Source organism: Paraburkholderia oxyphila NBRC 105797 (assembly GCF_000685075.1).
GTDB classification, from domain to species: domain Bacteria; phylum Pseudomonadota; class Gammaproteobacteria; order Burkholderiales; family Burkholderiaceae; genus Paraburkholderia; species Paraburkholderia oxyphila.
Window position 1 is genome coordinate 1 of the sequence record NZ_BAYD01000083.1, and the last position, 46,020, is coordinate 46,020.

At 63.9% G+C, this 46,020-nt stretch carries 42 protein-coding genes and 3 pseudogenes; 22 read left to right on the forward strand and 23 right to left on the reverse strand.

All coding sequences use genetic code 11. The features are described 5' to 3' along the window. The 3 genes and pseudogenes from BO1_RS35320 to BO1_RS59710 all read left to right on the forward strand — a co-directional run. Window positions 1-851 (forward strand): porin (locus BO1_RS35320; protein WP_028221601.1); only part of this gene is annotated, 851 nt, incomplete at its 5' end. Window positions 852-1,024: 173 nt separating this feature from the next. Beyond that, window positions 1,025-1,457: pseudogene (locus tag BO1_RS61500) on the forward strand (allantoin permease); the annotation flags it as partial. Window positions 1,458-1,575: 118 nt separating this feature from the next. Further along, a pseudogene (locus tag BO1_RS59710) lies at window positions 1,576-1,737 on the forward strand (IS110 family transposase); the annotation flags it as partial. A 292-nt stretch (window positions 1,738-2,029) separates the two neighbouring features. Here the strand turns inward: BO1_RS59710 and fghA are convergent. The 4 genes from fghA to frmR are packed head-to-tail and all read right to left on the reverse strand — an operon-like array spanning window position 2,030 to window position 4,904. Next, on the reverse strand, window positions 2,030-2,860 hold the full coding sequence (gene fghA, locus BO1_RS35335) for an S-formylglutathione hydrolase (RefSeq protein ID WP_028221603.1): 831 nt from the start codon (window positions 2,858-2,860) through the stop codon (window positions 2,030-2,032). Between the two features lie 7 nt (window positions 2,861-2,867). Beyond that, complete coding sequence (gfa, locus tag BO1_RS35340) at window positions 2,868-3,443, reverse strand: S-(hydroxymethyl)glutathione synthase (protein WP_028221604.1); 576 nt, start codon at window positions 3,441-3,443, stop codon at window positions 2,868-2,870. Between the two features lie 22 nt (window positions 3,444-3,465). Then, entirely contained in the window at window positions 3,466-4,575 is a 1,110-nt protein-coding gene (locus BO1_RS35345) for an S-(hydroxymethyl)glutathione dehydrogenase/class III alcohol dehydrogenase (protein ID WP_028221605.1), read from the reverse strand. Window positions 4,576-4,631: 56 nt separating this feature from the next. Then, the gene (frmR, locus tag BO1_RS35350) at window positions 4,632-4,904 is read right to left on the reverse strand and encodes a formaldehyde-responsive transcriptional repressor FrmR (protein ID WP_028221606.1); all 273 of its coding nucleotides are present in this window, start codon (window positions 4,902-4,904) and stop codon (window positions 4,632-4,634) included. 91 nt (window positions 4,905-4,995) lie between these two features. Between frmR and BO1_RS58315 the strand changes: the two genes are divergently transcribed. After that, on the forward strand, window positions 4,996-5,295 hold the full coding sequence (locus tag BO1_RS58315) for a hypothetical protein (RefSeq protein ID WP_028221607.1): 300 nt from the start codon (window positions 4,996-4,998) through the stop codon (window positions 5,293-5,295). Window positions 5,296-5,851: 556 nt separating this feature from the next. Then, entirely contained in the window at window positions 5,852-6,094 is a 243-nt protein-coding gene (locus BO1_RS59715) for a hypothetical protein (protein ID WP_156992578.1), read from the forward strand. Here BO1_RS59715 and BO1_RS35360 read toward each other — a convergent pair. Further along, window positions 6,091-7,470: an MATE family efflux transporter gene (locus tag BO1_RS35360; protein ID WP_028221608.1), complete on the reverse strand. Its 1,380-nt coding sequence runs from the start codon at window positions 7,468-7,470 to the stop codon at window positions 6,091-6,093. The genes BO1_RS59715 and BO1_RS35360 overlap by 4 nt on opposite strands. A 441-nt stretch (window positions 7,471-7,911) precedes the next feature. Between BO1_RS35360 and BO1_RS58320 the strand changes: the two are divergent. Next, window positions 7,912-8,148 (forward strand): annotated as a pseudogene (locus BO1_RS58320) (DUF1016 domain-containing protein); the annotation flags it as partial. Between the two features lie 42 nt (window positions 8,149-8,190). Here BO1_RS58320 and BO1_RS35370 read toward each other — a convergent pair. Further along, a complete protein-coding gene (locus tag BO1_RS35370) occupies window positions 8,191-9,084 on the reverse strand; it encodes a LysR family transcriptional regulator (protein WP_028221610.1) in 894 nt (297 codons plus the stop codon). Between the two features lie 159 nt (window positions 9,085-9,243). Between BO1_RS35370 and BO1_RS35375 the strand changes: the two genes are divergently transcribed. From BO1_RS35375 to BO1_RS54055, 3 genes are all read left to right on the forward strand, one after another. Then, window positions 9,244-9,984: a 3-oxoacyl-ACP reductase family protein gene (locus tag BO1_RS35375; RefSeq protein WP_028221611.1), complete on the forward strand. Its 741-nt coding sequence runs from the start codon at window positions 9,244-9,246 to the stop codon at window positions 9,982-9,984. A gap of 101 nt (window positions 9,985-10,085) precedes the next feature. Beyond that, on the forward strand, window positions 10,086-10,814 hold the full coding sequence (locus tag BO1_RS35380) for an SDR family NAD(P)-dependent oxidoreductase (RefSeq protein WP_028221612.1): 729 nt from the start codon (window positions 10,086-10,088) through the stop codon (window positions 10,812-10,814). 40 nt (window positions 10,815-10,854) lie between these two features. After that, the gene (locus BO1_RS54055; protein WP_043287903.1) at window positions 10,855-11,214 is read left to right on the forward strand and encodes a TfoX/Sxy family protein; all 360 of its coding nucleotides are present in this window, start codon (window positions 10,855-10,857) and stop codon (window positions 11,212-11,214) included. Between the two features lie 20 nt (window positions 11,215-11,234). On the opposite strand, the gene BO1_RS54060 is transcribed toward BO1_RS54055, so the two are convergent. The 7 genes from BO1_RS54060 to BO1_RS35420 all read right to left on the reverse strand — a co-directional run bounded on the left by BO1_RS54060 (window position 11,235) and on the right by BO1_RS35420 (window position 17,640). Next, window positions 11,235-12,284, reverse strand: a complete 1,050-nt coding sequence (locus BO1_RS54060; RefSeq protein WP_245643985.1) for a helix-turn-helix domain-containing protein — start codon at window positions 12,282-12,284, stop codon at window positions 11,235-11,237. 198 nt (window positions 12,285-12,482) lie between these two features. Further along, window positions 12,483-13,886, reverse strand: coding sequence for a dihydrolipoyl dehydrogenase family protein (locus BO1_RS35395; RefSeq protein ID WP_028221613.1), 1,404 nt, complete (start codon window positions 13,884-13,886; stop codon window positions 12,483-12,485). Beyond that, window positions 13,873-14,388, reverse strand: a complete 516-nt coding sequence (locus BO1_RS54065; protein ID WP_043287906.1) for a DoxX family protein — start codon at window positions 14,386-14,388, stop codon at window positions 13,873-13,875. The genes BO1_RS35395 and BO1_RS54065 overlap by 14 nt, the downstream gene beginning before the upstream one ends. Further along, window positions 14,385-15,281: an HvfC/BufC N-terminal domain-containing protein gene (locus tag BO1_RS35405; protein ID WP_028221614.1), complete on the reverse strand. Its 897-nt coding sequence runs from the start codon at window positions 15,279-15,281 to the stop codon at window positions 14,385-14,387. Before BO1_RS35405 ends, BO1_RS54065 begins: the two co-directional genes overlap by 4 nt. Window positions 15,282-15,288: 7 nt before the next feature. Further along, a complete protein-coding gene (locus tag BO1_RS35410) occupies window positions 15,289-16,266 on the reverse strand; it encodes a hypothetical protein (RefSeq protein ID WP_028221615.1) in 978 nt (325 codons plus the stop codon). Further along, a complete protein-coding gene (bufB, locus tag BO1_RS54070; RefSeq protein ID WP_043287909.1) occupies window positions 16,263-17,225 on the reverse strand; it encodes an MNIO family bufferin maturase in 963 nt (320 codons plus the stop codon). The genes BO1_RS35410 and bufB overlap by 4 nt, the downstream gene beginning before the upstream one ends. A gap of 82 nt (window positions 17,226-17,307) precedes the next feature. Beyond that, window positions 17,308-17,640 (reverse strand): BufA1 family periplasmic bufferin-type metallophore, encoded by a 333-nt coding sequence (locus BO1_RS35420; RefSeq protein ID WP_028221616.1) that lies wholly within the window; start codon window positions 17,638-17,640, stop codon window positions 17,308-17,310. 474 nt (window positions 17,641-18,114) lie between these two features. Between BO1_RS35420 and BO1_RS35430 the strand changes: the two genes are divergently transcribed. Then, window positions 18,115-18,957, forward strand: coding sequence for an alpha/beta fold hydrolase (locus tag BO1_RS35430; RefSeq protein WP_028221617.1), 843 nt, complete (start codon window positions 18,115-18,117; stop codon window positions 18,955-18,957). Window positions 18,958-18,972: 15 nt separating this feature from the next. Here BO1_RS35430 and BO1_RS35435 read toward each other — a convergent pair whose 3' ends face one another. The 9 genes from BO1_RS35435 to BO1_RS35475 all read right to left on the reverse strand — a co-directional run bounded on the left by BO1_RS35435 (window position 18,973) and on the right by BO1_RS35475 (window position 30,262). Continuing rightward, window positions 18,973-19,590 carry a 3'-5' exonuclease gene (locus BO1_RS35435; RefSeq protein WP_028221618.1) on the reverse strand — a complete coding sequence of 206 codons (618 nt, stop codon included), beginning with the start codon at window positions 19,588-19,590 and terminating at the stop codon, window positions 18,973-18,975. Window positions 19,591-19,665: 75 nt separating this feature from the next. After that, the gene (locus tag BO1_RS35440; protein WP_028221619.1) at window positions 19,666-20,850 is read right to left on the reverse strand and encodes a DUF3322 domain-containing protein; all 1,185 of its coding nucleotides are present in this window, start codon (window positions 20,848-20,850) and stop codon (window positions 19,666-19,668) included. Beyond that, window positions 20,847-24,218: an ATP-binding protein gene (locus BO1_RS35445; protein WP_028221620.1), complete on the reverse strand. Its 3,372-nt coding sequence runs from the start codon at window positions 24,216-24,218 to the stop codon at window positions 20,847-20,849. The genes BO1_RS35440 and BO1_RS35445 overlap by 4 nt, the downstream gene beginning before the upstream one ends. After that, window positions 24,211-24,870 carry a DUF4194 domain-containing protein gene (locus BO1_RS35450; RefSeq protein WP_028221621.1) on the reverse strand — a complete coding sequence of 220 codons (660 nt, stop codon included), beginning with the start codon at window positions 24,868-24,870 and terminating at the stop codon, window positions 24,211-24,213. Before BO1_RS35450 ends, BO1_RS35445 begins: the two co-directional genes overlap by 8 nt. A gap of 2 nt (window positions 24,871-24,872) precedes the next feature. Continuing rightward, complete coding sequence (locus BO1_RS35455; RefSeq protein WP_028221622.1) at window positions 24,873-26,333, reverse strand: DUF3375 domain-containing protein; 1,461 nt, start codon at window positions 26,331-26,333, stop codon at window positions 24,873-24,875. A gap of 259 nt (window positions 26,334-26,592) precedes the next feature. Then, window positions 26,593-27,585, reverse strand: a complete 993-nt coding sequence (locus BO1_RS35460) for a sugar-binding protein (RefSeq protein WP_028221623.1) — start codon at window positions 27,583-27,585, stop codon at window positions 26,593-26,595. Between the two features lie 15 nt (window positions 27,586-27,600). Beyond that, window positions 27,601-28,596, reverse strand: coding sequence for an ABC transporter permease (locus BO1_RS35465; RefSeq protein ID WP_028221624.1), 996 nt, complete (start codon window positions 28,594-28,596; stop codon window positions 27,601-27,603). A 135-nt stretch (window positions 28,597-28,731) separates the two neighbouring features. Next, window positions 28,732-29,472 (reverse strand): ATP-binding cassette domain-containing protein, encoded by a 741-nt coding sequence (locus BO1_RS35470; RefSeq protein ID WP_028221625.1) that lies wholly within the window; start codon window positions 29,470-29,472, stop codon window positions 28,732-28,734. 316 nt (window positions 29,473-29,788) lie between these two features. Beyond that, the gene (locus BO1_RS35475; RefSeq protein WP_028221626.1) at window positions 29,789-30,262 is read right to left on the reverse strand and encodes an Lrp/AsnC family transcriptional regulator; all 474 of its coding nucleotides are present in this window, start codon (window positions 30,260-30,262) and stop codon (window positions 29,789-29,791) included. Between the two features lie 254 nt (window positions 30,263-30,516). Here BO1_RS35475 and BO1_RS35480 point away from each other — a divergent pair, with 254 nt between their 5' ends. The 12 genes from BO1_RS35480 (at window position 30,517) to BO1_RS35535 (ending at window position 43,041) form a co-directional block, all read left to right on the forward strand. Further along, a complete protein-coding gene (locus BO1_RS35480) occupies window positions 30,517-31,932 on the forward strand; it encodes an amino acid permease (protein ID WP_043287914.1) in 1,416 nt (471 codons plus the stop codon). An 83-nt stretch (window positions 31,933-32,015) separates the two neighbouring features. Beyond that, on the forward strand, window positions 32,016-33,212 hold the full coding sequence (locus tag BO1_RS35485) for an amino acid aminotransferase (RefSeq protein ID WP_028221628.1): 1,197 nt from the start codon (window positions 32,016-32,018) through the stop codon (window positions 33,210-33,212). 575 nt (window positions 33,213-33,787) lie between these two features. Further along, window positions 33,788-34,189 (forward strand): DnaJ family domain-containing protein, encoded by a 402-nt coding sequence (locus tag BO1_RS35490; protein ID WP_028221629.1) that lies wholly within the window; start codon window positions 33,788-33,790, stop codon window positions 34,187-34,189. Next, window positions 34,186-34,839 (forward strand): tRNA adenosine(34) deaminase TadA, encoded by a 654-nt coding sequence (gene tadA / locus BO1_RS35495; protein WP_084688450.1) that lies wholly within the window; start codon window positions 34,186-34,188, stop codon window positions 34,837-34,839. Before BO1_RS35490 ends, tadA begins: the two co-directional genes overlap by 4 nt. Window positions 34,840-34,932: 93 nt before the next feature. After that, window positions 34,933-35,859 carry a muramoyltetrapeptide carboxypeptidase gene (gene ldcA, locus BO1_RS35500; RefSeq protein WP_028221631.1) on the forward strand — a complete coding sequence of 309 codons (927 nt, stop codon included), beginning with the start codon at window positions 34,933-34,935 and terminating at the stop codon, window positions 35,857-35,859. A gap of 314 nt (window positions 35,860-36,173) precedes the next feature. Further along, window positions 36,174-36,896 carry a GntR family transcriptional regulator gene (locus BO1_RS35505; protein WP_028221632.1) on the forward strand — a complete coding sequence of 241 codons (723 nt, stop codon included), beginning with the start codon at window positions 36,174-36,176 and terminating at the stop codon, window positions 36,894-36,896. Window positions 36,897-37,312: 416 nt separating this feature from the next. After that, complete coding sequence (locus tag BO1_RS35510) at window positions 37,313-38,827, forward strand: NCS1 family nucleobase:cation symporter-1 (RefSeq protein WP_028221633.1); 1,515 nt, start codon at window positions 37,313-37,315, stop codon at window positions 38,825-38,827. Window positions 38,828-38,872: 45 nt separating this feature from the next. Next, window positions 38,873-39,661 carry an aspartate/glutamate racemase family protein gene (locus BO1_RS35515; RefSeq protein ID WP_028221634.1) on the forward strand — a complete coding sequence of 263 codons (789 nt, stop codon included), beginning with the start codon at window positions 38,873-38,875 and terminating at the stop codon, window positions 39,659-39,661. 256 nt (window positions 39,662-39,917) lie between these two features. Then, entirely contained in the window at window positions 39,918-40,877 is a 960-nt protein-coding gene (gene puuE, locus BO1_RS35520) for an allantoinase PuuE (protein ID WP_028221635.1), read from the forward strand. Continuing rightward, window positions 40,874-41,395 (forward strand): 2-oxo-4-hydroxy-4-carboxy-5-ureidoimidazoline decarboxylase, encoded by a 522-nt coding sequence (gene uraD / locus BO1_RS35525; protein ID WP_028221636.1) that lies wholly within the window; start codon window positions 40,874-40,876, stop codon window positions 41,393-41,395. Before puuE ends, uraD begins: the two co-directional genes overlap by 4 nt. 79 nt (window positions 41,396-41,474) lie before the next feature. Next, entirely contained in the window at window positions 41,475-42,485 is a 1,011-nt protein-coding gene (alc, locus tag BO1_RS35530) for an allantoicase (protein WP_028221637.1), read from the forward strand. A 19-nt stretch (window positions 42,486-42,504) separates the two neighbouring features. Next, on the forward strand, window positions 42,505-43,041 hold the full coding sequence (locus BO1_RS35535) for an ureidoglycolate lyase (RefSeq protein ID WP_028221638.1): 537 nt from the start codon (window positions 42,505-42,507) through the stop codon (window positions 43,039-43,041). Window positions 43,042-43,163: 122 nt separating this feature from the next. Here BO1_RS35535 and BO1_RS35540 read toward each other — a convergent pair. Then, the coding region (locus BO1_RS35540; RefSeq protein WP_028221639.1) for a YadA family autotransporter adhesin at window positions 43,164-46,020 on the reverse strand (2,857 nt) is incomplete at its 5' end.

A 46,020-nucleotide genomic window follows, 5' to 3' on the forward strand; every position in this document is an offset into this window, starting at 1 on the left:
TGCATGCCGAGTTCAAACTGGAAAGCGGCATCAGCATCGCCAACGGTGGTTTCAACGATTCGAACGGCAACTTTTTCGGACGACAGGCCTGGGTCGGTCTGCGAGGCAACTTCGGTACGGTGCGAGCTGGTCTGCAGTATTCACCGTTCTTCGATGCGGTATACGCACTCGATCCGCGCAATTTGTCGCAGTTGGGTAGCTCCCTGGTGCCGTTCGTCAACAATACGGTCGTCAGCGGCATCTTCAGCGCCAATGCGGTGACCTACACGAGTCCGGTTCTGGCGGGTTTTCAAGGCAGTCTGATGTATGCGCTGGGTGGAGTGGCGGGGGACTTCCAGGCGGGGCGCGTGTATTCGGCCAACCTTTCGTACCACTGGAACGGCCTGGGTGTATTTGCAGCCTATTACAACGGAAATGAGGGGCCCTCGGTATCGCCCTTGCCCTCGACGCTGGGCATGATCGGCCGTACCCTGGGCGCCAGCTATACGTTTGGCTCGATGACGGCCAAGGGCTCGTTTACAAACTACAAGATGGCTGGAAGCGGGATCAACAACGACGTGTGGAACGGTGGTCTCGACTATCAGGCTACGCCGACGATCGATCTGAATGGTGGCGTCTGGTACATGGTCAACCGCAACGATATGTCCAGCAAGTCGCTGATGGGTGCGCTCGGGGTCAACTACAGCCTGTCGAAGGCCACAGGGCTGTATGCACAGGTTGGCGTGGTCAACAACAAGGGCAGTCAGAACCTCGGCCTTGAGATCGGCGATGGCGGCAACACGCCGAGTTCGCTGTACGCGCCGCCCGGCACGACTGTCGGTGTCGACATCGGTATCCACCACGTGTTCTGACCAATCCGGCTGCGTAAGGTCGGAACCTTGCGCCTCCCTTGGGCTGCTGATGTCTTACCGCAGCCGGGTGAATGTAAATAGCAGCAATATCGAAGAGTTGTTCGGAACTGTATTCATCATATTAGGTTGTATAGCTAAAGAACAGATAATCAAAGACCGAGTAGGATATAGTGATGGCTGGAGCACTTGACCCGGCCGGCAATGCCGAAGTGTATCTGTCGACTGTCCGCCTGCATGAGCAGGCTCGTATGCCCAGGTTCGCGCTCACCATGGCGTGGTGGGCGCTGTGCAATGCGATGGTGTACCTGAATTGGTGCCACACTCGCGCTTTACTACGGCACCGCGAACGCCGCGATCGGCATGGCGCTTCCGGTGCTGGTGTATTCCGCCGTGAACTACGTGCTCACCCGCTATGCGCTGCGTACCGGTTTGTCAGTATCCTTGTTTTCACGTCTGTTGTTCGGCAGTGCAGGGGCAGCCTTGGCAACACCGGTGTTCGCGGCGACGGTGATCTATTACGCGGTCTTCGAGAGTTCGGTGATCGCGGTTGCCTTGCACAGGCTGGTGCCATCGATCTCGTATCCGCTCGCCTCGCTACTCGTGGTGATCTAAATTAGCCTGATCCACCGTCGAGATTTACAGCTACGCCGCCCTCAGGAAATTTGCTCTAACCAGGGAGCAGATCTTGAAAACAGATCCAGATTGACACCCGGAGTCATATCACCGCGGCGACACGTACCTGCGAACGGTGTTGATCCACGGTGCGCGTGCAGTGTTGAGGCACGCGAAGGAAACTGGTCCATGGGTCGAGCAGATGATCAATCGGAGACCGAAGAATGTCGTGATCGTGGCGCTGGCAAACAAGATGGCGCGGACCATCTGGGCAGAGTCGTCCGCGACAGGCCGTACCGGGGTAATCATTCGAATCATACAAATTCTGGCGGTTGGCGAAAGATATTGTTGATAAATCAAAGACTTGCCTTCCGCGCAAAGGTGCGGCATCCAAGAAACGGGAAAGCTTTGTCGGGTAAGCCACTGCGCCCTGCAACCGCCAGATTCTGCATGGAAAGTACGATCACCCCAATGTGGGTGGTGTTCCACGCCATCAGGATGTTCGAGAGAAGTGTCAGTACGGAGGAAACCACCGACCGTCTTTGAACGTGCGCCGCAGCTTGGCGTCAATTCAACGCATTGGCGTGAAACGCCATGTGTTCGCCGATAAAGCTGGCGATGAAGTAATAGCTGTGGTCGTAGCCTTCGCGAACGTTGAGATGCAGCGGATGTCCTGCCTTTTCGCAGGCCGCCTGCAGCAGCTCCGGGCGCAACTGCGTGTTCAGGAATTCGTCGCCGCCGCCTTGCTCCACGAGTAGCGGTAGCTTTTCGCTCGCGCTGCCGACCAGTTCCACGGCGTCATACTGCTTCCACGCTTCGTGGTCGTCGCAAAGATAGGCGGCAAGCGCCTTTTGTCCCCACGGCACCTGGCTTGGCGCGACGATCGGCGAGAACGCGGAGACGCTGCGATAACGGCCCGGATTGCGCAGCGCAACGACCAGCGCGCCGTGCCCGCCCATCGAGTGCCCGCTGATCGAGCGCGCGTCGTTGGCGGCGAACCCGGCTTCGACAACGGCCGGCAATTCGGAAACCACGTAGTCGTACATGCGGAAGTGCTTCGCCCACGGTTCCCGCGTGGCGTTCACGTAGAACCCCGCGCCCTGGCCGAGATCGTAGTCGGGCGAATCGGGCACATCGCTGCCGCGCGGACTGGTGTCCGGCGCGACGACGATGATCCCGTGTTCCGCCGCGTAGCGTTGCACGCCGGCCTTGGTGATGAAGTTCTGCTCGGTGCAGGTCAGGCCCGAAAGCCAGTACAGCACAGGGCATTTCTGCCCGCGCAAAGCGGGCTCGGGCAGATAGATGCCAAACTTCATTTCGCCGCCCACGGTGGAAGAGGCGTGCTTCCACACCTCCTGACTGCCGCCGTGGCTGACGTGTTTTTCAATGCGCTCCATAAGCGTTTCAGGCCTCCCGGTAAGTGCCTTTGGCCTTCGCGGCCTGGGCGGAGAGTAGATCCATGAGCGTGGGGCTCAGGCAGTCGTATGGCTCAAGGCCCTTGTCGCGCAGCGTTTGGCGCACATCGGCCATGGCCGAAGGCGGCGTGCCGCTCTCGATGATCGAGGAGACGAAGGCCGCGAAGCCGGGGCCGTCCCAGCCCGTATCGTTCGACAGCTCCGTGTGGATGAAGTCGAGGCCGTAGAACGCGTGATCCTTGTTCTCGATACGGCCATACAGGTGCGTGCCGCAGACGCCGCAGGCATGGCGCCGGATCGTGGCCTTGTCGTCCACGACCTTCAGCTTTTCCCCGTGCGCCGTGACCGTCACCTTGTCGCGCGGCACGACGCCGATGACCGAAAACAGCGCGCCTGCCGGCTTCCAGCACTGGGTGCAGCCGCAGGCGTGGTTGAACAGGACCTGCGAGTCAATGCGGACTTCGACTGGATCTTGCGCGCACTGGCAACGCAGCGTGCCGCCCGCGAAGTTTTCGGCGCCTTTCTGAATGCCGCGATCAATCGTGGGGTGAATGGCTGAGGCCATGGTCTCTCTCCTTCCTTGCGTGTCAGTAATGAACGACGGTCCGGATCGATTTGCCCTCGTGCATCAGGTCGAACGCTTCGTTGATGTCCGAAAGCGGCTTCGTGTGGGTGACGAACGGCGCGAGCTGGATCTTGCCCGCCATCGCGTCTTCGACCATGCCCGGCAACTGCGAGCGGCCCTTCACGCCGCCGAATGCCGTGCCCAGCCAGCGGCGGCCCGTCACGAGCTGGAACGGGCGCGTGGAGATTTCCTGACCCGCGCCGGCCACGCCGATGACGACCGACTGGCCCCAGCCGCGATGCGCGCATTCGAGCGCCGCGCGCATGACATTCACGTTACCGATACATTCGAAGCTGTGATCCACGCCCCAGCCCGTCATGTCGACGATCACCTGCTGAATGGGCTTTTCGTGATCCTTGGGGTTCACGCAGTCGGTGGCCCCGAACGCGCGCGCCAGATCGAATTTGCCCGGATTGGTGTCGACTGCGATGATGCGGCCGGCCTTGGCGAGCTTCGCGCCCTGGATCACCGCAAGACCGATGCCGCCCAGACCGAATACGGCAACGGTATCGCCTTCCTGCACCTTGGCAGTGTTCTTCACCGCGCCGAGACCCGTGGTCACGCCGCAGCCGAGCAGGCACACCTGCTCGGGATTGGCTTGCGGGTTGATCTTCGCGAGCGACACTTCGGCCACCACGGTGTATTCGCTGAACGTGGAGCAGCCCATGTAGTGGTAGAGGGGCTGCCCGTTGTAGCTGAAGCGCGAGGTGCCGTCGGGCATCACGCCCTTGCCCTGGGTTGCGCGCACGGACACGCACAGATTGGTCTTGCCGCTCTTGCAGAAGAGGCACTCGCCGCATTCGGCGGTATAGAGGGGGATCACGTGATCGCCGGGCTTCACGCTGGTCACGCCTTCGCCCACTTCCACGACGATCCCGGCGCCCTCGTGGCCGAGCACGACCGGGAAGAGGCCTTCGGGGTCGTCGCCCGAAAGCGTGAAGGCATCGGTGTGACAAACGCCGGTATGCGTGATCTTCACCAGCACCTCGCCCTTGCGGGGCGGTTCGACGTCGATCTCGACGATCTCGAGGGGCTTGCCCGGCGCAAAGGCTACTGCAGCACGCGATTTCATAGTAGTCCTGTAAAAAAAGGGTTCGGCCAAATCGGGGCGGGAAATACCGCGGTGAGTTAGCGTAAATAGGTTCGAACGAGGGTCACGACATCGTCGATCGATCCCGGGGATTCCGCTGATCCTGCTAGGTGGGTGAACTCTTCGCGCAGGTGACTTTCGAGCACACCGGCCATCACGCCATTGATCGCGCCGCGAATCGCCGCCAGTTGCTGGAGCACCGGCGCGCAGTCGGCGCCTTCCTCCAGCGCGCGCTCGAGCGCGTCCAGCTGGCCGCGAACCCTGCGCACGCGCGTGAGCACGCGCTTCTTTTCTTCGGGGGAATGGGGCATGATGGCATCGATGTCGTGATACTGGGTAGTAGTATAGGCCAATACTGGCAGGGAGTATATATTTTGGGCGCCCCCGATTGGGAGAGCGCTGGTGGACGAAATCTACCGAGTACCGTCGACAGGTCGGAACGCAGCTCAGCTTCAATTTGATCGATGGTCGGCAGGGCGGTTTCCATCGACTGAGGACCTCGCGTATCGGCTGGTATTCGGCTACGCCCATCGGTTTGACTTCTGCCCGTGGCGACGGGTAGAAAACGTTCAGCAGATTGGTTTCGGCACAGCGAACGTCAATGCGGGCTATGGACGGGCTCTCGATTTCGTCTTGGACGGCGTCATCAATGCCTTGGGGGAAGTGGCCGTGGCCATCGAGAAGCTGTTAAGGCCAGCGTAGGCGAACCGATAGAGGATCGAGGGAGGGGACAAGGCTCATTGCCTCCTGTATCCTTGTGAGGTGATTGATGATTGTGTTGCTAGAGTCGTCGCCCCGCAAATCGCTCCATCTCCCGCGCCAGCAAAAGATGTGCGCTTATGACGGTAAAAGCGACGGTAAAGGCCCATGTCGATCACAGCGAAACCCTTTAACCATGCGGGTTTGCGAGATCTGTTGATGATCGAGTGGGAATGATTCAGACTGCTCCCAAGTCGTTCCGGGAGCTCCGGTTTTCCCTGTTTTTCCTTTAAAAAACATGGAGTTATTGTCCGATTTGGTCTGCTGTGATCCGGGCAATACCAAGTGGAAATTTCGGTATCGGTGACGGTATCGACATTTCCTCCTCGGACGGCCTCGCCCGATACCGTCAAATCAGTCTGACGGTATTGGTTGACGGTATACGTTCGAGTGGAATTGTGCGGCGAAATGGCAGAGCGCCCCGCTCTGGGAACTGTGGGAATCGTCATAGGCATCCGCGCCCGGAAAGGGCAGGGAGGCAGGCGGCAAGTGGTCTCCGGTGGCTTCATCCGACCAGTTTGCTGTGACGGGTTATTCTCAATTTCAAACTCCTTTGTTCGGCGATGCAAGTTTTGCCGGCGCATGGCTGACCTGTGGCAGCGGCCATCTGCTGGCCCTGCAACTGGATGACCGTGAGTTGGTCGGCTACGAGCGCGACGATCTGTACCGCGAGGTGGCGCGGAGCTTCGGGCCATTCAGGGCAAAGCGCGGAAGGTGTGGACCGAGCTCCGCTAACGCTTAAGGCACCGGAAGCGGCGCCAGCCCTCGCTCATTACGAACGTTACGCCAGTAAAGCCAGACGCTGATGGCCAACGTCACCATCTCGGTGATCAGCAGCGTGTACCAGATGGCTGCGCCACCGAGCCACGCATTGAGCAACCACAGCGTGCCGAGCAGCAGCACCCAGCTACGCAGCATCGCGATGGCGGCGGACGGGCCTGGGGCCTCTACGGCCGTCAGAAAGCCCGCCACGATCAAATTGCCGGCTGCAGGCAGGAATGCGAGTGCGCACCAGAGCACCGCATGCTCGAGAATCCCCCATGCTTCACCGCCCGCCGGCAGAAACGCGAACGTCAGCGGGCGCGCCAACGTCGTCATCGCAACGGCCACCAGCATCGAGAACCCCATCACGGCCATCACGCCAAGGCGGAAAGACTCGCGCAGCGCAAGCATATCGCGGGCGCCACGATAGAAACTGATCATCGGTTGCATGCTTTGCACGAGCGCGACGATCGTGACCGTCGCGCCGAGCGTCATGTACTCCAGAATCGCGTACGCCGCGAGGCCCGGTTCACCGAAATTTGCCAGAATCACGCGGTTAAAGGCGAGCACCGTGACCGCGGGCGCAATGGCGCCGAGGAATTCCGACGCACCGTTGTACATCGCGCGCCAGACATGCAACGCGCCGCCACCGAACGCACGGGCCGCAGGCACGACCTTGTGCGCGAGCCAGACGTGATAGGCCAGCATGGCGCTGCTCGAGACCATCATCGAGATGCCGGTGGCGAGTGATGCCCCGTACATCCCCATGCCGCGCACGACGATCAGCCAGTAGTCCAGTACCACGTTGGCAAGCGCGCCGAGAAACATCGCATACAACCCAAAGCGCGCGGCGTGCGCCCCTTCCACGCGCAGAAACAACTCCATCGCGTAGAGACCGTTGGCGAACACGATGAACCAGGCCCAGCCCGACAGATAGGCCACGACATCGTTAGTGATGGCCCCTTGCGCGCCCAGCGCGGCCGCGATCTCGTGCTTGAACACCAGCACGCCGGCGCTCATCACGATACCGGAGGCGAGCATCACCCACAGCACCTGAGAGAAGGCGCGACGCGCCTCGGCGTCACGCTGCTCGCCGAGCAGACGGGCGATCAACGTGGCACCGCCCACGCCCACCATCACACTGACTGCATAAGGGATGTAGAGCAGCGGCACGACCAGATTCAGCGCGGCCAAAGCTTGTTGGCCGACGTAACGGCCGATGAAAATCCCGTCGATCAATGTGTAGATCGTGTAGACCCAGCCCGACAGGATCGTCGGAATCGCGAGCGACGTGAATTGCTTGAGCAGGGACGTCCTCGCGCCCTGCGGAGTATTGCAGTGATTGGATAGAGACATGGTCCCCCCGATGATTAATTGCCGCGTCGTGTCGGGACGCAGCTCACCGTGGCTTGCATATCGAAATTCGTTGAAAACTTCGAATGAAAGAGGTCACCGCCCACGCGCAAGCGATGGCGTGAGCGCTCCGCCCGAGACGTACGCGCGGATAGACAGGCGTGCGTTAGCGGGCCAGAGAGACTGACCGCGATGCGGACGGTGGAAACATCGCCTGGTGCAGATGCAGCCAGACAACGCCTTGCCGGGAAGCGGAGAAAACGAGGAAGTTCATGGTGTCTCGTGCATGACGCGCTTGCCAGGGGCATCGCGCCAGTCGTTTGACGTCATGGGAGGGTTGGGCGGGATGCCGCCGCTGCGCCAAAACATCACGCCCGGATTGCCAGGCGCGTAATACAGACCTGCGTACTTGGGGAGAAGTTCCCAAGTGCTTGTTTTCCATGGGATGCGCAAGAGCGCGAGTTCTACCTGCTCATGACGCGCAAGTTCGGCTGGTCGAAGAACGTGCTCTCGCACCAGATTGACAATCAGAGCTACGAGAAATCGCTGCTGGGCCAGACCAATTTCGACAAGACGCTGACCCCAGCCCAGCGCGCGCAGGCCAGGCTGGCGGTGGAGGACGAATACGCCTTCGACTTTCTCGGGTGCGCCGGCCACCGCTGTTCCCGTGCGCAACATCGTTAAGCAGATATGCCTGAATCTTGGGTGCAGTTCGAAGCACCGTCAGCGCTTCTCGACCCACTCCCGCAGTTCGCCGAGGCGTGACAGGAACAGCTCGAGAGTCGGCGAGCGGTTCGCTCTGCTGTAGCCGACGGCGACGTCGATCGTCGGCGCCTCGCCCTTCAAAGGACGGCTGACGACGGACCAGGGCAGCAGATTCCTGGCGTAGGTGGGCATCAGCGCCAGCCCGCGGGTGGAGGCAACGAGGGATATGGCCATCGTCAGGTTGTCTACACCGTGATCGAACTTGATGTCGATTCCCGATCGATGCAGGTATTCCACGGTAACAGCGTGCAATACGCCGGCCTTGTTGGAGCCGCCGATGAAGATCTCGCCGACGAACTCATGCGGATCAATGGCTTCCCTCGTGGTGAGGCGATGGTCGCTCGGCATCAGGACGATCAGTGGCTCGTGATCGACAACCTCGTAGTCCAGCTCAAAGCCGGGTTCGGCGCGCATGAAGGCCACGTCGAGCCGGCCACGGACGAGCGCCTCGGCCAGGTCCGGCGAATAGTCACTCGACACGGTGACGTCGATGTTCTTCAACTCGTCGCGCAACACATGCATTGCCCGTGGCAGCCAGTTCATCTCGTGCCCGGTCTGGAAGCCAATGGCAAAGGTCTTCTTTGCCGGCTGGGCTGCGCGGCGCGCACCTTCCACGCCGGCAGCGACCTGCGCCAGAGCGAGACGGGCGTGGTCGAGGAAGATCTTGCCCGCAGCAGTCAGCTCGACGCCATGAATGCTGCGAGTCAGTAGTTCGACGCCAACCTGATATTCCAGATCGCGAATCTGCCGGCTCAACGCGGGCTGGGAAACGTGCAGGCGGTGCTCGGCAGCGGTCGTCAGGCTGCCTTCTTCGGCAACGCCGATGAAGTAACGCAAATGCCGGAGTTCCATTGCCTATCCATGCGTTAGAGGTATGCCCCCCAGCTTACAAGGTATTTTTCAGGACCGCTGCAGGGGCATACATTGACTGCCAGGGATACAAGCGTGCCGATCGGCAAGTTGCTGATCCTAAAGGATGTTTTCGATAGATCGATCATCAGGAGCAGAGCAATGAACACGTTGACGAACAAAGTGGCGCTAGTGACCGGCGGCTCGCGAGGCATAGGTGCGGCGATTGCCAGGCGTCTCGCCGCGGATGGAGCAAGCGTCGCCATTACCTACGCGAGGGACGCCGCCGCGGCCGCCGCAGTGGTCAAGGCCATTGAACTCGATGGCGGCAAGGCTTTGGCGATTCAGGCCGATGCGGCCGATGTCGCCGCCGTCAAGAGTGCGGTTGAAAAGGTGGTTGCGACCCTCGGCCGGCTGGATGTGCTGGTGAACAATGCCGGCACGGCGATTCCGAAGCCGTTCGAGGAAACCACGCTCGAAGAGATGGACCGCGTCCTCGATATCAACGTTCGTGGGGTGTTCGCCACGACCCAAGCCGCGTTGAAACACATGAACGACGGCGGGCGCGTCATCATGATCGGCTCGGCAGTGGGCGAGCGTGCCGTTGCGCCCGGGCTGGTGCCTTATGCAGCGACCAAGGCCGCCGTGAAGATGTTCACTCAGGCGCTATCCAGGGAAGTTGGGAGCCGAGGCATCACGGTCAACAACGTGCAGCCCGGCCCTATCGACACGGACCTGAATCCGGCTTCGGGTGATTGGGCCGTACCGCAGAAAGCGGCTACCGCCCTCGATCGCTACGGGCGTGCGGAGGAGATCGCGGCGGCTGTGTCGTTTGTCGCCGGTCCGGAATCTTCCTATATCACCGGCGCGAACCTGACCGTTGATGGCGGCATGAATGCCTGAGACTGTCCTTGCCCATGGAGCACAAGTGGTGGCATGAGGCGGTATCGAGCCGCCCCGGCGCGGCCGCGTAACGAGACTCAACCGTTGATGGAGTTCCACCAATGAAGAAATTAGCCGGAAAAATCGCGGTCGTCACGGGTGGCACAACGGGCATAGGCCTGGCGACAGCGAAACGCTTCGTCAGCGAGGGCGCCTATGTCTTCGTTACCGGTCGCCGCCAGAAGGAGCTCGAGGAGGCCGTGAGGGAAATCGGCAGCAACGTCACCGGTGTTCAAGGTGACATTTCGAACATGTCCGACCTCGATCGCCTGTACGAAGCCGTCAAAGCAAAGGGCCGAATCGACATCGTCTTCGCCAATGCCGGTGTTGGCGACTTTGCTCCCCTGGGACAGATCACGCAGGAGCATTTCGACAAAATATTCGACATCAATGTAAAAGGAACGCTGTTCACGGTGCAGAAGGCGTTGCCGCTGCTCAATGATGGCGGCTCGATCATTCTCACGGGCTCTGTCGCGAGCATGAAGGGCACGCCTGCCTTCGGCGTGTACGGCGCGAGCAAGGCTGCTGTACGGAACTTCGTCCGCGCATGGACCGTGGAACTGAAGGACCGGCGCATTCGCTCGAATGTCCTCAGCCCAGGTCCGATCGACACGCCGATCACGGATGGCCAGCCAGCCGACATCATCGCGAAGATGGTGTCGACCATCCCCATGGGACGCATGGGCGAGGCCGATGAAGTCGCAAAGGCTGCACTGTTTCTGGCTTCGGACGACTCCAGTTTTGTCACAGGCATCGAACTTTTTGTCGATGGCGGCAGGGCACAGATTTGATCAGCGGCCTGAGTTGCGACACCACAGCGCAGAGACAGAGATGGATAACCTTGCGATTGAGGACCTGTTCGCCGGCCTTGGCCGCGTAACGATCAAGCGGTTGTTCGGCGGCAAGGCGGTCTATTTCGACGGTCTTGTCGTCGGCATCGTCCGGCGCGATGGCGAACTGCTGCTGAAGGTCGATGTCGAGACCGCTCCAAGGTTTGAAGCCGCAGGTGCGACGCAATGGGTGCACACCGACAAAAGCGGCAAGACCGCTTCGATGCCATATTGGACCGTGCCGGTGGACGCTTTTGACGATCCGGAGAGCATGGCCGCCTGGGTCAAGCTGGCAGCGGCCGCCGCCAGGCGGGCGGACATCCGCAAACGCGGCAACACGAGACTGAGGCGGCGCGCATGATGCGGACGAGCGCCGGCGCATCAATCGGTCATCGAGCGTTTGTTCAGCGGTTCCGGACGCGCCGGGCGTGGGGCGGTCCGGCGCTGTCCCTGCTCACGCGCGTAAGCGGCCGGCGTGCAACCGACATGACGCTGGAAGCGCCGGGTGAAATGGCTTTGATCCGCGAAGCCTGTCGCCAGCGCGATTTCCGCGAGCGGCAGGCCGGTTTCGAGAATCAGCGATTTCGCGCGACGAATCCGGCATTGCTCGACGTAGCTGATGGCGGTGACCCCGATCGTCCGCTTGAAGAGTCGGCTGAAATGGAACCGGCTCACGTTCACGAGTGCAGCAAGGTCTTCGAGGCAGATCGGCCGGTCGAGATGGTCTTCGATGAACTCCGTGAGCCGCGCGACTTCGAGCTTGCCCAGTGAGCGGTCCGGCGGGGGCTCGAGCGGTTCGAACGCGTTGTAGCTGCGAAGCATGTGCGCCGCCAGCGCGGCGGAAAGGGCCTCGACGAGCAGCACCTGAGCCGGATGCGCTTTCGTGTCGATCTCGCTGACGAGGCTCTGTGCGAGGCGCTCGATGACGGGGTCCCGCACCAGAAACACGCTGCGGATTTCGACCTGAACGTTCTGCCGGCCAAGTTGCTCGCCGGCGAGCGCAACGAGCGAGGGGGGCACCCGCAGGCGGACGGACTGCCCCGAATCGCCTTCCCACACCGAGTCGCAGCCGGCCGGCATGATGTACGCGGTGCCGGCCGATACCGTGCCGCTATGGACGACGCCGGCTCGCGTCTGCACCAGTCGCGCGCTGCCCGACGGGCAGTAGCCGATCAGGTGATGGTCGAGCCCGCCGTAGCGTTCGGAACAACCGAAATAGGGGCGATGGACGTCGACGGTGACGCCCTTCCAGCCGCGGCCGCGGGTCGTGGCAACGGGCTGCTGCAGCCTTGCATGCAGGATTTCGTCGATCGTGATCAGCCGGGGCCAATCCGGAGGTTGCGGGGCGGCTTGCGCGGACTTCATGTGATTCGGCGCGACGGCTTCGTTGCCGTCTCCCCGCTGCCCTGGGGATTCGAACGCGGTGATCATCGGTGCCTCTGTTCAGCGGGTCCGGATTCGCACATCGCACATCGAGCGTAGCAAGCCGTAGTGTGGCACAAACGGTGGCCAGACGCCGCCGCAACATGAAGATACGTGGCTCGCGGTTCGATGGCTTGCAGCTTGTTGCTCGATTTGGACGATTGATGCTTTCGATGCCGCATGCGGCCCACGCACAGGCCGACGCAACTAAGCGTGCATCATCCATCCGCCCGCAGCCATCGCGGCCTGGCGCAGCGCTTCCGACCACGTGGGATACGGATGGCAGATCCGGGCGAAGTCTTCGCAGATCATTGACGCTTCCATCGCGATGGCGACCTGCGAAATCAGGTCGGCCGATCCCGCGCCGACGAGATGGGCGCCTGATATGAGATTCGTGCTGGAGTCGACCAGCAGCTTCACGAATCCCTCCGGGGTATCGCGGATCATCGCGTTCGCATTCGCGCAAAGCGGATAGCGGCCGATCCTGTAGTGCACGCCCGCCAGCCGAAGCTCCTGCTCGGTCTTGCCGATCGTCGCGACTTCGGGGCTCGTGTAGAGCACCTGCGGGATCGCCGCATAGTTGACGAACCCGGGCAGGCCGGCGATCTGCTCGGCGCAGGCGATCGCTTCCTCCTCGGCCTTCGACATGACCATCGGCCCGCCGGCGGCGTCGCCAACGACCCAAAGTCCGCGGCTGCCACCCCACGGCTTGCGCTGCGGCCACGCGCCGGGTGCATCGGGCTGGATGCCGACGCTCGACAGATTCAAGCCGGCAGTCGAGGGCCGGCGGCCGATCGCGACGAGCACGGTGTCTGCATCGACCGTCGTCGTGGTGCGGCTGGCTTCGGCGCCGCGAAGCTGGACGGACACGCGGTCGGACCGGCGCTCCAGACCGACCACTTCGGTCGACAGCCGGATCTGGATGCCCTGGCGTATCAGCGCCCGTTGCAGCGTGGCCGCGAGTTCCGCGTCCAGCCAGTTGCAGATCCGGCCGCCGCGCTCGATCAGGGTCACGCGCGACCCCAGACGTCGCCAGATCGAGCCAAGCTCGACCCCGACCGCCCCCGCGCCGACGATGACCAGATGGCGTGGAATCCGGTCGAGCGACAGCGCGTCGGCTGAATCGATGATGCGGGCATGGTCGAATGCGGCGTTGGCAAGCGGAATCGGTTCGGATCCCGTAGCGATCACGATCGCGGCGGCGGACAGGGTCTGCTGCGTCCCATCGGTTCGGGTGACGATCACCGTGCCAGCGCCGGCGAGCCGTGCGTGCCCGGAAATCAGCCGGACCCGCTGCGCGCGCAAGAGGCCGTGCGTCTTTCTCGACATCCGGTCGATCATGGCCGTTTTGTGGTCCATCATCCGCGCGAGATGCAGCGTCGTCACGCAGTCGATTCCGCGCGCGGCGTGCTTTGCCCTGTGCGCGATGTCGTACAGCGCGGACGCATGGAGTAGCAACTGCGACGGGAAGCAGCCGGAGCGGATGCCGGCGCCGCCTGGCTGTGGCGCGCGTTCGACGCAGGCGACGTCGAAGCCGAGCTGGCCGGCGCGAATGGCGGTGTGGTATCCGCCCGCGCCGCAGCCAATGACGATGACGTCATAGCGATTCATCAACGCGACCGCGCCGATGCGACACGCGGTCGATCAGCCGGTCCAGCGACAGCGCGCCCGGACCGATCGCCATGATCCCGACCGCCAGGGATGCCCAGTACAGATGGAAGTTCGCCCAGCCGTCCGGAAAAACGAGTTGAATGACGCCGGTCATCACCAGCAGCGCGAGCGCCGCCAGTCGCGTCGCGAGCCCGAGGATAAGCAGGATGGGCAGTGTGATCTCGGCGATGGCCACGACCAGCGCGATCGTGTCCGGCGCGGGGAAGCCGAACGCCGCGCCGAACAGGTGGACCTTGAACTGGTTCTCGAACAGGTAGAGCGTTGCTGGCGAGAGTGAGAGAAAGCCGTCCCATCGGGTGCGGCCGGAGCGCAGGAAGGGCAGCGCGAGCGCGAGCCGCAGCAACGGCGGCGCGACGCACCACGCGATCTCCCGAAGCCGCTCCAGCACGGCACGGGTCAGCAACTCGATACGGCCTTTCGCCGGCACGGTGGTCGGGTTCATGCGCGCCTCGTGGTGGGGGGCACGTCGCGCTGCGCCCCGGGCGGCGCATCCGCGTCGTCTCCCGGGCTCCATCCGACGATCGCGCCGATCGCGAACAGTTCGACGAGCGCACGAGCGAGGTCGAAGCCAGCGTCGGCGTGACGCGCGAGCGAGGTCGACACGGCAAGCGAGCGGCCGGCAACGAGACACTGGACGAACGTTGCCGCGCCGTTCGTCACCTGACGCACTTCGACGTCGGCATGCGGACGAATGACGAGCGCATGCTGGCCGCCGCCGCAGAGGTCGATGGCAACCGGGGTGCCGCCGTCGAGGTTCATGTGCCACAGGTCCACGACGGGAAAGGGCGAGCGCACCACCCGCAGCGACGGATGCGTCTTCAAGCTAATCTGGGCAACGCGTGGCGCCGCGACAGCGCCGAGTTCCGCGAGCGCGATCGGCACGGATTCGGCTGCGTGATACGCCTCTGCCCAGGCGCGTTCGAGACGTGCGACATCGGCCAGATACGGCACGCTGCTCGCCGGCTCGAACGCTTCGATGAAGCGCGGGAACGTCTCGCCGTATTCGAGCATGACAGGCGAGCGGGGCGGATCGAGAACGACGTAGATGCGCGCCATCGCCGTGAAGAACGCGTCGCCTGCGATGCGCCGTACTGCCGGGAACGCCGCACTCAGCGCGTCGATCAGGGCCGTGACGACGTTGTTCCGATAGATGTTGAAGCGTTTGACGTCCGGCTTCCGGTCGGGGCCGACGAGGCCGGGCGGCATCGGCAGGGTCGGGTCCAGCAGCGCGGCCGCGAAGTCCTGCTGGCGATCGTGCAGGTTGCCGGTGCGCATGCCCTGCGCGGCGCGGCCCGGCGATGGCAGAAACGTTCGGCAGGATGATCGGCGTGTCATGACTTCCTCATGAACGGGACGGCCGTTGCACGATATTCGTCCACAATTGGCGAAGGCTTTCCATGCCGCCCGCCGTCGAGCTCCAGAGCGTCGTATCGCTCACGAGCAGCGTGCCCTCGAACGCATCCGGGCGCGACTGCAGCAGCGCGTCGAAGGTCGGCCGTTCGAGTGCGAACGGATGCGGTGGCGCAGCGAGATCGATGGGCTGGCGGGCGAGCACGTCGAGCCGGTGAGCCGCGTCGCCGAGCCGCTCGAGCTGCGGCAGATGCGGGTGCAGGTTGAACGTGATCACCTTGTGCAGGATGCCTAAGCGGTCTAGATCCGCGTCGGCTTCGATGGGCGAAGGCGAGCCATCCGCCGCGGCCGCGGGCCGTAGTCCAAAGCGGTTCTCCACGGGCACGCCGAGGCCGGAGAGCAACGAGCGCGCGAGACCGCCGAACCGTTGCCGCGGCGGAATGGTCCGGTCGCCGTGGTGATCGAATTCCGCAAGCTGGCGGCGCAATCGGTCGTCTTCGTCGATGCCCTCCACATCGCCGATATCGTGATGCGGGCAGATGAAGGCGAGGTGGTCGGGCTGTGCGAGAAATGCCCGCATCGCTTCGATCTCCGCGCTGCCGGCGCTTTGACCGGTGCGCAGCGAATCGAAGCTGATCACGATCAGGGTATCGACGCCTGCGAGCGTGCGGGCGTCGAGCGGGGTGAGCGTACCGTCATCTGCGACGCGCTCGATCTCCGTGACGGGCTGCCCGGTGAGCGCCGTCGCCAGGTCGACGAACGCGGTGAAGTTGCGCTTCATGATGTGATCGAGGAAGCCCGCGATGCTCTGGTCGAAGCGGACCGGGTCCGCGTATTCATGAAACCTCGGAAAACCCATCCGGCGACTTTCGAACAGCGCAGGAAAGCGATCTTCGATCACGTGGAGCGGGGCGCCGCTCTCGCCCGGCCGGCTCCATGCATAGTAGACAAGGACTTTTCGTTGGCTCATGGAATGGCTACCTCGCTGGGCTGATGAGGTGTGAGGGTGGCGCGGCTACTACGCGACTGCACGCTGTTGCGCCTCGTGTTGGTTTCGGCGTCGGCTGCTTCTGTGGCTGCCCGCATGACGCAATCGGCGCGGGCGGCTTGCGCGGCAAGCGTGGTCCAGTCGGGCAGGTTCGCGTCCCATTCGATCAACGTGGGCAGCGGCCCGGTCTGGCGGATCGTATGTGCGAACAGATCCCATACGACATCGGCAACGTGGCAGTCGTGCGTGTCGATCAGCAGCGGGCGGCCCCGACCGTCCGTCTGCGGCGCGTGGCCTGCCAGGTGGATCTGCTGCACGGCTGCGAGCGGATACGCGTCGATGTACGCGAGCGGATTCCACTGCTGGTTGATTGAAGCGACGTACACGTTGTTCACGTCCAGCAGCAGACCGCAACCCGTTCGCTGCACGACGGCGGCAATGAAATCGACCTCCGCGTAACGGCTTTCGTCGAAGGCCAGGTAGGTCGACGGATTCTCGAGCAGCATTTGACGTCCGAGCGCATGCTGCACCTGGTCGATGTGTTCGACGATGCGCGCGAGGCTTCGGGTGGTGTACGGCATCGGCAGCAGGTCGTCGAGAAAGCCGCCGTGATGACTCGACCACGCGAGGTGCTCGGAGAACAGCGCGGGCGCGTAGCGCTCGACGAGTGCCCGCAGGCGCTGCAAATGCGCCGGATCGAGCGGGCGGTCCGCGCCGATCGAGAGGCCGACACCGTGCAGAGAAAGCGGGTACGCGTCGCGGATCGCGTTCAGGAAGCGGTGAGGCGGCCCGCCCGCGCCCATAAAGTTTTCCGCATGAACTTCGAAGAAGCCGACGTCCGGCCTCGTCTCGAGAATCGTGTGGTAGTGGTCCGCCTTGAGGCCCACACCGGCGCGCGGCGGCGCACGGTGATGGGCGCAACGATGCGATGCGTCGCACATGGCCGATGTGATGAAGAAGGGAGCGGAAGGTCGAGGACGCGTGAGACCCAGACCCTGACCGGGACCCGGACCTCGATCCGGATCAGGCCTTGGGCGAGAGGCTTCCTGGACCCTTCGGCGTGACGATGCTCACGCAGGTGCCCGTCGGTACGAGGCGGAATGCGTTGCCCTGGTAGTCTTCCGTACTCGTTCCCGCGCAGGTCGTTCCGGCGCCCGCGTAGCAGTCGTTATGGCCTTTCAGCGCGGTGCCGAAGCACGGTTCGACTTTGCCCGATTTGACGAGCGCGGTGTGCTCAGCCTGAATCTTCTTCTGCGCTTCGGTGAATTCCTGCGCACTCGCGGGGACGGCTGCGATGGCGGCAAGGGCCGTTGCGACTGCGCCGGCAACCAGAGTGGTCATGTTGAAGTCGGCCATGCGGTTTCTCCGAGTTGAGTGGGAACAGCGATCTACGTGAGCGTGACAGTTGCGAAGCTGTTCCGAAGTAAGTGTTGGAGGCGGCTATGAGCGGGTTGCGCCTGTGCTTGCTGGCGATCGATCGTCACCGCACTGTCAGGATACAAAGTCGGTCTGCGCAAAGATTGCATGGTCTTGTGCGATTTGGTCTGCGATTGCGAATGGGGTTGCCATTGCGGCTGCCATAACCACGTCGCGTGTAACGCGGTTTTGAACCTCGTCCGATGTTTGCATCATCGCGTGCGCAACGCGGTTCCATGGTCAGCAAGGACCTTCAAGACGAAATCGCTTTCGGTAGTCAGCATACGATCCGCTATCGACCGCCATGCGGCTCAGGCAATGGGCCCCCAGGCAACGGATAGCCGTGACCTCGAATGTCGCAGCGATCGCGCCATGTGCAAACACCGTGCAAAACGACTCAGAAGGGGTAGTCCTGTGAACAAGTCAAGCAGCCTCATCGCCACACTTTTCGCCGCCAGCGTCAGCTTCAACGCTTGCGCAGCGCCCATTTCCGCGGACACCGCCGTCACACCCGCCTCAACTGCGGCGGATGGTTCCCGTTATCCTGGCAATGCCAGTCCCACGGTGATCTTTGTCCATGGGGCTTTCGCCGACTCATCCAGCTGGAACGTGGAGATCAGTGTGCTACGCAGTGCCGGGTATCCCGTGATTGCCTATGCGAACCCGCTCCGTGGCATTGCCAATGACGCGGCTGGCCTGGACGCGCTGGTCAAGTCCGTCAACGGCCCCGTGGTGCTGGTGGGTCACTCGTACGCGGGCATGGTGGTCAGCCAAGTCGCCGCCCAGGAGCCGTCGGTGAAGGCGATCGTATACGTCGCCGCACTGATCCCCGTGGTGGGCGAGAGCACCAATGACCTCGTCACGAAGTTTCCGGGCTCCGAACTTGTCTCTGCGAACCTGCATTCCGTCGCTGCCCCTGGCGGGCAGACCGACGTGTACATCAACCAGGACAAGTACGGCACCGTCTATGCCGGTGGACTCAGCCAGCCCGACATAAGCGTTGCTGCGGCTGGCGAACGCCCACTTGCCGCGGCGGCCTTCGCGGAAGCGGCCACGCTAGCGGCGCCTGCGTCTGTTCCCAAGTGGGAAATCGTCGCGACTCAGGACCATGCAGTGCCTACCCAGGTGCAGGAATTCATGGCCAATCGGGCCGGCGCCAAGATCGTCAGAACCCGGTCCGGTCATGACGTTCCGGCGGCGCAGCCCTTCGTGGTGGCCAGGGTGGTCGAGGAGGCTCTTGCCGCGGCCAGCAAATAGGAGGGGGCCGCCGATTCAACGCCCGTCGGCGGCGAATGAACCGAGAAACGTCGCTACCTTGGACTTACTGGTCTTTTGCAAGCGAGTCATGAGTCCGTGATCAACTCGATCCAGACCGTAAGTTTCAGCGATGTCGTGTTGCAATCGGCACCAGAGATGAGAAGCCATCTCGGCGTCAACCATCGCCCTGTGGGCACGCCCGGTTTTTGGCAATCGCAGCATCTGCGCCAACGTCGACAGGCGGTGACTTTGAGCGTCTGGGTAGATCCGCCTGGCCACCAGCATCGTGCAAGCAAAGGAATGCTCCGCTGCTACACCGAGATGTTCGAGCTCTGCTTGCCAAAACCGCTTGTCGAAGCCGGCATTGTGCGCAACGACGGGATGATTTCCAACGAACGCTGCAGCTTCCATCATGACTTTCGACGCAGTGGGAGCCGACGCGATCATGTCGTTCGTGATGCCAGTGAGTGCGACGACATCGGACGGTATGCGTCTGCCTGCATTCATCAAACTCTGGTAGCGGTCGACGATGTGTCCGTCACGCCAAAGGATGACGGCAATTTCCGTAGCTCGATCGCCCAGATTGGGCGAAAGCCCGGTAGTTTCGAAGTCCAATACCGCCACTGTTTGCATATTTCTTCGCTTATAGCGTTGTCTTGAGTTGAGGTTGGGCTAGTGGGTTGGCCCGCGGAGGCCCAGGCAGCAGTACTACGTGGCATCGAACTCCCGGAGGGCCGCCGTGACCCACCCAAATCCCACTCGCTCCTGTTCGAGCCGCAGCCCGCGGCGGATCCGGTTGTCGCGCAGGTCGTCGAACAGCGCCTGTTCGTCGGCCTTGAGTCGTGGCAGGTCGCGTGTGACCTGATCGTCTTCCTCTCCCCAGAATGCTTCGTGCGCCCGCAGCGTCGCACGGTCCATCAGGAACGATTCGACATGGGCAAAGCGGCTGCGCAATTGATCCAGGATTGCGAAGCCGTGCGTGTCGATGTCCCCCCAGTAATGAAGCGCACACCCGGTGAGCCATCGTGCCGGTTCGAGTGCCTCCCAGCCGTAGCCCGCGCCAAACAATACAATCGATTGAGCGACATTCGGGAAGGCCAAAAAATTGGTCTCGTTTTCGGTGATGAAGACGCGCTTGCAGGGCAGCGCAACGCGCGCGAAGCTTCCGGCGTCCAGCGCGATGTCGGCAAGCGGGGCGCCCGTCACCACGCCAAGCCGCTCGTCGAGCACGCGAAACCGGATGCGCAAAGGTTTGTCGAGGAAGCCGTACCGGGTGGCGAATTGGCCGATGCCGGTTCGATCCCGGTCGATTGCATCCGGCGACAGCACCAGGTCGAGCCATTGCGCGAGCACGCCGCGTCGTGTTTCGACGAACTTGGTGTCGACGCCGGCGACGTCCATTTGCCGCAGATAGATACCGGGGCGAGGGTGCGCGCCAAGCCAGTCGACGACGGCGAGGAGCCTTTCCCAGTCGTCTGCGAGCTCGAGCGCTTGCATCGGGTACTTCGCGAGCCACGCGACGAGCATCGGGTGCCGGGTGCGCGTGATCGCGATCAGCCGTGCGAACCGCGCCGCGTCGCGACACTTGCCGACGAGCGCGAGCGCGGCGTCGAGGCTGTCCACCCAGGCCGCCTGCGGCACGCGCTGCGCGCCCAGGATCCGATGATTGAGCTCGCGCCATTCGACGCGTACGTGCCGCATCGCCGCGAGTTCCGCTATCCATGCGCGCACGGCCTCGAATTGCGAGGCGAGCTCGGCGGAACTCGGCCCCGTTAGCGAAAGGCGCAGGGGAAACAGGCCGTCGCCAGGATCGACGAGGCTGCGTAGCCATTCGCCGCGGGCCCAGCGGCGCTCGAGCCGGGCTCGCAGTTCGGCCGGAGTCGTCCAGCTCATCGATCCGCCTGCGCTTTGCCCGCGCGGTATTCGTCGATCGACAGGTTGCGCAGCTTCGATTCGCGTCCGCCGTCGTTGTGGACGAAGCCAACGCTCGATACGAATGGCTCGATGATGTGGATTTTCTGCAATGGTGTGACGATCAGCAGTTGCAGGTTGAGCTTCTGGAACAGCTTCAGGCCGTACTGCGCCGATTCGTCGGAGCCGCGGCCGAACGCTTCGTCGATGACGACGAAGCGGAACGAGCGCGAACGCACCGCACCCCATTCGAGGCCGAACTGGTAGGCGAGGCTGGCCGCCAGGATCGTATAGGCGAGCTTTTCCTTCTGGCCGCCCGATTTGCCGCCGGAGTCCGAGTAGTGTTCGTATTCGCTGTCGTCCTCGCGCCAGCGCTCGCTTGCCGCAAACAGGAACCAGTTGCGCACGTCGGTGACCTTCGCGCTCCAGCGGCGGTCCTGCTCCGTCAGACCTTCACGGCCGCGGAAGCGGTCGATGATGCGCTTGACCTGCAGGAACTTCGCCTCCGAGTACTGTGCGTCATCCGAGCCCGTCAACTCGCCTTCGGTGCAGGCGCGCAGGTCGCTCTGGAAGTCGCGAATCTCGGCATCGGGGCTCGGCTGCGTCTCGAGCACGATATAGCGGCCCGCGCTGTAGTCGATCTGCGCCAGCGATTCGTTGATGCGCGTAATTCTTTCCTTGATCGTCTCCCGCTCGCGCGCGAGTTGCGCATGGAAGTTGGCGATCTCGTTGATGGTGTTGACGTTCAGCAATTCCTTGAAGCGTGCTTCGAAGCGTGGCAGGTCGTCGGCCTCGATGCGCGCGAGTATCTCGCGGTATTCGAACGCTGCTTCGAGGCTCGCGTCGAAATCGGCTGTCTCGAGCTTGTAGGCGTCCTTGAAGGTGGACATGGCCTTGACGATTTTCTCGGCGAGCCGGCCGAGTGCCTTGGTCTCGTTGTCGATGCGCGTCGTCAGCACTTCGCGTACGTCACGCTCGCGGTTATCGCACGATTCGACAGAAAGCTGGTGCTCGCCCAGGATTTCCGCGCGCAGTGCATCGAGGCGGGCGGCAAGTGCGGCTTCCACCTCGGTTGCCAGCACGCGCGCGTCGTCGCGCAACGCCTCGGCCGACTCGCGCCTGGCGTCGATGCCGCCGAGTTCGGCGTCGGTTTCCGAGATCGCGGCTTCGCTTTCCTTCAATGCGACCTGCGCAGCTTCGAGCTGTGCCATCAGCTCGGCCAGCATGTCGCTGGCCGCTTCGAGCCGGGCTTTTTCGTCCTTGAGCCGCGCGACGGCGGCGGCGCAACTCTCCCAGTCGAGGTCGCGAAAATCGACGAACTCGCCGGCGCGCGCGAGCGCTTCGAGCCGCCCGCGCAGCTGCGATTGCTCGCGCTGCGCTTCGGCGAGCTTCTCCCCGATTTCACCCAGATGCGCTTCGAGCGCGCGACGTTGCGCTTCGAGCGCCGCGATCTTGGCCGTATTGCTCCAGCCGAGCACGTAACGACTGCGATCGTCGAGCGCGTGGCGGTCGTCCTTCTCGTGGCGCTCACCCGGTGCTTTGGCCTGGCCGGCGCGCGTGAGCGCGCGCGTCTCGCGGCGGAATTGCTCCGGCGTTGCACAGCATGCGTAATCGAAGCGGCGTGCGATCTCGCGTTCGAGCCATGCATAAACCGGCGAATCGGGTTTGATGGCGAGTTTGCGCACGAGCGAATCGCGGTGCAGTTCGGCTTCGTCGGCTGCGCCGGACGCGCGTGGGGGGCGTACACGGTAGTAGACGAGCCGCCGTCCCAGGTGGGTGCGGTCGACCCAGGCGGCCACCTCGGCGTAATGTTCGTCGGGCACGAGCAGCGCGAGGCCGAAGCCGCGCAATACGCGTTCGGCTGCGCCCTCCCAGTCACGCGCGTCCTCGCGGACCTGGATCAGCTCGCCCGCGAACGGTAGCGCGTCTTCGTCGTGGCCGAGCGCAGCACACAGGCTCGCGCGCAGCATTACCTGCTCTTTCGGGATGTTATTGCGCCTGGCCTTGAGGCTCGCGATCTCCTCTTCGAGCGCGTTGTGCCGGATTCTGCCTTCGCGAAGCGCCACACTCTGTTCGGTGATCGCGTTCTGCGTTTCGGCCTCCCGCTCGACGAGCGTGGCGCGCAGCTCGGCAATGCGCTGGCGCTGCGAGGCGAAAGCCGCCTCGTCGGCGGCCGCCACCTCACCGAGCTTCGCGACGATATCCGCGTAACGTTTTGCGCGCTCGCGGCGGCGATCACGCTCGCGTTCGAACTCGCGGATCTCGGTCTCGAGCTGTTCGATGCGCTCGCCGCCGTGAGCCGCGACGGCGCGTCGAAGGTCGTCTACCTGTTGCCGCGCTTTGTCGCGTGCTTCTTCATGCCGTGCCTTGCGCGCCGTCCCGCGCGTGCGCTCTTCGTCGAGCAGTTGAAGGCGCCGCTCCAGCAGGCCGAGCTTGAGTCCCGCGAACCACGGCTTCAATGCGTCGCGGCATACGCGCCAGCCTTCGAGCACATGCGTGGCTTCGCCGTGACGGTCGCAGTCGGCAACGAGCGGCGCGAGCAGTTCGACCTGGCGCTTGGCTTTGAGCACGGCCTCGTGCGCGCGGCTCAAGTCTTCGAAGTGCGTGATGAGCGCGCCAATGCGCGCGGCCACGTCGAACGGTTCGAGCATGTGGCTGCGCACGAAATCGGTCAGGTTGCCGACCGATTTCATCGACACCGTCTGGTGAAAGAGCTCGAGGGCCTGCTCGTTTTCGATGCCGAAGCGCCGCCGGAACCAGGCGCTGTACTTCGGAAACGTATCCTCGATTTCGGCGCCGAGTCCACGCAGCTTCTTGCGCAGTTGTGTGATGTCGCTGCCGAAGTGCGAGAAGTCGGCCGCGATCGACAGATCACGTTCGGCGCAAACGAAATAGCGCGCGGGCTGGCTCTGCATGTCCTTCATCCAGAACACCTGCGCGAGCGTGACGGTCGCATCGTACCCGGTGTTGCGAAATACGCCCAGGATCACCGAGTAGTTGTTCTGGTCGCGCACGCTCACGGGCTTCGCCGTGCCAGTCACTTCGTTGCGCTCGGACTTGTAGTAGCCGAGCACATAGGAGCGCAGCGTGCGCTCCTTGCTGTCGGCGCCAGCCGCCTTGTTGTACGCAATGCGCTGCGCGGGCACGATGAGCGTCGTGATCGCGTCGACGAGCGTCGATTTGCCCGAGCCAATGTCGCCCGTGAGCAACGCGTTGCGGCCGTCCACGCGCAGCGTCCAGACGCGCTCGTCGAAGGTGCCCCAGTTGAAGACCTCGAGCCGTTCCAGGCGAAAGCCCGTGAGCGTGTCGTCGGCGGCAAAATCGAGGCCGAGTGTGCGCGGCTCATTCATCGCTTGCCTCCGACTTTGCCGCGGGCGTTGCCGTGGCGTCGATATGGGTGCGGTAGGCGGCGAGCCGCGCGTCGAAGTCGAGCAGCCATTGGGCGTCGACAAACGCCTTCAGGATGCGCCGCACTTCGAACGCGGACGGCCCGCCCGTCGTCTTCATGCGGCGCAGGAAGCCGAGTTCGACGATTTTGTTGATCTGCGTGTCGATCTGGTCGACGAGCTTTGCCTCGTTGCTGCTATCTGGCAGAAATACGCGAATGAGTTCGACGATTTCATCGCGCGTGAGAACGAGCCGCGTGTCGCCGCCGCCGGCATCGGATTCGGCGAGCTTCTTTCGCAGGAGGGCGAGCAGCAGGCTGACGGGGAACGAGAGCGGGCGCCGTGCGACGAGGCGCGGCAGCCTGGGCGCATCGTTGTCCGTATCGCTTTTGCCGGGCTCGGGGCGGCTTTTGACGAACGCATAGCCTTCCGCCTCGTCGAGTACGAGCTCGAGGCCGAGGATGGTGACGTAGTCGCGCACGCGCGCCTGCAAGTCGAGCAGGGCCGCCCAGGTTCGCTCGTCGTCTTCGCGATAGATCACGCCTTTGAGCAGCGTGATCGACAGGATGGACAAGCCCGCATCGCCGAGCGTGGCTTCTTGCCGTTCTTCCTTCATTGTTACCTCACGAAAATCACGCGTGGCATCGTTGCGCGTTTGCGCACCGCCGATCCGTCTTCGCCGCTTGCTTCCCACTCGATCGTGTCCGTCACGCTCTCGTCGACGCTCGAGCGAAACGATTCTCCGGCCGTGCCGAGCTGCAGATAGGCCACGAGTTCGGCCAGTCCGTGCTCGAAAGGCTGCGATGCGGCGAGTTCGGCCAGCGTGACTTGCGACCGATCCTGCAGGCAGCGGCGGACGTTCTGAGCGAGCCGCGCGCGGTCGACGACGATTTGCGCGTAGAGCGCCGAGGCGTCGAGATCTGCATCGCCCGCCTCGAGCGCGACGTTGGCGATTACGGGATGAAATGCCGGCGTGAAGAGCGGCCGCTCCATCGGCAGCTCGATCTCGGACGACGCCGTCTCGATCTGCATGATCTCGCCTGCAGGGGGTGTCTCGCGCAGTGCGAGCGCCTTCGCTTCAATGCCGCGCAGGATATCCATGATGCGGCGATTCTCGAGCCAGGCCTGGTCGTCGAGAAAGCGTCGAAGTTGCTGCGAAAGCTGCGCGACGGTGCGTTGGGTGTGCTCACCCGCTTCGAGCCAGTCGTAGTGGACGCGCCGCGTGCGTGCTTCGGGCTTCATTTCCGCCACCGCCGGCAGTGTGAGCACGCGCTCGAGCTGTTCGGAGAGCGCGTCCTGGCGGCGGCTCGACATCAGGAAGTCCCAGAACGCCCGGAAGCTGCTGCCCTGGTCGGAATCCGCGATCGCGTCGCGCTCGCCCATGATTTCGTCGATGAGCGCGCCCTTCGAGCCGTCCCAGAGTGTGATGCGCTCGCGCACGCGGCGGTCGAGCTGGCGGAAGTTCTGTTCGACCTCGCGAAAGTCGGTCAGGAGGTCGCGCGCCATCTGCATGAACTGCTGGAAGCGGTCTTTGAGCGCGGCGTCGTCGAGCAGCCGCACGTCGCCGGCTTCGACGCGGGCGATCTCGGCATCGATCTGGCTGCGCCGCGCGTACAGCTCGACCAGGCGTTTTGCCGGGTTCGCCTCGCTGCCCTCGCTCATTTGCCGAAGCAGCTCCATGAGGGTCAGCAGGCGAGATTCGGTGCCAACGAAATTGCGCTCGACCAGGGTGCCGAGCCAGGCGATCGCTTTCTCCGCCGGCGGCGTAAGGTCGAATTGAGGCTCGTCCGAGCCATGGCTGTAGAACTTGCGCAACCAGCCTTTCTCAGGACTGGCCCAGTCGTTCAGATAGTCGAGCCCGGACTTCGGGAAGGCTGCGCTGCCGAGTTGCTCGCGCACCGCATAAAGTTCGTCCTCGAGCGCCTCGGCGAGCATCGGCGCCGCGATGACACGGACATTGGGCGCGACGAAAACACGATACAGGAAGCTGACGGCGAGGGGCGCGTGATCGGATCGCAACAGGCGCCAGGCGGGGTGGCGCGTACGCAGCGCTTCGACGGTGGCGTAATCGAGGGGCATGGTGCGAGGAAAAGGGCGTGGCGGCAGGGCGCGAGCGTGCCGGAGGGCGATACTCGAAAGCTGGGTATGCTACTCCACAATGCTCATTGCGGGTCGACGGCGGGCGCGGGCCGCGGCCATCTACCGCCAGGGGAGAACTCATCCGTTGTCGAGCGTCACTTCTCGGGTGGAACAGCAAGCCTGCTATTTACAAGCTCGCTGTTCCACCCGAGCCGGGAGCCGACCCATCCACGCCCCGGCCCCGCACATCCGCCCACCCTCAATGCTTGAGGCACGTATCCGCATTCTTCCACGTGCAGGTATCGAGCCCGGTATGAATCACCGGCTTCACCGTCTTCCCTTCGGCCAGATCGCGCATCACCATCGCCGCCTGATAGCCCATTTCCTCCGGCCGCTGGCCAACGAGCACATTGACCTTGTGCTCCTTGAGCGCCTGCAGCTCCGGCCCTAGCGTATCGGCCGAGACGATCACGAATTTGCCGCTCTGGATCTTGTCCATGATCGGCGCGACGACCTGCGAATAGGCCTGCGGCGCGAAAAGCGGCCAGCCGCCTTCGAGCACGAACGCGTCAAGACCCGTGGCGTTGGCGGTCAGCGTGTCCTGCATCATCTGATTGGCCTTCGCGGCGTCGTCGTTCACATAGAGCGGGCAGGCGCTGATCTCATGCCAGTTGTTCTCGCCGGCGAGCCTGGTGATGCCCTTCTTGCCGGAGAGCACGTCGCGCGTGCCCTGAGCGCGCTGATTGATGTTCTCAGCCGCTGGGTTGCCCATCACCAGACAGATATTGCCGCCCTTGGGCATCAGCCGCTTTAATTGCTCACCGAGCTTGTAACCCAGTTCGTAGTTGTCGGTGCCGACGTAGGCCTTGCGCAGCGACTGGTCCTTCGGCAGCAGATCCGCATCCGCCGTAATGATCGGAATCTTCGTATTGCGGCGGCGGATTACCTCGGCGATCGCCGGCGCGTTCGACGGCGAGATCGCGATGGCCGCGACGCCCTTGGTCAGCAGGTCGTCGACGATCTGCACTTCGGCGCTTTCGTCGGCAGCCGTAGCAGGGCCGGTGTAGTAGCAGGTGTAGCCTTCCTTCGTGAGTTCCTTGTTCGCCCGATCGCATCCCTGGTGCATGAGATCGAAATAGGGGTTGTCGAGACCCTTCACGACCAGCGCCAGGGTCTTGTCGGCTGCGAAGGCGGAGGAGGCCAGCATGGCCAGCGCTCCGACCGCAGCAATGCACATCCACGTTTTCTTCATTGTTTCCTCCTGTTTTCAATCTGCTTGCCGCTCTCCGCCGAGCCGATTGAAAAGCACGGCGACGATGATGAATGCCCCTACGACGGTGCCCTGCCAGAACGAGTCCACGCCGAGCAGGATCAGGCTGTTGCGGATGACTTCGATGAGCGCGGCGCCCACCACGGTGCCGAACGCGCTGCCGATGCCGCCCGCGAGATTGGTGCCGCCGATCACGGTTGCGGCGATCACGCGCAATTCGTCCCCGGTGCCGAGGCCCGTCGTCACGGCGCCGAGCCAGCCGACTTCGAGGATGGCCGCGACGCCCGCCATGAGGCCGCCGAGCACATAGACCGAGCAGATGATGCGCCGCACCGGCACACCGGTGAGGTTCGCCGCATGGCGGTTGCCGCCGACGGCGAACACGTAGCGGCCCCAGCGCGTCCAGCGAAACGCGAACCAGAAGATCACGGCGAGGACGATCAGGAACCACACGGGATTGGCGATGCCGAGGGTCGCGCCGCCGCCGAGCGAGAGGAGCTTGCTGCCGTCGGGCCCGAAATCGAAGATCGTGCGGCTGCCGGAGATCACGAGCGCGAGGCTGCGGCCGACGCTCAGCATGCCCAGCGTGACGACGAAGGGCTGCATATCCAGGTAGGCGATGAGCACGCCGTTCACGAGGCCGACGAGCCCGGCGGTCAATAGCCCCATGCCGATGCCGGCCCAGATCGGATAGCCGGCATTCATGACCACCGAGAGGACGATGCCGCTGATGCCGATCGTCGAGCCGACCGAGATATCGATGCCGCCCGTGACGATCACCGCCATCATGCCGAGCGCGACGATGGCGACGAAGGCGAAGTTGCGCGTCACATTGAAGAGGTTCTGCGAGGTCGCAAAACTCGTGGTCGCGAACGAGAGCGCGACGCAGCCGACGATCGTTGCCAGCACGACCCAGAACACCTGGCTCGCGAGCAGCCCGCTCCAGCGAGTGTGGGTCTTCTCGTCCTGTGGGTCATCGCGCAATGTTGGCATTGGAGGGGGCCTTTGCGGCGCGTCGTTCAATTTCGTGTCTCCTGTGTCCCATGCTTTGCGCTCGGCGGGCTCGGGTGCAATGGCACGTACTGCGGGCTCATGGCGCGAGCCCATCCAACGCCGGGCCTGGCAGATTCAGGCCGCGGCGATGGCTCCGGTAATCAGGCCGGTGACCTCCTCGGGAGAAGAGGCTTCGGTGTTCTTGTCCGCCACTTTGCGCCCGCGCCGCATGACCACTACGCGATGAGCGACCGCGAACACGTCCGGCATGCGGTGGCTGATCAGAATGACGGCGATGCCATGCTCGGAGAGGCGTTTGATGAGATCGAGCACCTCGGCGACCTGGCGTACGCTGATCGCGGCGGTGGGTTCGTCCATGAGGACGAGCCGCGCCTCGGCAAGCCGCGTGCGGGCGATCGCCACGGCCTGGCGCTGTCCTCCCGACATCTGCCGGACGAGATCGCGGGGGCGCGTCTCGGATTTCAGTGCCTTGAACAGCTCGCCCGCGCGCCGGTACATCGCTGCGTGGTCGAGGATCCGGAAGGGTCCGAAGCCGATCCGTGGCTCGCGGCCGAGGAAGACATTGGCGGCGGCGGTGAGGTTGTCGCAGAGGGCGAGGTCCTGGTAGACGACTTCGATGCCCTGAGCGCGGGCGTCGATAGGTCTGCTGAAATGCACCGGCTTGCCGTCGATGAGGATTTCGCCGTGCGTGGGCGGAAAATTTCCGGCGATCACCTTCACCAGCGTCGATTTTCCGGCCCCGTTGTCGCCCATGAGACCGACTACCTCGCCCGGTTCCAGGCTCAGCGTCACGTCGTTCAGCGCGTGAATCGCGCCGAAGTGCCTGGAAACGCCTCTAAGCTCTAGAAGACTCATGGACTGTCGCGCTCGCTCAGGTGGAGCCGCCCATTGCTTCGGTCTTGACGGTCACTCTGGCCGACCGGCTAGCGACCGAAAGACGTGCTAACTGCCTGCTTTCTAGTGCACGATGGGGCTTTTAGCAAGACTATTTCGGGCGTTTGGCCCAGCGGCGCCCAGCCGATGCCGCGTGGGCTCGCGCTGGTGGTGCTACGGCTTCTACGCCCCTTTCCAGCCCCGAAAACACAATCATCCCTCATACGAGCCATGCAAATGAGATAAAATTGCGTGTCCGCACGGGATTATCCCCAGCGAGTCTGTCTCACGCTTGCGCTCACTCCTGCAGCGGCATGGCGCTCGTGCCCTTGAGCTCATCGAGGCAAACGATCGAATGCACGCTGCTCACGCCGGGCGCGCGCATGAGCGTATCGAGCAGGAATTCGGACAGCGCCTTGAGATCGCGCGCCACCACCTTCAGTACGTAGTCGATATCGCCGGTCACGGAATAGCACTCCTGCACCTGCGGCAGCTTCGCGACGAGCTCCTTGAACTTGACGAGCTCGCGCATGTGCCCGCGCTCCATCGTCACCTGAATGAAAGCGACCACGCCGAAGCCTAGCGCCTGGGCGTCGAGCCGCGTCTCATAGCGCTTGATGATGCCCAGTTCCTCGAGCCGGCGATGGCGCCTGAGCGTCTGCGCCGGCGAGAGCTTGACGGCGGCGGCCAGTTCGAGATTCGAGGCGCGTCCGTGCTCCTGAAGCGCGGCGAGGAGCCGCAGGTCGATGGGGTCTAGTGTGAGGTTTTGCACTTTTCTTGCCCTGGATGTGGCTAATGCGAAATGAAATTGTACCAATCAGGGTTTGCCTGCCTATCAGATGAAATCATATTTTTCCGCTCCCCCTATACACTTGGCGCACCTGACAGGGCTGTCGGTCAACGCTGACGGCCTTGGGAGCGCGCCAGCGCAGAAGGTTGCGCGCGCAATTTTATTTCGCGCGGCCGCGCAGGAGTTCCATCCGGGCTCCGGGCGGGCGCATCGATAAAGAAGAGACAGGAAGAGACATGGTTTCAAACGACACAAGTGGCCGAAGTGCACAGAATGGCGACCAGAATGGTCATCTGAAGCGCGGCCTCAAGAATCGCCATATCCAGCTGATCGCGCTGGGCGGTGCCATTGGCACCGGACTGTTCCTCGGCATTGCGCAGACGATCCAGACCGCCGGTCCCTCGGTGCTGCTCGGCTACGCCATTGCGGGCATCGTTGCGTTCTTCATCATGCGGCAGCTGGGCGAGATGGTCGTCGACGAGCCCGTCGCCGGCTCGTTCAGCTATTTCGCCGACAAATACTTCGGTCCGTTCGCAGGCTTCCTGTCGGGCTGGAACTACTGGGTGCTCTATGTGCTCGTGAGCATGGCCGAGCTCTCGGCTGTGGGCATCTACATGCACTACTGGTGGCCGGCGCTGCCGACCTGGGTTTCGGCGCTCGTCTTCTTCGTCGTGATCAACGGCGTCAATCTCGCAAGCGTCAAGTCCTACGGCGAGCTCGAATTCTGGTTCGCGATCATCAAGGTGCTGGCGATCGTCGGCATGATCGCGTTCGGCGGCTGGCTGCTGCTCTCGGGCTCGGCCGGGCCGGAAGCGGGCGTCTCGAACCTCTGGCGCCACGGCGGCTTCTTCCCGCACGGCATGTCGGGTCTCGTGATGTCGATGGCCGTCGTCATGTTCTCGTTTGGTGGCCTCGAGCTCGTCGGCATCACCGCCGCGGAAGCCGACGACCCCTCGCATACGATCCCGCGCGCAACCAATCAGGTGATCTATCGGATCCTGATTTTCTACGTGGGCGCGCTGGGCGTGCTGCTCTCGCTCTATCCGTGGGAAAAGGTCGTATCGGGCGGCAGCCCCTTCGTGCTGATCTTCCATGCGATGAACAGCAACCTGGTCGCGAACGTGCTGAACGTCGTGGTGCTCACGGCGGCGCTCTCCGTCTATAACAGCGGCGTCTATTGCAACAGCCGCATGCTCTACGGCCTCGCGCAGCAGGGCAACGCGCCCAAGGCGCTGCTCAAGGTGAACCGGCGCGGCATTCCGCTGGCGGCACTGACTGTGACGGCGGTTGCGACGGCAGCTTGCGTGATCATCAACTACTTCATGCCGGGCAAGGCGTTCGAGCTGCTGATGGGGCTCGTGGTGTCCGCACTCATCATCAACTGGGCGATGATCAGCCTGATTCACCTGAAGTTCCGCAGCGAGAAGGCGCGCGCGGGTCAAACGACACGTTTTCAGAGCCTCGGCTATCCGCTCACGAATTACCTGTGCCTGGTGTTCCTCGCGGGCATTCTCGTTGTAATGTATCTGATTCCGGATCTGCGGATTTCCGTCTACCTGATTCCGGTGTGGCTGGTGGTGCTCGCGCTCGCGTATCGCTTCTGGCGCCGCGGTGCGGTGCCGGCGCTGCACGGCAGCGTCCAGACGCGCTGAGCATCGCCGTACGATGAATCCCGCGGTACCGGCCAGCATTTCGTAACCGCCCATAACCAGCAAGCAACTCGCAAGCAAACGCCATGTTCGAACATATCGATGCCTATCCCGGCGACCCGATCCTCTCGCTCAATGAGAACTTCCAGAAAGATCCGCGGCAGAACAAGGTCAATCTGAGCATTGGCATCTATTTCGACGACGATGGCCGTCTGCCGGTGATGCAGGCGGTTCACGCGGCCGAAGCGGCGATCCTGGCCGAACCCGGTCCGAAGCCCTATCTGCCGATGGCCGGTTTCGCCCAGTACCGCGACGCCGTGCAGGCCCTCGTGTTCGGTGCGCAGTGTCCGTCGCGCGCGGCGAACCGCGTCGCCACGGTACAGACGCTCGGCGGCTCGGGTGCACTCAAGGTCGGCGCCGATTTCATCAAGCGCTATTTTCCGCAGAGCCAGGTGTGGGTGAGCGATCCCACGTGGGAGAACCATCGCTTCATCTTCGAGCGCGCTGGCTTCGTGGTGAACACCTACCCGTACTACGACGAAGCCACGGGCGGCCTGAAGTTCGAGGCGATGCTCTCGGCCATCGACGCGCTGCCGGCGAAGAGCGTGGTGCTCCTGCACGCGTGCTGCCATAACCCGACCGGTGTGGATCTGGACGAGGCGCAATGGACCCAGTTGATCGACGTGCTGCAAAAGCGCGATCTGCTGCCGTTCGTCGACATGGCGTATCAAGGTTTCGGCGCGGGTCTTGATGCCGACGCCTTCGCGGTGCGTGAGCTCGGCCGGCGCGGCGTGCCGGCGCTGGTGGCGAACTCGTTCTCGAAGAACTTCTCGCTGTACGGCGAGCGCTGCGGCGGTCTGCACGTGATCTGCGAAGATGCCGCGGCGGCCGACCGTGTGCTCGGGCAGCTCACGGGCTCGGTGCGCTCGAACTACAGCAATCCGCCGACGCACGGCGCGAAGATCGTCACGCGCGTGCTCACGAACCCCGAGCTCAAGGCATCGTGGGAGACGGAGCTGGCGGCCATGTGCGAGCGCATCGCGCGCATGCGCCGGGCGATTCACGACGGGCTCGCCGCGCACATCAGCGGCGAGACGCTCTCGCGCTATGTGACGCAGCGCGGCATGTTCACGTACACGGGTTTGAGCGCGGACCAGGTCGAGCGTCTGAAGGAGGAGTTCGGGGTGTATATCCTGCGCTCGGGCCGCATGTGCGTCGCGGGGCTCAACGAGAAGAACGTGAGCATCGTGGTCGACGCAATGGGACGGATTCTCAAGGGCTAAGCGGCGCTGGCCGTTTCAGGCCGGTACCGGATAGACCACCCGGTACCGGCGCGGCTGCCATCATTGGCGCCTCAGAATCTCATTCCCGTTCCCACTCCGCAAGCGCCCGCGAAACCGCCGCCGCTGCCGCCCCCCGCGGAGCAGAATACGCCGCAACCGGAAAGGCTGGCTGCCAGCAGGATGCAGGCGGCCCCAAGCCGCAACCGCCGCGCGGCGAGGCATCGGCGCGAAAAAGGGCGGAGCGCGCCGGCACGAGCACCGGAAGCCGGCGACGCGCCGAAAATCGAAACATGTTTCATCGTGGTTTGAGCTTGAATCGAGCCTGAAAGCGGATGAGATCTGCCGGGTCGCCGTTCGAACGCGGACAGAGCGGAGCGGGCTCCACGATAAGCCAGCTACGGCATGCACCCCAATCAGACGATTCCGGCTTTCCAGCGCCACGTCGCGGCATGCGCTACGCATCAAATTTCATGCTTGTCAATCTGTCGGAGTCTGACGTCGGCCATGTCAGACGCGCGCGGTCTTCCAGGTGTTACCCTGATAGAATGCGTGAGCCGCAACGTAGTGGACTGCAGATGAAATTGCTTGATGCCCTCGTCGAACAACGGATTGCCGCCGCCGCCGCGCGCGGCGAGTTCGACGACTTGCCGGGCGTTGGAGCGCCCCAGGCGCTCGACGACGACCCCTTCGTGCCCGAAGAGGTGCGCGTGGCGAACCGCATTCTGAAGAATGCCGGCTTCGTGCCGCCTGCGGTCGAACAGCTGCGCGCGTTGCGCGATCTCGAGGAAGAACTCGCCAAGGTGAGCGACAAGGCCGAGCAGTGCCGGCTGCGTGCCCGCATGCTGGCGCTCGACATGGCGCTCGAGTCCTTGCGCGGTGGCCCGCTGGTGATGCCGCACGAGTACCGTCGCCGCATCGCCGAGCGCCTGTCCGAACGCGCGACGCTCGAGCAGGGCGTCGCGGCGGGGGCCGCGTGAGCGTGCCGGTCGGCACGCCTGCGGGCGAGGTCGACAAAGGCATCGACGAGCGCTCTGAGCCATTGCAGGGCGATGCTGCGCCGCAAACCCCATCGGTCGAACCTGCCGAACCCACTGAACCCCAGGCGGAGTCCGTCACCGAGCGCGACCGCCATTTCATGCGCCTCGCGCTGGCGGCCGCCGAAGCGGCGCGCGCGGCCGGCGAAGTGCCTGTCGGCGCCGTGTTGGTGCGCGGGGAAGAGGTGATCGCGACCGGCTTCAATCATCCGATTGGCGCGCACGATCCATCGGCACACGCCGAAATGGCCGCGTTGCGTGCCGCGGGCACGGCTTTGAGCAACTACCGCTTGCCCGGCTGCGAACTCTATGTGACCCTGGAGCCGTGCCTCATGTGCGCCGGCGCAATCATGCACGCGCGTATCGCGCGCGTCGTGTACGGCGCGCGCGACCCGAAGACCGGGGCGTGCGGCAGTGTCGTCGACGCATTTTCGAACGGCCAGCTCAACCACCACACGAGCGTGATGGGCGGCGTGCTCGAGACCGAGTGCGGCGACGCGCTGCGCGCATTCTTCGCCGAGCGCCGCCGCGCGAGCCGTGAAGCGCGCCGTGCCGCCGCCGCGGAGCCTCGCGTTGCCGATAACGACCGGTAGCGATCGATAACAACGGATAATAGCTGCTGGCGGCCGTGAGCCCGTGCCCTGGCAGGCGCATGGCGCGGCTGCAGACCACAGAATCCGTTGACCATGACCATGCATCGCACCATCGAACTGATTGCGCCGTCGGGCTATCCGCATGACCCGGAAGCGGTGCACCGCGCGATTGCGCGCCTTCGCGCCGAGGGCCACCGCGTGGAGGGCGTCGAGGCGACCGAGCGGCGCTTCCAGCGTTTTGCCGGCACCGACGGCCAGCGCGCCGCCGAGCTGAACCGCCTTGCCGCCCCCGGGCGTGACTTGCCCGATATCGTGCTCGCGGTGCGCGGCGGCTACGGCGCCGTGCGCATTCTGCACGGGCTCGACTACGACGGCTTGCAAAAGCGCCTCGCCGGAGAGCCGATCGCATTCGTCGGACATAGCGACTTCACCGCGATTCAACTCGCGCTCTATGCGCGCTCGGGGCTCAAGACATTCGGCGGCCCGATGCTCGTGAGCGATTTCGGTGCGCCGGAATTGAACGGCTTCACGATGCATCACTTCTGGGATGCGCTCACGAAGCCCGAATTCACGGTCAAGGTGAAGGCGCCGCAGGCACAGCACGCCAACGTCTCCGGCATGTTGTGGGGCGGCAATCTTGCCGTGCTCACGTCGCTCATCGGCACGCCTTATTTGCCGCCGGTGGAGGGCGGGATCCTGTTTGTCGAGGATGTCAACGAGCAGCCGTTCCGGGTGGAGCGCATGCTGTATCAGCTCCATCTGTCGGGCATCCTCGCGCGTCAGCAGGCGCTGGTGCTCGGCGACTTTTCCGGCGGCAAGCCGTTCGACTACGACAACGGTTACGACCTGAACGCGATGGTCGAGCAAGTCCGCTCGGTGGTGGGGATTCCCGTCTTCACGGGGCTGCCGTTCGGTCACATCGAGAATATGGTCACGTTGCCGTTCGGCGCGCAGGCGCAACTGAGCGCCGACGCTCACGGCTTCGAGCTTGCCCTGAGCGACTATCCGCATCTGGGCTGACAGAGAAATCCTGATACCGCATGAGCGCCTCCGGGCGCTTTTTTCCAGTGTTAAATATGCAACTAACAGTCAAGAAAAATGAAATTAGCCGAATGCTCTGGATATCGTATCGCTCCGAAATTGTTGACAAAAAATGGGCTGCCATGGGCCATCTCTTCACAGGAATGGTGCGCAATGCCCCGTAGTGACGCGGGTTTCACGGAAATTGGGCGCGCCAATGCGGCGCGAGCCTGAGTATCTTCCCCAGGTTTGTCGGGAAAATTGTTGACAATCTTTATGTCCAAACTAGGATACCCAACATCAAGGTGAGAGACATGCGAAACGCCGATACCGAAGCCGACGCGACCGGCACGAAACCCGAGACCATCGCCGCGCGCATCCGCGCCGCGATCCTCGAACATCGTTTGCCGCCTGGCGCGAAGCTCACGGAAGCGCAGTTGTGTGAAGTGTTCAGCGTCAAGCGCGGGCCGATCCGCCAGGCACTTTCGCTGCTCGCGAGCGATCACCTTGTCGACCTGGAGCCGAACCGTGGCGCGTTCGTCGCAAGCCCGTCGCTCCAGGAGGTGCACGAGGTGTTCGAGATGCGCCGCATCATCGAACTCGCAGTCGTGGAGCGCATTTGCAGCGCGCAGCACGGCAACCGGAGGCTGAAGAGCATTGGCGAGACCATCCGGCGCGAGCGCAAGGCGTTCGAGGGGCGCGACTATCCAGCCTGGATCCGCCTGTCGGGCGAGTTTCATACCGAGTTGGCTGCGCTGACCGGCAACACGGTGCTGTGCGATTGCCTGAATGGCCTCGTGGCGCGCTCGACGCTGATTTCCGCGCTCTACGAGTCGCCGGGGCGCAGCCCGTGCTCGTTCGACGACCACGAGGCGATCATCGAGGCGCTGGAAGCCGGGCAGGCACAGGAAGCCGCCGCGCTGATGACGCGGCACCTGCAGGGTGTCGAGCTGAAGATGCTCGACCGTCCGGCGGGCGCCTCGGTGGATCTGCAGGATGTGTTTGGCACGCGCGCCGCAACCACGGCAGGGCGTTGAGGAAGGGGTAAGCAGGGTTCCGCCGGCGCTGAGGGGCATGGAGCCGGGCGGAAACGGATACCGAAGCATGACGGCGGCGTTTGCGCGAAGGGCGGACGCGTCGGGCTGAATGGAACTGGAGACACGCGCGGCGGGGCGCAATGCAGGCCGCCGCGCGCAGGGAAAAATCGATGTTGGCAGCGCTCGCCGCGACGGCGAGCGCGGGGCAGGCGGCACAGCGAGCAGGGCGCGCATGAGGCGCGACCGGCGCGGTGCCAGGGGCGTCGAGCCCGACGCCAGGTGGGGCGCGAGCGCTCGCACCTCGGTCCCGAGCCATCCGCAGACATCGCGGCGGCCGCAGCATGCGGCGCAGCGCGAGTTTCGAGGCGTTTCAGGCGTCTTTTTTCCGTCGATGTATCCATCCCAAGGAGCGGATCATGGCTCAGTTCAGCGCGTCACCAGGCAGTCCGGCAGTGCCCACTTTCGATTCATCCGAGAGCAGCGAAACGGCAGACGGCATGCGGCTGCCGGCCGGCTACAGCGAGCGCCTCTATAACCACGACCTCGCCCCGCTCAAGGAGCAGACGTGGGGTGCCTATAACATCTTCGCGTTCTGGATGTCCGACGTGCACAGCGTCGGCGGCTATGTGTTCGCGGGCAGTCTCTTCGCGCTCGGCCTCACGAGCTGGCAGGTGCTGCTGGTGCTGATCGTCGGCATCTCGCTCGTCAACGTGCTGTGCAACCTCATCGCCCGGCCCAGCCAGCGCCACGGCGTGCCGTATCCGGTGGCGTGCCGTGGCACCTTCGGCGTGCTCGGCGCGAATATTCCTGCCGTCATTCGCGGCTTGATCGCAGTGGCATGGTACGGAATCCAAACTTATCTCGCGTCGAGCGCGCTCGTGATCGTCGTACTCAAGTTCGTGCCTCAACTGATGCCTTACGCCGACGTGCACAAGCACGGCATGCTGGGCCTCTCGGCCATGGGCTGGGCCGGCTTCATGACACTGTGGGTGCTGCAGGCACTGGTGTTCTGGAACGGCATGGAGACCATCAAGAAGTTCATCGACTTCGCGGGTCCGGCCGTGTATGCCGTGATGTTCATCCTCGCTGGCTACATGGTGTACCGCGCGGGCTGGCACAACATCGGCCTGAATCTCGGCGGCGTGAAGTATCACGGCACGGAAGTGATTCCGGTGATGATTACCGCAGTTTCGCTCGTGGTGTCGTACTTCTCGGGACCGATGCTCAATTTCGGCGACTTCTCGCGCTACGGCAAATCGCTCAGGAGCGTGCATCGCGGCAACTTCTGGGGCTTGCCCGTCAACTTCCTCGCGTTCTCGATCGTCACGGTGATCACGACCTCGGCCACGCTGCCGGTGTTCGGACAACTGATTACTGATCCGGTGGAAACGGTGAGCCGAATCGATCACCCGACGGCCGTCATTCTCGGCGCGCTGACGTTCACGATTGCGACCATCGGCATCAATATCGTTGCGAACTTCGTTTCGCCGGCATTCGACTTCTCGAACGTTGCGCCGCGCCTCATCAGCTGGCGCGCCGGCGGCATGCTCGCGGCCGTGGCGTCGATCTTCATCACGCCGTGGAATCTGTTCAACAATCCCGCCGTGATTCACTACACGCTCGACGTGCTCGGTGCTTTCATCGGACCTTTGTATGGTGTCCTGATTATTGACTTCTATCTCGTGAAGCGTGGGCGTCTCGCCGTCGACGACCTCTACACCGTCTCGCCGAAGGGTGCGTACTGGTACACGAATGGCGTGAACTGGCGTGCAGTGTCGGCGCTGCTGCCGGCCGCGGTCATCGCGATCCTCTGCGTGATGCTGCCATCGCTCGAAGGCGCGGCGAACTTCTCGTGGTTCATCGGCGCGGGGTTGGGCGCGCTGTTCTACCGCGCCTTGACGATGGGCGAACGTGCACGGGCACGGGCGTAACCGGCAACCACCACGAAACCGCAAAGAAACGAGCAGAGAACTGACATGCGTATCAAGTTGATCAATCCGAACACCACGCAGCGCATGACGGCTGCGATGGGACAGTGTGCGCGCGCCGTGGTTGCGGCCGGCACGGAAGTCGTCGCCGTGAGCCCGACGATGGGACCGCCCTCGATCGAGGGCTACTACGACGAGGCGCTCGCGACGCCCGGTCTGCTCGCGGAAGTGGAGGCGGGCGAGCGCGAGGGCTTCGACGGCTATGTGATCGCCTGCTTCGGCGATCCGGGGCTGTACGCGGCGCGCGAGCTGGCGCGCGGGCCGGTGGTGGGCATTGCGGAAGCGGCCATGCACGCGGCCAGCGTGCTCGCGCCGGGCTTCTCGGTCGTGACCACGCTCTCGCGCACCAGGGCGATGGCCTGGCATCTCGCCGAGCGTTACGGCATGAGCCGCTTTTGCCGCAACGTGCGGGCAATCGACGTGGCCGTGCTCGAGCTCGATGAGCCGGGCTCGGCCGCGCGCCGGGCGATCGTCGAGGAATGCCGCCGGGCCCTCGAAGAGGACGGGGCGGACGCGATCGTGCTCGGCTGCGCGGGCATGACGAGCCTGTGCGCCCAGGTGGAAGACGCGCTCGGCGTGCCGGTGGTGGACGGCGTGACGGCAGCGGTCAAATGGGTGGAGGCGCTGGTCGCGCTGCGCCTCGCGACGGCCAAGCGGGGCGACTTCGCGCGCCCCCTGACGAAGCGCTACGATGGCGACTTCGCACGCTTTAGTCCGACGGATGCGGCGGGCGCCACCGAAACGCCGCCGCCGGTACGGCCGTTGCGGTACGGGTAAACGTGCAATGCGCGCCCCGCAGCGCCAGGCGGGGCGCGCCCCGGCACATACACGTCGCTTGACCCGCACTATCTGTCGGTGCGTATGGGCGCGCCATAACGATTTAGCTACACTGGGCCGATCCTGAAAACGGCATTTTCGGCGCAATGCAAAGCCTTGTGGCGCAAGGATTTCGGCCGGTGCAGCCGGTTTCGGCAGGTGCGGGCCGCCCGCGCGGTCTTCACATTTCGTTACCCATTCGAAAGATTCGATTAGCATGCCACTCGATCCCCAATATCCCCGCGATCTGATCGGTTATGGCCGGCACCCCGTGCAGGCAAACTGGCCCGGTAAGGCGCGCGTCGCGGTGCAGTTCGTGCTCAATTACGAAGAGGGCGGCGAGAACTGCGTGCTCCACGGCGACCCGGGCTCCGAGCAGTTCCTCTCCGAGATCGTTGGCGCGGCCGCTTATCCGGCGCGTCACATGAGCATGGAGTCGATCTACGAATACGGCTCGCGCGTGGGCGTCTGGCGCATCCTGCGCGAATTCGAGAAGCGCGGCTTGCCGCTGACCGTGTTCGGTGTCGGCATGGCCATCGAGCGCAATCCCGAAGTCGCGCGCGCGTTCGTCGAGCTCGGCCACGAGATCGCTTGCCATGGCTATCGCTGGATCCACTACCAGGATGCAACGCCGGAACTCGAAGTCGAGCACATGAAGCTCGGCATGGACGCGATCGAGCGCGTGGCGGGCGTGCGCCCGCTAGGCTGGTACACGGGCCGCGACAGCCCCAATACGCACCGCCTCGTGGCGGAGCACGGCGGCTTCCTCTACGACTCCGACTACTACGGCGACGACCTGCCGTTCTGGATGGACGTCGAAGTCTCCGGCGGCAAGACCACGCCGCAGCTGATCGTGCCTTATACGCTCGATACGAACGACATGCGCTTTGCGACGCCGCAGGGCTTCAACACGGCGGACCACTTCTTCACCTACTTGCGCGACGCGTTTGACGTGCTCTACGCGGAAGGCGACGAAGCGCCGAAAATGCTGTCGATCGGCATGCACTGCCGCCTGCTCGGCCGCCCTGGGCGTATCCGCGCACTGCAGCGCTTCCTCGATCACATCGAACAGCACGACCGCGTGTGGGTTACGCGCCGTGTCGACATCGCGCGTCACTGGCGCGAGCACCATCCCCATCAACCGCAGCAAAACGACCACCGCGGGGCCGCCGCATGAAGGCAATGCACTACACCCTCGACCAGTTGAACAACGCCTCGACCGACGCCTTCGTGGCGGCGCTTTCGGGCATCTTCGAGCACTCGCCCTGGGTGGCGGAAGCGGCGGCGCAGCAGCGTCCCTACGCGAGCATCGACGCGCTGCACAGCACGATGTCGGGCGCCGTGGAAGCCGCGGGCGAAACGAAGCAGCTTGCGCTCATCAACGCTCACCCGGAGCTCGCAGGCAAGGCCGCCGTCCGTGGCGAGCTGACTGAAGAGTCCACGCGCGAGCAGAGCGGCGCGGGCCTGAACCTGTGCACGCAGGAAGAATTCGACAAGCTACAGGCGCTCAACGGCGCGTATCGCGAGAAGTTCGGCTTTCCGTTCATTCTCGCGGTGCGCGGCTACGACCGCCACGGCATCATCGCGAATTTCGAGTCGCGCGTGAACAACACCCGCACCGACGAAATGCGCGCGAGCCTCGACCAGATCTATCGCATCGCGCGCTTCAGGCTGGACGAGTTGATCGACGCATGAGATTGACGCCGCGCCCCGCGTTTTGCGTGCGGCGCGGCGCTGTTTTAGATCCATAGAAAAGACACGAAGGAAGACAAAGATGGCACTCCCGACTCTCGACCCCAACGCACCGGATTTCACGCGGCGCTACGTGAATCTCGCGGACCCGCGCCTGGGCGCGCAGGCGCTCGAGACGAGCGACGACTTCTTCGCCCCGATGGAGCGCATGCTCAATCCGGAACCGGCTGTCTTCATCCCGGGCAAGTACGACGACCACGGCAAGTGGATGGACGGCTGGGAAACGCGCCGCAAGCGCACGACCGGCTACGACTGGTGCATCGTGAAGCTCGCACGCCCGGGCGTCATCAAGGGCTTCGACATCGACACGAGCCACTTCACCGGCAACTATCCGCCGGCAGCGTCGATTGAAGGTGCGTACGTGGCGCAAGGCGCTCCGGGCGCCACGACCGAGTGGACGGAGATCGTCCCGTCGACCTCGCTGAACGGCAACAGCCACCACTACGTGGAAGTGTCGAACGACAAGCCCTTCACGCACCTGCGCGTGAACATCTATCCGGATGGCGGCATCGCGCGTCTGCGCGTCTACGGCCAGCCGCAGATGGACTGGCAGGGCGCGAGCCGCACGGAGCTCTTCGACCTCGCGGCCATGGAAAACGGCGCGTATCTGGTGGCGGCCAACAACCAGCACTTCGGCTTGGCCTCCAACATCCTGATGCCGGGCCGCGGCGTGAACATGGGCGACGGCTGGGAAACGCGCCGCCGCCGCGAGCCGGGCAACGACTGGGCGATCATCGCGCTCGCGCAGCCGGGCATCATCAAGAAGATCGAAGTCGACACGGCGCACTTCAAGGGCAACTATCCCGATCGCTGCTCGTTCCAGGCGGCGCGCGTGGTGGGCGGCACGGACAGCTCGCTCGTGACCCAGGCGATGTTCTGGCCGGAACTGCTCGGCGAGCAGAAGCTGCAAATGGACAAGCAGCACTATTACGAGAGCGAGCTCGCGGCGCTGGGCCCGGTCACGCACGTGCGCTTGAACATCATCCCGGACGGCGGCGTCTCGCGCGTGCGTCTGTGGGGCACGCTCGCCTGAGCGCGGTGAAGGAGACAGCATGAGCGATACGACACAGGCCCTGGGCACGACACTCACCATCGAGCCGCTGACCAAAGAAGCGTTCGCGCCGTTCGGCGACGTGATCGAGCTCGCGGGCGCGAAGCAGATTCCGATCAATCTGGGCACGACGATCCGCTATCACGATCTCGCGAACGTGGACGTCACGGAAGAGAGCGGCCGCACGCTCGTCAATCTCTTTCGTGGGCAGCCGCGCGTGCTGCCGTTCGAGATCAAGATGCTCGAGCGGCATCCGCTGGGCAGCCAGGCGTTCGTGCCGCTGAACGACAAGCCGTATCTCGTCGTCGTGGCGCCGGCGGGCGAGCTGGACGTCACGAAGATTCGCGCGTTCGTCTCGCACGGCTGGCAAGGCGTGAACTACGCCAAGGGTGTCTGGCATCACCCGTTGATCGCGCTGGGCGAGGTGAGCGACTTTATCGTCGTCGATCGGGGCGGCGACGGCTTGAACCTCAACGAGCAGGATTTGCCGGAGTCGTTCTGGTTGACCGAAGAGGCGATGGCGGCAGCAACGCGCTGATGCGCTGACGCTTCGAGGTACGCGAACGAAAAAAAAGCCACGAACTTGCGTTCGTGGCTTTTTTGCATGTTACGAGGCACGCGCGTGAGCGCAGTGCCTCTATCTTGCCGGGTTGACGGCGATCAGAACTCGTAGCCGACCTGAGCGCGAGCAGCCGTGTTACCAGTGCTCGTGACGGAAACGCCACCGTTGACGAGCCAGTGCATGTTCTGCGAACGATACGTCACGCCGATCGCTGCAGCACTGCCGCCCATGTAGTAGCCGCCACCTGCTGCGACCACCGTGCGCCCCGGACCCGAAGGCGTGAGGTTCGGCATGGCCATTGCCGCGGCCACGCCCGCATAGGCGTTCTTCGAAACGGTGTTGATCGAGCTTTGCAGATTGCCGATCTGCTGGCTGAACGCGTTCGATTGCTGCGTCATCGCGTTGTTCAACTGGTTCAGGTTGACCGCATCCGTGCCCGACGTACCCGCCGCAACGTTGACGATCTGGCGCTCGGAACCTTCAGCACCGACCGACACGGCGTTGTCGCGATTCGCGATCGAGTTGGCGCCGATCGCCACGGAGTTGTTCGCCGACGCGTTGGCCTTGTCGCCGATCGCCGTCGAATTCGCGCCCGTTGCCACCGCGCCGCCACCAACCGCCACCGATTGCGTGCCCGAGGCTGCTGCGACACCGCTCGTCGAGTTGACCGAGGTGGCCGTCGAACCGGCCGTGTTGATGTTCTGCAGGGCCTGGTTGAGGCTCGCGACTTGCTGGTTCGTGGCGTAGAGCTGCTGGCCGGTCACCGCGTCCGTGCTGTCGTCCGAAAGGTTGCCGTTCGTGAGACCGCTCAAGCTGACGGTGCCGCCGGTCGTGCTGCTCAGCGTCACACTCGAGTGGTCCGCGGAGTCGTAATGCACGGCATCGGCGTCCGTCGAGCTGGTGGCGGAGTCGCCCACGTTCGTTGCGGCGTAACTGGTCGCGGTGGCGCCGACGGTGCTGCTGCCGGTGTTGGCCGCGCCCAGCAGCGAGCGCGATGCCGCGACCACAGGCGTCGTGGACGATGCCGCGCCCGATGCGCTATCGGCCGATTGCGATGCGCTGGAATTCGCGTCCGCAACCAGCGAGGCAATTTCGGCCGTGTTCTTCTGCACACGGTTGTCGAGGTTCGCGATTGCGTCGCCGACCGTATTCACGGTCGTGCCACCCACGGAGTAGGTGGGGGCGATGAAGCCGCCGAGCGAATTGATGCCGGCACCGCCGCCCAGCGCCGCTGCCACACTGCGCAACTGGCTCACGTTGACCGCGTCGGTATCGCCCTGGCCTGCGGCCAGGTTGACGATGCGGCGCGTGTTGACGGCGTTCTGAACCTGATAGGCGTTGCCGTTTGCGTCATAGGCGACATACGAGGTCGTGCCGTCATTGCCGACGGAGACCGTATTCGACTGGTTCGCCACCGAGCCCGCGCCGATTGCCACCGCGTCCCGTGCGCCTGCGTAAGCTTGCACGCCGAGCGCGACACCGTTCGTGACGGGCGTATACGCGCTGGAGCCGATGGCGATGGCGCCGGCACCGGTCGCGCGCGCGGCGTCGGTGGGGCCGTAGGAGCCGGCGTTATTGGCGAGGCCGGCGACTTGCGTGTAGTACGACGCTGTCGTATAGCTGCGTGTGAGGCCGCTCGAGTTGACCCCGGAGCTGCCGTTTGCCGGATTGATCAGCTCCCGGATGGACTGGTTTCCGCCCCCAGTGGCCGTATTGACGATCTGGTAGACCTGACCGAGGTTGGCGGCGTCCGTCAGCTCCACGCCGTCGGCCACGTTGCTGATGATGGTACCCTTGGGCAACATCACGTTGCGGTCGGCGCTCGTGGGGTACTCACTGCTGCCAAGGCCCGGATCGAGGACGATCTGCGCGTTGGCCGTCCCGATCGTGTTCGGAACGTAGAGGACGGCAGGATTGCTTACTTTGCCGTTGGCGTCCATGATGAAGCCACCATACTGGTAGCCGGACGGATCTGTCGACGTAGCCTGTGCACCCCAGCCGGCCGTGGTCAGCGTGTTGTTGATATGCGTAATGGAGTTCGTGAACGACTCGGTGATGCCGTACAGCTGCCCACCATTGATCGCGTCGGTGCTCCCCTCCGCGATGTCGCCCGCCGCCACGTTGATCAGCTTCGTGCCGCCCGTGCCGCCAAACGTCAGGCTGCTCATGCTCGAGTCGTCGTACACCACCGCGTCAGCTGCTTTCAGTGCGAGGTTGTTGACGGCGGTATTGGTCGCATAGAGTTGCGAGCCGTTGACGGCGTCGGTCGACGACTCGCTCAGGCGGCCTGCGGCGAGGTTCGTGAGCGTGCGTTCATTGCCGGCGCTGCCGATGCTGACGGTGCTCGTCGGATTACTGCCTTCGAAGGTGTAGTCCTGGCCAGCAATCGTTGCGCCCGCGGTACCGACTGCAGCAGCCGTCGTGGAGCCCGCACCGAGTGCGACCGCGTTGCTTTGCGATGCCGTGGCGCCGGTGCCGATGGCGAGTGCGTTGTCGCCGCTTGCGAGTGCCTTCGCGCCAACGGCGATCGCCGCGGCGCCCGTTGCGCCTTCGCCGTTGTAGTTGCTGTCGCCGGATTCGCTATTGATGCCGACGTAGTGCGCCGACCCGCCGACCTGCTGGAGGGCGTCATAGAGCTGCGAGCCGTTGACGGCGTCGGTGCTGGCAGACGAAATATCACCGTTGGCGACGTTGTGCAGTGCGACCGGTGCACTGGCGTTGGTGCCGCCCAGCGTCAGCGAATCGTGCGCCGACGAATCGTAGACCACCGCATCGGCGAGCTTGCTGTTGATGTTGGTGATGTCACCCTGGATGTTGGTGACGTCGCCCGCGAGGTTAGAGAGGTGCGAGTTGGTGTCGAAGAGCTGCGCGCCGTTGACCGCATCGGTGCTGGCAGCCGAAATGTCACCGTTGGCCACGTTATGCAGTGCGACCGGATCGGCGCCCGAGCCGCCG

Coding starts and splice junctions, on each gene's coding strand:
- fghA (WP_028221603.1), bottom strand. CDS start 2,860: ATGGAGCGCATTGAAAAACACGTCAGCCACGGCGGCAGTCAGGAGGTG.
- gfa (WP_028221604.1), bottom strand. CDS start 3,443: ATGGCCTCAGCCATTCACCCCACGATTGATCGCGGCATTCAGAAAGGC.
- BO1_RS35345 (WP_028221605.1), bottom strand. CDS start 4,575: ATGAAATCGCGTGCTGCAGTAGCCTTTGCGCCGGGCAAGCCCCTCGAG.
- frmR (WP_028221606.1), bottom strand. CDS start 4,904: ATGCCCCATTCCCCCGAAGAAAAGAAGCGCGTGCTCACGCGCGTGCGC.
- BO1_RS35360 (WP_028221608.1), bottom strand. CDS start 7,470: ATGTCTCTATCCAATCACTGCAATACTCCGCAGGGCGCGAGGACGTCC.
- BO1_RS35370 (WP_028221610.1), bottom strand. CDS start 9,084: ATGGAACTCCGGCATTTGCGTTACTTCATCGGCGTTGCCGAAGAAGGC.
- BO1_RS35375 (WP_028221611.1), top strand. CDS start 9,244: ATGAACACGTTGACGAACAAAGTGGCGCTAGTGACCGGCGGCTCGCGA.
- BO1_RS35380 (WP_028221612.1), top strand. CDS start 10,086: ATGAAGAAATTAGCCGGAAAAATCGCGGTCGTCACGGGTGGCACAACG.
- BO1_RS54055 (WP_043287903.1), top strand. CDS start 10,855: ATGGATAACCTTGCGATTGAGGACCTGTTCGCCGGCCTTGGCCGCGTA.
- BO1_RS54060 (WP_245643985.1), bottom strand. CDS start 12,284: ATGATCACCGCGTTCGAATCCCCAGGGCAGCGGGGAGACGGCAACGAA.
- BO1_RS35395 (WP_028221613.1), bottom strand. CDS start 13,886: ATGAATCGCTATGACGTCATCGTCATTGGCTGCGGCGCGGGCGGATAC.
- BO1_RS54065 (WP_043287906.1), bottom strand. CDS start 14,388: ATGAACCCGACCACCGTGCCGGCGAAAGGCCGTATCGAGTTGCTGACC.
- BO1_RS35405 (WP_028221614.1), bottom strand. CDS start 15,281: ATGACACGCCGATCATCCTGCCGAACGTTTCTGCCATCGCCGGGCCGC.
- BO1_RS35410 (WP_028221615.1), bottom strand. CDS start 16,266: ATGAGCCAACGAAAAGTCCTTGTCTACTATGCATGGAGCCGGCCGGGC.
- bufB (WP_043287909.1), bottom strand. CDS start 17,225: ATGTGCGACGCATCGCATCGTTGCGCCCATCACCGTGCGCCGCCGCGC.
- BO1_RS35420 (WP_028221616.1), bottom strand. CDS start 17,640: ATGGCCGACTTCAACATGACCACTCTGGTTGCCGGCGCAGTCGCAACG.
- BO1_RS35435 (WP_028221618.1), bottom strand. CDS start 19,590: ATGCAAACAGTGGCGGTATTGGACTTCGAAACTACCGGGCTTTCGCCC.
- BO1_RS35440 (WP_028221619.1), bottom strand. CDS start 20,850: ATGAGCTGGACGACTCCGGCCGAACTGCGAGCCCGGCTCGAGCGCCGC.
- BO1_RS35445 (WP_028221620.1), bottom strand. CDS start 24,218: ATGAATGAGCCGCGCACACTCGGCCTCGATTTTGCCGCCGACGACACG.
- BO1_RS35450 (WP_028221621.1), bottom strand. CDS start 24,870: ATGAAGGAAGAACGGCAAGAAGCCACGCTCGGCGATGCGGGCTTGTCC.
- BO1_RS35455 (WP_028221622.1), bottom strand. CDS start 26,333: ATGCCCCTCGATTACGCCACCGTCGAAGCGCTGCGTACGCGCCACCCC.
- BO1_RS35460 (WP_028221623.1), bottom strand. CDS start 27,585: ATGAAGAAAACGTGGATGTGCATTGCTGCGGTCGGAGCGCTGGCCATG.
- BO1_RS35465 (WP_028221624.1), bottom strand. CDS start 28,596: ATGCCAACATTGCGCGATGACCCACAGGACGAGAAGACCCACACTCGC.
- BO1_RS35470 (WP_028221625.1), bottom strand. CDS start 29,472: ATGAGTCTTCTAGAGCTTAGAGGCGTTTCCAGGCACTTCGGCGCGATT.
- BO1_RS35480 (WP_043287914.1), top strand. CDS start 30,517: ATGGTTTCAAACGACACAAGTGGCCGAAGTGCACAGAATGGCGACCAG.
- BO1_RS35485 (WP_028221628.1), top strand. CDS start 32,016: ATGTTCGAACATATCGATGCCTATCCCGGCGACCCGATCCTCTCGCTC.
- BO1_RS35490 (WP_028221629.1), top strand. CDS start 33,788: ATGAAATTGCTTGATGCCCTCGTCGAACAACGGATTGCCGCCGCCGCC.
- ldcA (WP_028221631.1), top strand. CDS start 34,933: ATGACCATGCATCGCACCATCGAACTGATTGCGCCGTCGGGCTATCCG.
- BO1_RS35505 (WP_028221632.1), top strand. CDS start 36,174: ATGCGAAACGCCGATACCGAAGCCGACGCGACCGGCACGAAACCCGAG.
- BO1_RS35510 (WP_028221633.1), top strand. CDS start 37,313: ATGGCTCAGTTCAGCGCGTCACCAGGCAGTCCGGCAGTGCCCACTTTC.
- BO1_RS35515 (WP_028221634.1), top strand. CDS start 38,873: ATGCGTATCAAGTTGATCAATCCGAACACCACGCAGCGCATGACGGCT.
- puuE (WP_028221635.1), top strand. CDS start 39,918: ATGCCACTCGATCCCCAATATCCCCGCGATCTGATCGGTTATGGCCGG.
- uraD (WP_028221636.1), top strand. CDS start 40,874: ATGAAGGCAATGCACTACACCCTCGACCAGTTGAACAACGCCTCGACC.
- alc (WP_028221637.1), top strand. CDS start 41,475: ATGGCACTCCCGACTCTCGACCCCAACGCACCGGATTTCACGCGGCGC.
- BO1_RS35535 (WP_028221638.1), top strand. CDS start 42,505: ATGAGCGATACGACACAGGCCCTGGGCACGACACTCACCATCGAGCCG.